The sequence below is a fragment of the Paenibacillus silviterrae genome (assembly GCF_030167925.1).
GTDB classification, from domain to species: domain Bacteria; phylum Bacillota; class Bacilli; order Paenibacillales; family NBRC-103111; genus Paenibacillus_G; species Paenibacillus_G silviterrae.
This window is the reverse complement of record NZ_JASKUT010000001.1, coordinates 403,701-461,371: the sequence shown is the minus strand read 5'-3', so window position 1 is coordinate 461,371 and position 57,671 is coordinate 403,701. Positions and strand designations below refer to the sequence as shown.

At 47.1% G+C, this 57,671-nt stretch carries 43 protein-coding genes, 1 tRNA gene, 7 pseudogenes and 1 other annotated feature (2 of these 52 cut by a window edge); of the genes and pseudogenes, 10 read left to right on the top strand and 41 right to left on the bottom strand.

The window, feature by feature from the left end; translation table 11 throughout:
* From QMO62_RS01950 to tkt, 3 genes are all read right to left on the bottom strand, one after another.
* On the bottom strand, positions 1 to 1,767 hold the 5' portion of the coding sequence (locus tag QMO62_RS01950) for a helix-turn-helix domain-containing protein (protein WP_284638317.1). It extends 558 nt beyond the left edge of the window; only the first 1,767 of its 2,325 coding nucleotides appear in the window; the start codon lies at positions 1,765 to 1,767; its stop codon lies beyond the left edge, outside the window.
* Positions 1,768 to 2,072: 305 nt separating this feature from the next.
* On the bottom strand, positions 2,073 to 2,738 hold the full coding sequence (gene fsa / locus QMO62_RS01945) for a fructose-6-phosphate aldolase (RefSeq protein WP_284638315.1): 666 nt from the start codon (positions 2,736 to 2,738) through the stop codon (positions 2,073 to 2,075).
* A gap of 25 nt (positions 2,739 to 2,763) precedes the next feature.
* A complete protein-coding gene (gene tkt, locus QMO62_RS01940; protein WP_284644831.1) occupies positions 2,764 to 4,752 on the bottom strand; it encodes a transketolase in 1,989 nt (662 codons plus the stop codon).
* A gap of 113 nt (positions 4,753 to 4,865) precedes the next feature.
* Here tkt and QMO62_RS01935 point away from each other — a divergent pair, with 113 nt between their 5' ends.
* Positions 4,866 to 5,816 carry a LysR family transcriptional regulator gene (locus tag QMO62_RS01935; protein ID WP_284638314.1) on the top strand — a complete coding sequence of 317 codons (951 nt, stop codon included), beginning with the start codon at positions 4,866 to 4,868 and terminating at the stop codon, positions 5,814 to 5,816.
* 1,078 nt (positions 5,817 to 6,894) lie between these two features.
* On the opposite strand, the gene QMO62_RS01930 is transcribed toward QMO62_RS01935, so the two are convergent.
* The 6 genes from QMO62_RS01930 to QMO62_RS01905 form a co-directional block, all read right to left on the bottom strand.
* Positions 6,895 to 7,251, bottom strand: coding sequence for a Rieske (2Fe-2S) protein (locus QMO62_RS01930; protein WP_284638312.1), 357 nt, complete (start codon positions 7,249 to 7,251; stop codon positions 6,895 to 6,897).
* Positions 7,252 to 7,275: 24 nt separating this feature from the next.
* Complete coding sequence (locus QMO62_RS01925) at positions 7,276 to 8,337, bottom strand: amidohydrolase family protein (protein WP_284638311.1); 1,062 nt, start codon at positions 8,335 to 8,337, stop codon at positions 7,276 to 7,278.
* A 75-nt stretch (positions 8,338 to 8,412) separates the two neighbouring features.
* Positions 8,413 to 9,981: an extracellular solute-binding protein gene (locus tag QMO62_RS01920; RefSeq protein ID WP_284638309.1), complete on the bottom strand. Its 1,569-nt coding sequence runs from the start codon at positions 9,979 to 9,981 to the stop codon at positions 8,413 to 8,415.
* 84 nt (positions 9,982 to 10,065) lie between these two features.
* The gene (locus QMO62_RS01915; protein WP_348651717.1) at positions 10,066 to 10,926 is read right to left on the bottom strand and encodes a carbohydrate ABC transporter permease; all 861 of its coding nucleotides are present in this window, start codon (positions 10,924 to 10,926) and stop codon (positions 10,066 to 10,068) included.
* Positions 10,927 to 10,940: 14 nt separating this feature from the next.
* Positions 10,941 to 11,834 carry an ABC transporter permease gene (locus QMO62_RS01910; RefSeq protein ID WP_284638306.1) on the bottom strand — a complete coding sequence of 298 codons (894 nt, stop codon included), beginning with the start codon at positions 11,832 to 11,834 and terminating at the stop codon, positions 10,941 to 10,943.
* A gap of 183 nt (positions 11,835 to 12,017) precedes the next feature.
* Complete coding sequence (locus QMO62_RS01905; RefSeq protein WP_284638304.1) at positions 12,018 to 14,300, bottom strand: helix-turn-helix domain-containing protein; 2,283 nt, start codon at positions 14,298 to 14,300, stop codon at positions 12,018 to 12,020.
* 292 nt (positions 14,301 to 14,592) lie between these two features.
* Between QMO62_RS01905 and QMO62_RS01900 the strand changes: the two genes are divergently transcribed.
* The gene (locus QMO62_RS01900) at positions 14,593 to 15,909 is read left to right on the top strand and encodes an ABC transporter substrate-binding protein (protein ID WP_284644830.1); all 1,317 of its coding nucleotides are present in this window, start codon (positions 14,593 to 14,595) and stop codon (positions 15,907 to 15,909) included.
* 153 nt (positions 15,910 to 16,062) lie between these two features.
* Here the strand turns inward: QMO62_RS01900 and QMO62_RS33625 are convergent.
* From QMO62_RS33625 to QMO62_RS01880, 4 genes and pseudogenes are all read right to left on the bottom strand, one after another.
* Positions 16,063 to 16,344 (bottom strand): annotated as a pseudogene (locus QMO62_RS33625) (IS110 family transposase); the annotation flags it as partial.
* Positions 16,345 to 16,628: 284 nt separating this feature from the next.
* Positions 16,629 to 17,162 carry a 2'-5' RNA ligase family protein gene (locus QMO62_RS01890; protein ID WP_284638302.1) on the bottom strand — a complete coding sequence of 178 codons (534 nt, stop codon included), beginning with the start codon at positions 17,160 to 17,162 and terminating at the stop codon, positions 16,629 to 16,631.
* Positions 17,163 to 17,346: 184 nt separating this feature from the next.
* Positions 17,347 to 17,817, bottom strand: coding sequence for a pentapeptide repeat-containing protein (locus QMO62_RS01885; RefSeq protein ID WP_284638300.1), 471 nt, complete (start codon positions 17,815 to 17,817; stop codon positions 17,347 to 17,349).
* Positions 17,818 to 18,319: 502 nt separating this feature from the next.
* A pseudogene (locus QMO62_RS01880) lies at positions 18,320 to 19,612 on the bottom strand (IS110 family RNA-guided transposase).
* 191 nt (positions 19,613 to 19,803) lie between these two features.
* Here QMO62_RS01880 and QMO62_RS33620 point away from each other — a divergent pair.
* Positions 19,804 to 20,656 (top strand): annotated as a pseudogene (locus tag QMO62_RS33620) (IS110 family RNA-guided transposase); the annotation flags it as partial.
* Between the two features lie 195 nt (positions 20,657 to 20,851).
* Here the strand turns inward: QMO62_RS33620 and QMO62_RS01870 are convergent.
* Together QMO62_RS01870 and QMO62_RS01865 are read right to left on the bottom strand one after the other, a co-directional pair.
* Complete coding sequence (locus QMO62_RS01870) at positions 20,852 to 21,268, bottom strand: VOC family protein (protein WP_284638298.1); 417 nt, start codon at positions 21,266 to 21,268, stop codon at positions 20,852 to 20,854.
* Positions 21,269 to 21,495: 227 nt separating this feature from the next.
* Positions 21,496 to 21,792: a hypothetical protein gene (locus tag QMO62_RS01865; RefSeq protein WP_284638296.1), complete on the bottom strand. Its 297-nt coding sequence runs from the start codon at positions 21,790 to 21,792 to the stop codon at positions 21,496 to 21,498.
* A gap of 174 nt (positions 21,793 to 21,966) precedes the next feature.
* Between QMO62_RS01865 and QMO62_RS01860 the strand changes: the two are divergent.
* Positions 21,967 to 22,383 (top strand): annotated as a pseudogene (locus QMO62_RS01860) (IS110 family transposase); the annotation flags it as partial.
* Positions 22,382 to 22,588: pseudogene (locus tag QMO62_RS01855) on the top strand (NAD(P)H-dependent oxidoreductase); the annotation flags it as partial. The pseudogenes QMO62_RS01860 and QMO62_RS01855, both read left to right, overlap by 2 nt.
* A gap of 61 nt (positions 22,589 to 22,649) precedes the next feature.
* Here the strand turns inward: QMO62_RS01855 and QMO62_RS01850 are convergent.
* Positions 22,650 to 23,027 (bottom strand): annotated as a pseudogene (locus QMO62_RS01850) (winged helix-turn-helix transcriptional regulator).
* Between the two features lie 407 nt (positions 23,028 to 23,434).
* Here QMO62_RS01850 and QMO62_RS01845 point away from each other — a divergent pair.
* Complete coding sequence (locus tag QMO62_RS01845) at positions 23,435 to 24,700, top strand: IS110 family RNA-guided transposase (RefSeq protein WP_284638294.1); 1,266 nt, start codon at positions 23,435 to 23,437, stop codon at positions 24,698 to 24,700.
* A gap of 395 nt (positions 24,701 to 25,095) precedes the next feature.
* Here the strand turns inward: QMO62_RS01845 and trpS are convergent, their stop codons facing one another.
* On the bottom strand, positions 25,096 to 26,082 hold the full coding sequence (gene trpS, locus QMO62_RS01840; protein ID WP_284638291.1) for a tryptophan--tRNA ligase: 987 nt from the start codon (positions 26,080 to 26,082) through the stop codon (positions 25,096 to 25,098).
* A gap of 40 nt (positions 26,083 to 26,122) precedes the next feature.
* Positions 26,123 to 26,375, bottom strand: a binding site (T-box leader).
* Positions 26,376 to 26,641: 266 nt separating this feature from the next.
* Here trpS and QMO62_RS01835 point away from each other — a divergent pair.
* Positions 26,642 to 26,716 (top strand): annotated as a pseudogene (locus QMO62_RS01835) (transporter); the annotation flags it as partial.
* Positions 26,717 to 26,910: 194 nt separating this feature from the next.
* On the opposite strand, the gene QMO62_RS01830 reads toward QMO62_RS01835, so the two are convergent.
* The 5 genes from QMO62_RS01830 to QMO62_RS01810 all read right to left on the bottom strand — a co-directional run bounded on the left by QMO62_RS01830 (position 26,911) and on the right by QMO62_RS01810 (position 32,141).
* Positions 26,911 to 27,720: a hypothetical protein gene (locus QMO62_RS01830; protein WP_284638290.1), complete on the bottom strand. Its 810-nt coding sequence runs from the start codon at positions 27,718 to 27,720 to the stop codon at positions 26,911 to 26,913.
* On the bottom strand, positions 27,713 to 28,207 hold the full coding sequence (locus QMO62_RS01825; protein ID WP_284638288.1) for a DUF4179 domain-containing protein: 495 nt from the start codon (positions 28,205 to 28,207) through the stop codon (positions 27,713 to 27,715). Before QMO62_RS01825 ends, QMO62_RS01830 begins: the two co-directional genes overlap by 8 nt.
* A 1-nt stretch (position 28,208) precedes the next feature.
* Positions 28,209 to 28,736: an RNA polymerase sigma factor gene (locus tag QMO62_RS01820; RefSeq protein WP_284638287.1), complete on the bottom strand. Its 528-nt coding sequence runs from the start codon at positions 28,734 to 28,736 to the stop codon at positions 28,209 to 28,211.
* Between the two features lie 206 nt (positions 28,737 to 28,942).
* On the bottom strand, positions 28,943 to 30,211 hold the full coding sequence (locus tag QMO62_RS01815; RefSeq protein ID WP_284638286.1) for a DEAD/DEAH box helicase: 1,269 nt from the start codon (positions 30,209 to 30,211) through the stop codon (positions 28,943 to 28,945).
* 190 nt (positions 30,212 to 30,401) lie between these two features.
* Positions 30,402 to 32,141, bottom strand: a complete 1,740-nt coding sequence (locus QMO62_RS01810) for an ABC-F family ATP-binding cassette domain-containing protein (RefSeq protein WP_284638284.1) — start codon at positions 32,139 to 32,141, stop codon at positions 30,402 to 30,404.
* A gap of 345 nt (positions 32,142 to 32,486) precedes the next feature.
* On the opposite strand from QMO62_RS01810, the gene QMO62_RS01805 reads away from it, so the two are divergent.
* Positions 32,487 to 32,563: transfer RNA gene (locus tag QMO62_RS01805), tRNA-Met, on the top strand.
* Between the two features lie 389 nt (positions 32,564 to 32,952).
* Here the strand turns inward: QMO62_RS01805 and QMO62_RS01800 are convergent.
* From QMO62_RS01800 to QMO62_RS01770, 7 genes are all read right to left on the bottom strand, one after another.
* Positions 32,953 to 33,468, bottom strand: a complete 516-nt coding sequence (locus QMO62_RS01800; RefSeq protein WP_284638282.1) for a CbrC family protein — start codon at positions 33,466 to 33,468, stop codon at positions 32,953 to 32,955.
* A gap of 404 nt (positions 33,469 to 33,872) precedes the next feature.
* Positions 33,873 to 34,340 (bottom strand): ASCH domain-containing protein, encoded by a 468-nt coding sequence (locus QMO62_RS01795; RefSeq protein WP_284638281.1) that lies wholly within the window; start codon positions 34,338 to 34,340, stop codon positions 33,873 to 33,875.
* A 920-nt stretch (positions 34,341 to 35,260) separates the two neighbouring features.
* Complete coding sequence (locus QMO62_RS01790) at positions 35,261 to 37,984, bottom strand: glycosyl hydrolase family 28-related protein (RefSeq protein WP_284638279.1); 2,724 nt, start codon at positions 37,982 to 37,984, stop codon at positions 35,261 to 35,263.
* A 352-nt stretch (positions 37,985 to 38,336) separates the two neighbouring features.
* On the bottom strand, positions 38,337 to 38,915 hold the full coding sequence (locus tag QMO62_RS01785) for an LURP-one-related family protein (protein ID WP_284638277.1): 579 nt from the start codon (positions 38,913 to 38,915) through the stop codon (positions 38,337 to 38,339).
* Positions 38,916 to 39,045: 130 nt separating this feature from the next.
* Positions 39,046 to 39,585, bottom strand: coding sequence for a GNAT family N-acetyltransferase (locus QMO62_RS01780; RefSeq protein ID WP_284638275.1), 540 nt, complete (start codon positions 39,583 to 39,585; stop codon positions 39,046 to 39,048).
* Between the two features lie 52 nt (positions 39,586 to 39,637).
* The gene (locus tag QMO62_RS01775) at positions 39,638 to 40,099 is read right to left on the bottom strand and encodes a GNAT family N-acetyltransferase (RefSeq protein ID WP_284638273.1); all 462 of its coding nucleotides are present in this window, start codon (positions 40,097 to 40,099) and stop codon (positions 39,638 to 39,640) included.
* 17 nt (positions 40,100 to 40,116) lie between these two features.
* Positions 40,117 to 40,593: a DinB family protein gene (locus tag QMO62_RS01770; RefSeq protein ID WP_284638271.1), complete on the bottom strand. Its 477-nt coding sequence runs from the start codon at positions 40,591 to 40,593 to the stop codon at positions 40,117 to 40,119.
* A gap of 134 nt (positions 40,594 to 40,727) precedes the next feature.
* Between QMO62_RS01770 and QMO62_RS01765 the strand changes: the two genes are divergently transcribed.
* Complete coding sequence (locus QMO62_RS01765; protein ID WP_284638270.1) at positions 40,728 to 40,922, top strand: cold-inducible protein YdjO-related protein; 195 nt, start codon at positions 40,728 to 40,730, stop codon at positions 40,920 to 40,922.
* A 134-nt stretch (positions 40,923 to 41,056) separates the two neighbouring features.
* On the opposite strand, the gene QMO62_RS01760 is transcribed toward QMO62_RS01765, so the two are convergent.
* From QMO62_RS01760 to QMO62_RS01750, 3 genes are all read right to left on the bottom strand, one after another.
* Positions 41,057 to 42,235 carry a hypothetical protein gene (locus tag QMO62_RS01760; RefSeq protein ID WP_284638268.1) on the bottom strand — a complete coding sequence of 393 codons (1,179 nt, stop codon included), beginning with the start codon at positions 42,233 to 42,235 and terminating at the stop codon, positions 41,057 to 41,059.
* Positions 42,236 to 42,376: 141 nt separating this feature from the next.
* Positions 42,377 to 43,213, bottom strand: coding sequence for an alpha-1,2-fucosyltransferase (locus QMO62_RS01755; RefSeq protein WP_284638266.1), 837 nt, complete (start codon positions 43,211 to 43,213; stop codon positions 42,377 to 42,379).
* Entirely contained in the window at positions 43,210 to 44,097 is an 888-nt protein-coding gene (locus QMO62_RS01750; protein WP_284638265.1) for a galactosyltransferase-related protein, read from the bottom strand. The genes QMO62_RS01755 and QMO62_RS01750 overlap by 4 nt, the downstream gene beginning before the upstream one ends.
* Between QMO62_RS01750 and QMO62_RS01745 the strand changes: the two genes are divergently transcribed.
* Positions 44,096 to 45,007: a polysaccharide pyruvyl transferase family protein gene (locus QMO62_RS01745; protein WP_284638264.1), complete on the top strand. Its 912-nt coding sequence runs from the start codon at positions 44,096 to 44,098 to the stop codon at positions 45,005 to 45,007. The two genes, QMO62_RS01750 and QMO62_RS01745, sit on opposite strands and share 2 nt — an antisense overlap.
* Positions 45,008 to 45,135: 128 nt before the next feature.
* Here the strand turns inward: QMO62_RS01745 and QMO62_RS01740 are convergent, their stop codons facing one another.
* The 9 genes from QMO62_RS01740 to QMO62_RS01700 all read right to left on the bottom strand — a co-directional run.
* Positions 45,136 to 46,032 carry a carbohydrate ABC transporter permease gene (locus QMO62_RS01740; RefSeq protein WP_284638262.1) on the bottom strand — a complete coding sequence of 299 codons (897 nt, stop codon included), beginning with the start codon at positions 46,030 to 46,032 and terminating at the stop codon, positions 45,136 to 45,138.
* A 12-nt stretch (positions 46,033 to 46,044) separates the two neighbouring features.
* Positions 46,045 to 47,010 carry an ABC transporter permease gene (locus QMO62_RS01735; protein WP_284638260.1) on the bottom strand — a complete coding sequence of 322 codons (966 nt, stop codon included), beginning with the start codon at positions 47,008 to 47,010 and terminating at the stop codon, positions 46,045 to 46,047.
* 77 nt (positions 47,011 to 47,087) lie between these two features.
* Positions 47,088 to 48,752 (bottom strand): extracellular solute-binding protein, encoded by a 1,665-nt coding sequence (locus QMO62_RS01730; protein ID WP_284638259.1) that lies wholly within the window; start codon positions 48,750 to 48,752, stop codon positions 47,088 to 47,090.
* A 178-nt stretch (positions 48,753 to 48,930) separates the two neighbouring features.
* Entirely contained in the window at positions 48,931 to 50,031 is a 1,101-nt protein-coding gene (locus tag QMO62_RS01725) for a response regulator transcription factor (protein ID WP_284638257.1), read from the bottom strand.
* Between the two features lie 19 nt (positions 50,032 to 50,050).
* Positions 50,051 to 51,838 carry a sensor histidine kinase gene (locus tag QMO62_RS01720; RefSeq protein WP_284638255.1) on the bottom strand — a complete coding sequence of 596 codons (1,788 nt, stop codon included), beginning with the start codon at positions 51,836 to 51,838 and terminating at the stop codon, positions 50,051 to 50,053.
* Positions 51,839 to 51,977: 139 nt separating this feature from the next.
* On the bottom strand, positions 51,978 to 53,312 hold the full coding sequence (locus QMO62_RS01715) for an ABC transporter substrate-binding protein (protein ID WP_284638253.1): 1,335 nt from the start codon (positions 53,310 to 53,312) through the stop codon (positions 51,978 to 51,980).
* Between the two features lie 24 nt (positions 53,313 to 53,336).
* Positions 53,337 to 54,659: an ABC transporter substrate-binding protein gene (locus QMO62_RS01710; protein WP_284638252.1), complete on the bottom strand. Its 1,323-nt coding sequence runs from the start codon at positions 54,657 to 54,659 to the stop codon at positions 53,337 to 53,339.
* Between the two features lie 38 nt (positions 54,660 to 54,697).
* Positions 54,698 to 56,635: a glycoside hydrolase family 97 protein gene (locus QMO62_RS01705; protein WP_284638250.1), complete on the bottom strand. Its 1,938-nt coding sequence runs from the start codon at positions 56,633 to 56,635 to the stop codon at positions 54,698 to 54,700.
* Positions 56,636 to 56,667: 32 nt separating this feature from the next.
* Positions 56,668 to 57,671, bottom strand: partial view of an endo-alpha-N-acetylgalactosaminidase family protein gene (locus QMO62_RS01700; RefSeq protein ID WP_284638248.1) — the 3' portion only. It continues 589 nt past the right edge of the window; the window shows 1,004 of its 1,593 coding nt (coding positions 590-1,593); its start codon lies beyond the right edge, outside the window; the stop codon is at positions 56,668 to 56,670.

Sequence of the window (57,671 nt, the reverse complement as noted above, 5' to 3'; positions counted from 1 at the left end):
CTTGTAAAGCAGTGCGTCGAAATACTGCTGGAATATCTCGGAGGCGCTGTTCGGCTGCATTTCCCGAAGGGCATACACCAACCTTTCCTCCAGCACCTTCAGATGGGAATATTCATAATGCTCCGCACTCAGATGATTCTCAATGTCCCTGTAATGGACGATGATCTCCGGACCGAGGCTGATTCTAGCTTTTAAGGCGGAGAGACTCTCCCCGTAGGCTTTAACCGTACCCATCAGATGGTCGAACGGGTTACTGATTCCGATACTCACCTTCAATTGAAGCACTTGCTCGGCATTCCTCTTAATACACTCTGCAGCCTCATACAGAATGCGTCTGACCTGGTCCGGGTCCTCTTGATCTGCGGCTATCAGGGTCACCTGCGATTTGTTGATCGTAATCGGGGTGAACCGGGTCGAAGCCGGCAGCACCTCTTGCGTGATATTGCTGATCGCATACAGCAGCAGCTCCCGATCCTCCTCACCGTAACGCGTTTCCTGCAAGTTATCGATCTGAAGCGCGAGGACACCCAGGCTCTTCCACCCCGTAGGGAATCCGTAGGTTACGGATCTGTACAAGTAATCGCTTTCCGTCAGCTGTCCCGTGAACAGCTTTAATACGAAAAATTCCTTCAAATGGGTCGCTTGTCCCAGCATTTGCTGCTCGACACGGTCCTTGGATGACGCCAAGGATTGCATGCTGATCTTAATGAATTCGAGTTCATCCTTCTTCGGAGCAGTGGACGCTTCCGTCCCGGAAGAACCAAGTCCTCTAGCTACCTCAAGCAGATTTCCGATAGGACGGTACATCCGGCGGCTGCCGTATAAGACACCTGCAAGCACCAACAAAAGGATGGTAGCACAGACGAGCACGGTGACCTCGGCGATTTTCCGCGTCTCCTTCTTCAGCTCTCCGATGGAAACAACGGATACGTAGGTCCAGCTATTGTAATTCGAGGAACGGTATAACACCGCTACCTCTTCACCGTTCAGCTTCATGTGGATCAGCCCCTGCCGCTGCTCCGGATAGGCATTTAACCGATCGATAACAGTACGTGTGATCTCCCCGTTCGTCTCCGTTTCGGACTCCTTGTTCGAATCCTTCCCTAGAATATCCTGTCCGGACCGGTCGAAGATGTAGCTGTGGTTGGAGCTTGCAGGAGAGCTGATCGCCCCTGTAATTTCCGATGCGACAATTCGGATCACAAGCAATCCTTGCGGCTTATCGGTCTGAGGCAGAATGGGGATCTTATGGACCAATGTGACGCTGTCAACCGGCTCCGAGAAATCATCCCCGCTGGAGGGAGACAACCCGGTATACCAGAGAATGCTTCTCGGCTCCTTGGCATAATCTATAAATTCCTGCCGGTTCGCGAACTGCTCCAGCGGCTTCATGACATTGAGGTTTAACGCCCAGCTCCGTTCCAGGTTCACGAGGTACGCCTGGGTTATGATCGCGTCGCTGGATTGCAGATTGTACAATTCCTTCGAAAGCTCCCGGACGGATTCAAAATCGGATGAGGTTAAAGAGATATTCATCGATGCTTTTACAAGAGAGGAATTGGCGAATTGGGTCGCCGACTTCTCTATCGACTTCAGCATTTGCTCGACCCGCATCTGGGTTTGGGCTAACCACTGCATATTCGCCTCTTTTACCTTATTCTCAATATCTCCCGAGGCAATCGAATAGGAAACAAAGCCGATCAAGACGGCAGGAAGAATTCCTAATATAAGGCTGTACGACAGCAAACGTAACATATACCTGCTCAATGTAATTCCCTCCTGCATGCTGCACTTCGGGTGGCCGAATATGCATGAGACAACCTTTATCTATGATTATATAGCATGTATGCTTGCAATTATTTATATATTGTTGCTTGGAAACTCCATTTCTTCAATATTTTTGTTCAAAGCTGCAATTCCAGCTACTCGTATCATCCTACGTCTAACGGGTTTCATGCAATATGCAGCACATAACTTTTTGCCCCCCACACCCGCTCCGGCAGGACAAAAAGGCGACCAAGATGAGCTTCGCTCTCTTGATCGCCTCTTAAAGAAACGCTATGGCTTACCGATTACTGCTGAGCCTTCTTCCAATCCGCCGCGAATTTATCCATTCCTTGGTCGGTCAGAGGATGCTTGGAAATTTGCTCGATCACGCTAAAAGGAACCGTTGCAATATGCGCGCCTGCCATTGCGACGCGGGTGACGTGATCCGGATGACGGACCGAAGCGGCGATAATTTGCGCATCCAGGCTATGAATGCGGAACAATTCAGCAACCTTGGTAACAAGCTGAACGCCATCCTCAGAAATGTCATCCAAACGACCGAGGAACGGGGAAACATAGGTTGCGCCTGCACGAGCCGCCAGCAACGCTTGATTTACGGTAAAAATCAACGTGACGTTCGTTTTTACACCCTTCTTGGTCAGGTAGCGGCAAGCCTCCAAGCCTGCCAGCGTCATAGGCAGCTTGATGGTGATGTTCTTATCGTAGTTGTTGATTTTGATCAGCTCATCGGCTTGGGCAATCATTTCCTCTGCTGTTAACGCATCCGGTGTAACCTCGGCGGAAACGGATTCCACCTCAGGCACTTCGCGCAAAATTTCGGCAATACGGTCTTCAAATTTCACGCCTTCTTTGGCGACCAAAGACGGGTTCGTGGTCACGCCGGACAGGACGCCGATTTTGTAAGCCTTCTTAATGTCTTCAAGATTGGCTGTGTCGATAAACAGTTTCATTGATAATTCCCTCCATTGAAATCAATTAATTTAGTATTTCCTTTGCCAGTCGTACGGTATTCGCTATTGAGAAGCCGAAGTATTCCAAGACCGCCGGACCTGATCCCGAGGCGCCGAAGGTGTCGATCGACAGCACCTTGCCGTCCTTCCCGACGAAGCGATCCCAGCCCAGGGATATCCCCGCTTCTATCGCCAGTCGTTTCGTCACGGAGTCGGGGAGGATTTGCTGCTTGTAGTCTTCCGGCTGCCGGTCGAACAGCTCTCTGCTCGGCATAGCGACCACACGAACGGAGATATTGTCTTTCTCCAGCTCCGTTTTCGTGTTCATGGCCAGAGAAACCTCCGAGCCGGTGGCAATCAGGATCAAATCCGGCTGCTTGTTCGTATCGTACAAGATATAAGCGCCTCTGGCAACCCCATCCACATTCGCTTTCGTTTCTTCGAAGATAGGAAGGTTTTGTCTGCTTAGGATGAGAGCTACCGGACCCTCATTTTGCTGCAGCGCATAGGCCCATGCGCTTGCCGTTTCGTTGGCGTCGGACGGCCTGATGACCGTAAGCCCCGGGATGGTGCGAAGTGCGGCCAGATGCTCCACCGGCTCATGCGTAGGACCATCTTCTCCAACGGCGATCGAATCGTGGGTGAACACATAGGTCACAGGCAGCTTCTGCAGCGCGGCCAAACGAATGGACGGGCGCAAGTAATCGCTGAACACGAAGAACGTGCTCACGAAAGGTTTCACGCCGCCGTGAAGCGCCATGCCGTTGCCGGCTGCCCCCATCGCATGCTCGCGTACGCCGAAATAAACGTTCCGGCCTGAATAGGACTCCACCGCAAACTTCTGCTCTCCGCGGATATCCGTCATGGTCGAATGCGATAAATCCGCACTGCCGCCAAAAATGGAAGGAACGGTCTTCACATAATGATTGATGGCTTCGCCGCTCGCGACCCGAGTCGATATCGACTTGGCAGAATCGAAGGTCAGAATATCGCCAGCGTCAATAGTAACCGTTCCGCCAATCACCTGCTCCAGCTCTCTGCCCAGCTCGGGATGCTTAGCTTGGTAAGACTTCAGAAGCCGGTTCCACTCCTCTTCTTGGGATTGCCCCTTCTGCTTGAGCTGTTCAAAGTGGGCCTTCACTTCATCCGGAACAGTGAACTCTTCCTCGTAGGACCAACCGTATACTTCTTTGGTTGCTTTGGCTTCTTCGTTTCCCAGCGGATTGCCGTGAACCTTGTTCGTTCCCGCCGCCTTGCTTCCGTAGCCGATGATCGTACGAATTTCGATGAGCGTCGGCTGGGATGTATTTAGCTTGGCTGCCGCAATCGCTTCACTGATCTTCGAGAGATCGTTGCCGTCCTCGACCCGCAAATATTGCCAGTTCGCCGATTCCACCCGCTTCTGCATATGCTCGCCGAACGAGAGATGAAGATCACCGTCCAACGAAATATCGTTGGAATCATATAACACAATCAGCTTGCCCAGCTTCATGTGCCCTGCCATCGACATCGCCTCATAGGAAATTCCCTCCATGAGACAGCCGTCTCCAACCAGCGAATACGTGTAATGATCGATAACCGGGTAGCCGTCCTGATTGAATCTCGAAGCCAAGTGCGCTTCCGCCATCGCCATGCCTACGGCCATAGCAATACCTTGACCGAGCGGTCCTGTCGTGGCATCTACCCCGTCCGTGTGTCCGAACTCGGGATGTCCGGGCGTTTTGCTGTTTAATTTGCGAAACTGTTTGACATCATCAAGCGTCAGCTGGTAGCCGAACAAGTGAAGAAGGCTGTACAGCAAGGCAGAGCCGTGTCCGGCAGACAGCACGAAGCGGTCGCGGTTGAACCATTTGGAATGTCCGGGATTGTGCTTTAATTCCTTTGCCCACAATGCATAGGCCATTGGCGCGGCTCCCATCGGCAGTCCCGGATGACCCGAATTGGCGCTGTTAATGGCATCAATCGAAAGGGTACGGATCGTATCGATAGCCAGCTGTTCTATCGTTTTGGTAATCGGCATTGTTTTCTTTCCCCCAAACTCTAGTTTCTAACTCCTGATTACAATATAATACGGATAGAGACCATACGTGTAATGAATATATTCCATAGGAGCCATAAATCTGATCTATGACCATTAACTACGAGCTCTACAAAGTGTTCTATTGGGCAGCAAAAACAAACAGCCTCACGCAGGCGGCCAAAATATTATTCCTCACGCAGCCCAGCGTCAGCCATTCCATCAAACAACTGGAGGACCGGTTCGGCCTCACCTTGTTCCACCGGAATTCCAAGGGCGTTACCTTAACGCCGGAAGGCGCCGTCTTGTTCTCCTACATTGAACAGTCGCAAATGCTGCTCACGCTGGCTGAACAGAAAATGCTCGCTCTCAAAAATTTGGACAGCGGCGAGCTGCGCATCGGCGGAAGCGATTCGCTGTTCAAGCATTACCTGCTGCCGTACCTGAAGGAGTTTCATCAGATTCATCCCGGCATCAAGCTTCACTTGAAGCATGGTACGACACCGGAAATCATCTCCTTCTTAAAGGAAGGCGCGATTGATATGGGCGTCGTTCGTACGCCTATCGTAGATTCTCAGCTGGAAGTGAGGGAGAATATCCAGCTGCAGGAGTGTTTTGTAGCCGGAATCCGCTATGCCGAGCTGCAAGGACAAATTTTGTCGCTGGATCAGCTGCTTCAACACCCTATTATATTATTCTCTCGAAACAGCCGGGCCCGAATGGGCATCACCGAACTATTCCAAAGCTACGGCTTTACCATCAAGCCTGAGATCGAGGTAGGCAGCGTAGATCTGCTCATCGAATTCGCCCGTAATGGACTCGGCATCTCTTATGTGACCCGAGAGTTTGTTTCTAAGGAGCTAGAGGAAGGATCTCTCTTCGAAATCGAATTGGATGTGAAGCTGCCTCCCTCCCATGTGGGGATCTTGACCATGCGCAACGTGCCGCTGACAACTTGCGCGGGTACCTTTATCGAGCTAATAGAGCAGCGCAACTTGTCATCTTTGGAGCATCCCCCTTTCGATAAAGCCAATAGCAGCCCGTCGATGACCTATGAATAGCTTACCGTTTATTCCCCGGGAAATGACAAAATACCTAGATCCACGCGATTATTCGACATTCCCTCTTCAGCTATAATCAGGAAGGCACCCGGTCAGCGGTCAACGGTTGGGAATCTACACATCTTGGATCGGTACAATTATGCAAAAGTAGACTCTTTCATCATAAGAAAGTTGATTTCTGCGTATATACACACACATTTCGAAACCATTTGCCTCGTTTTCAGCCATTGTGCGCTCTGAAAGATGTATTTTCTCACAAATCTCTTTCGGAGCTACGCTTGGGATCTAGATTCCTGCACTTTAAGGTGATTAATAACGTTATAAGGAGCATTACCGGGCTGTGATAAGCGCCAGACACCCTGTAACGCGATTTTTTCATCTTACGGTCGCAGATGAACACATATTTGGTACAGTAAGGTGAATTAATAACGTTATAAGGAGCATCGCCGGGCCGTGATAAGCACCAGACGCCCTGTAACGCGATTTTTTCATCTTACGGTCGCAGATGAACACATATTTGGTACAGTAAGGTGAATTAATAACGTTATAAGGAGCGTTACCGGGCTGTGATAAGCGCCAGATGCCCTGTAACGCGATCTATATGCCGCAGGTAACCAATTTCGATTTGTACATTTTCAAAAAGGTTACGCGGCTTGTTTGCTCAAACGGATGTTCATGTTCAAATGATTCAGCGCAAATGTAGACACGTTGTACGTTAGGTAACATAGTTCGCGATCGACAAACGCCCTTTTTTTGAGCCTTCGTGTAGTGCCCATGCACGTTTAATAGCCGTTCGCTACTTAAAACAATTCGGCAAACTTAATGTGGGGAGGTACTCCTTTTTTGTTTGCCGAAAAACCTTATTCCACATGGGCTTTCTAATTATGAAATTGACTTCTTCAGCACCTTTGCATCCATTTCCGGGCAAGTTTCTGCCTGTGGGTGGTGTGAGCAGGGAGTATGGTTGCTATCCATGTTCAGGCTATTGCACGGAAATGGCCCTTGTTGTAAGGATCCTGGTTTTCTCGTAACAAAAAGAGCGAAAAGGCATCATCCGCCCTTTCGCTCCCCCTGCACCTTATCCCTCCATAACGATGCCCACTTTGCCGCCGCTCACTTCCACTGCATACGTTTTCACCCATATTTTGTCGCTGAATAGCGATTTGCCCGTCTTAATATCAAACTCCCAGCCGTGCCAGGGGCAACGGATGATTTCCCCAACCCTGCCGTACTCGTATTGATACACCTCTGACGGCAGCGTCGTGCCGGACACGAGCCCTGCGCACATGGGTGCGCCTTGGTGGGGGCAATAATTGTTCAGCGCATAAAACTGCCCGCCGATTCGATAGATGCCGATGCTCCGTCCTCCGACCTTCACCTCGGCATGCCCGCCCTCCGGAACATCGGCCGCGTCCACCACATAGTGTACCGCCATAGAAGCACCTCCGGTCACTGAGTATTACAGCTTATACAGCTGCTTCGCGTTTTCATAAAATATTTTCCGCTTCGCCTCCGGATTCAGCCGGCGCAGTATCATATTCGGCGCATCGAAATCCCAATGCGGGTAATCGCTCGAATACAGAATCATGTTCTCCGCATCGATCATATTGAACAAGTCGATCAAATGCTGCGGATTGTCAGGCTCCTCGATCGGCTGCGTCGTCAAATAACAGTGCTCCCTGATATACTGGCTCGGTAGCTTCTTCAGCCAAGGCACGGTGGAACGGAGCGCCTTATAGTTCTTATCCAGACGCCACATTAAATGCGGCAGCCAGGCAATGCCGCCTTCCACGAACACGACCTTCAGGTTCGGGAATTTCTCGAACACTCCCTCACACACCATACTGACCAGGTGCGCCATGAAGGTTTGCGAAAGGCACGTATGCCACTCGATATACCTTGCGGGGTACCCTGCGGCCGTGGGTACGTTGGAGCTTCCCCCGCCCTCCGCTCCCGGGTGGATCGCCAGCGGCAGTCCGTTTCGCTCCGCAGCCTCGTATATCGGATGATAGAAGCGGCTACCGAGCGGCCCCCTGGCCGCTCCCGCGATAATGACCTCCACAATATCCGGATGACCTCCGACGCGGTCGATTTCCTTGGCTGCCAGGAGCGGGTCCTGTGTTGCTACGGCCATCGCTCCTTTAAACGCCCGGTGCTTGCCAAGCCATTCGGCAATCAGAAAGTCATTGTACGCCGAGCAAATTGCAGCCGCGTAATCCGGATCATGGGTCGATGAGATGTTATACACTACCCCTGTCAGGATGGCGTATTCGAGATCGTAGCCCTCCACGAGCTGCCGGATCAGCAGATCAGGCTCCGAGCCGGCCTTCGCGCCGCTCGGCGGAATGGCATCCTTCTTCATGACGCCAACCGGCGAATAATAACCCGAGCCGGCGTAGCCGATGCCAGTGCTGGCTACGCGGGAGCGCCACGGTTCAGGCAAGTACGGCACCAGCGCGGCGTCGCTTTGTTCATTGTGAACATCGGCATCGATGATTTTGAAGCTTTCCTTAAGAGCCATGGACGGTCCCCCTTGACAATTGTTGCGAAGTCTAACCGGCTTCCTAACCTAAGCCTCCGCTTATCCGCAGCATGATCACTTTTTGCCATAGGTGCGCGTGTAAGCCGAATTGTACATGTTCAGCAGCTCGTCGGAGCCGAGCTTCTTCGCTTGATCGATAAATTGCTGGTAGGTCGTGTCGTTGATCGGCGTTTTGCCCGTTACGAATTCCGTCAGCTTCTGTTCGAGATATTTATTCAAGTTGCTGAGCTTCGACTTCTCGAGCTCAAGCTCCTCTTGACTCTTTACGATTTGCTTAGGAGCGGGAACGATAAACGAAGCGTACCGGGCATTGATATCCTTGCTCTTCTCGCTTAAGCCCCGCTCCCATACTTCCCGGGCTTTGGCGTTATCGAGTCCGATCATGTCATACCATACCCCCCAATCCTTGCGCAGCGGAACGAAAGGAGAAGCTCCGAAGGACTTCATGTAAACCGGCTTGCCGTTCTCCATCGTATACGTTTTTCCCTCGATGCCCAGAGATAAATAATTGGAGCCTTCTTCGCTCACCAGGTAATCGAGGAACTTTACGGCCCGGTCCTTATCCTTCACCTTGGCGGAAATGGCACGTCCTGCAGCCCCAATCACAGAACGCGAGAATTGGTAATTTTTAATGCCGCTCGCGGCAAATTGCGGAATGGCGTCAAGCTCGTAATTCGGCGTGCCTGCTTTGCGTGCCTTATCGACCAGCGTCTCGAGATCGGCTTTCCAGAAATAAGTGACGAGCGACTTCCCTTTCAGTATACGCTCTTCCCATTGCGCCTGCGTGAGCAGCGAATATTCCGGGTCTAGAAGCTTCTCCGTATACAGCTTATTCAGGAAGAGAAGCGCGTCCTTATAGCCCTTATGATAAGGCGCAAAAGCGTACTTATCCGTCATCGGATCGATATTATAGAAGCCATGAATGCCTGTAAATGCTCTGCCGAAAGTAGTGTACAGCCCCGTATCGCCTACAATGGCGTTAGAGATAAGCGGATACGTGTCAGGCTGCTTTTCCTTCAAGGTCTTCAGGAATTGGTAAAATTCATCCAACGTAGTCGGAGCCTTGAGACCATACTGGTCCATCAGATCCTTACGGGCATACCAGATAAAGTTAAAGCCCTTCCCCGCGGCATCGCCTTCGATAACCGGTACGGTATAGATCCCGCCGTCAGCGCCCGTTGCAACCGCTTTAGCCTCCGGGTATTTCTCATAGAAGGCTTTCAGGTTCGGAGCCTTATCCAGGTAATCCTTTAAATTTAGGAACACCTTGTTCGGACCATGCTCCCTCCCCTCCAGTGTATCTACTTGAATGAAGTCCGTGACAGTATTGGTTGCAATCATGATTTGCTTCTTTTCCTTCAGTCCCTCTTGGCTGACAACCTGAAATTCGACCTTGACTCCCGTCTTGGCTTCTATCTCCTTGAAAATCTCCCAGTCCGTCCGTACCTTTCCCTCCGGCCGGTCATACACCAGCCAGGAGAAGGTAATCGGCTTCGGCGCCTTGTCCGTCCCTTTCCCCTCTCCGGCCGAAGGCGCAGGGCTCGTGTCGCTTGAACAGCCCGCTGCGACCAAGCCCCCTAGCATGATCGTGGTGAGTGCCGTTGCTGCATAGCTTTTTTTCATTCACTCATACCTCCCTGGGTATTTACGGATTATCATTTATAGAGATAGACTCCTACGCAAGAGCTGGAATCTATAACACTACCGCTATCCTTTGATACCGCCGATCATGGTACCTTGCACAAAATATTTCTGGATAAACGGATACACACACAGAATCGGAAGCGTTGCGATGATGATCATGGCATACTTCATGGTGCCAAGGTGCGATAGATCACCCTCTCCTTGCACTTGGCTGCCTGTAATAAGAATGTTGCGAAGCATGATTTGCAGAGGATACATGCTTCGGTCGTTCAAATAAATCAGTGCATCGAAGAACGCGTTCCATTGGTTTACCGCCGTAAATAGCCCGATCGTCGCCATGACCGGCATGGATAGGGGCAGCACAATCCGTACGAGCACCTGAATCGACCCGCACCCGTCGATGGTAGCGGCATCCTCCAATTCCTCCGGCAGCGCTTCGAAGAAAGTCCGCATAATGAACAGATACCAAGTGCTAATGAGCGTAGGCAGAACAATCGCCCAAATCGAGTTCAGCAATCCCAACTGCTGGACGACAATAAAGGTCGGAATCATTCCTCCGTTAAACAGCAGCGTGAAGGCGGCCATCATCAGAATCAGCCTGCGGCCGGGCAGCCATTTCTTCGCAAGCGGATACGCCATAGCGGAGGTTGCGATCAGCGTCAACGCAACGTGTACGAAGGTGTAGCGAATCGTATTCCAGTAGCTCTGCCACAGATCCGGGTTGTAGATGAGCTGTTCATAGGCTATCCATGTAATCGCCTTGGGCAGGAGCAGTACTTCTCCGCTGGCCACCATGGCATTGTCACTGATCGAAGCCGAGAGGACATAGATCATAGGATAGACCATAATGACGATAAGGAGCAGCATCAAAGCATAGTTCAAGCTGTCGAATATCCTGGATGCGAGGCTTACCCTGATTTTTATGACAACCGCCCTCCTTACCATAAGCTCGTTTCCGAGTATTTTTTGACGATCCGGTTCGCGGCAACGACAAGGATGAACCCGATAGCCGATTGGAACAGGCCCACAGCCGTCGCGAAGCTGAAGTCCGCATCCAGAATGCCCCGCCGGTAGACGAAGGTATTAATGACATCGGAGGTTTCATAATTCATCGAATTGTAAAGCAGCAATATTTTTTGAAAGCCGGTCTCCATGAAATTGCCGAGCGTCAGCACGAACAATATGATCATGACGGGAATCATACCCACAAAGGTAATGTGCCTGATTTGCTGGAACCGGTTGGCGCCGTCCATCTTAGCCGCTTCATACAGCGTCGGGTCGATGCCTGCAATGGCCGCAAGGTATAGAATGGTCCCCCAGCCGAGCTTTTGCCATATTTCGGAGCCGACATAGATCGTCCTGAACCACTCCGGCATGCCAAGGAACAGGATCGGTTCAATTCCGAACAGCTTCACCAGAAAGTGGTTGATGATTCCGGTTTGCGGGGAGAGGAACGTAACCATGATTCCCGCAATGACGACCGTGGATAGGAAGTGCGGCATGTAACTGATGCTTTGCGCGAATCGCTGAAACGCTTTATTCTTGATCTCGTGAAACAGGATGGCCAGCACAATCGGTGCCGGAAAATGAAACAGCAAATCATACACGTTAAGCATGACGGTATTTCGGATCAGCTTCCAGGCGTCCGGGGTTACGTAAAAAAATTCGATAAAGTGCTTCAGCCCGACAAACTTGCTGTCCATGATGCCTCTGCCGATGGAGTAGTCCTGGAACGCGATAATGACGCCGTACATCGGCATGTACTTAAAGATCAGGTAGTATAAAATACCGGGAAGCATTAAGAGATACAGGGCTTTATGCTTTTTTACCATGTACCACAGAGGATATCGCTGCCGCATGGTCTCCCTCCTTTGGTCAATCCGGGGCGGTGGATGGCTTTACTATACAGACCGACCGTCGCAAGCGTAAAGCATGCAAATTTGCCGCGGTCTCCTTTTTCGATGTACGGGGTCGGATGAAAAAATGGAGACTTCCGAAAAAAAGAAGTCTCCATCTTACGGCTGGTGGATGGCCCGATATTTGGCAGGGGTTATGCCTTCATATTTGCGAAACGTACGGATAAACGAATTGCGCCCCCAATAGCCCACCTTCTCGGCGATGTCATCGATTTTCAGGTCGGTTTCGAGCAAATACTGCTTCGCCTTCATAAGCCGGTACTTCGCGATATATTCCACGTACTTCTCCCCCACCTCCTCCTTGAAGGTACGGCTGAAGTGCCCGCTAGACATGTTCATCAGCCCGGCAAAATGCTCGATGGAAAGCTCCTCATGATAATGCTCGTGAATGTAGGCCAGAATGTCCGCAAACTGTTTCGTCCTCCGGCCGGTCTCCTCCAGGCGGAACAGCTGGCTGTGAATCTCCATGAAGCAGCTTCTGAGCTCCTCCCAGGTCATGCAGCGGTTCAGTTGCTCGAATAAGCCGGAATAAAACGGGATGTTCACCTCGCTTTGCTCCGATTCCACCGCCCGAACCCAGGTATTGAGCACATCGGCGCACTGCGCCTTCACCTGAATGGCCGCAGCGTTCCGCCGCCGGCCCTCTTCCAGCATTTCGAGCACGGCCTGCAGCAGCTTCTCATATTCCTTCGTCTTATACTGATTCATGATCCGAGTGACCTCTTGCACGGACAAGAAGCTGTCCCCTACAGGACGGCCGCGCAGCCCCGGCCCTGTGCTTTTGCAAATTTCCACATCGGCATCCAGGCCGCGATATTGAAGGGAGGTCATGGCCTGCTCGTAGGATACATGCAGCTCGTGAACGGCATGAACCGTCGACCCGAGGCCAACCGTCGCCTTGTAATACTGGCTGTACTGCTCAAGCAAAGCCTTGATTCGTTCGGCGGCCGGCTCCGGCTCTAGCTCCGGAGGAGCTCCTTGCTGCAGAACACATGCCAAGATCCCCGGCTTCGTTTGACAGAGCCAGACCGGCGATGGAAGCGATTTGAGGATGCGTTCTCTTAGCTCGATCATCATGAACGACTTGCTTGTTTCGGATAAGCGGTCATACTCCTTGAAGTCATAATGAAACGCGATGCAGAGCACCGTACGTGCTGTGTTTTTATCATAGACAAAATCAATTTCCTTAGCATAATATTCGATCGACAGCGAATCCCTGTACTCTCCCAGCAATATTTTGGTAATGAAATGCTCCTGTACGACCGGATACATGCCGTTCACCTGCTGGGAGAGCTCTTGATTCTCCGTGATAATGACCTGGGAGAACCGCTTGATGACATCAAATTCGTTGCCTTCGCTCCGAAGCGGTTCATTCGACACCCGATGCGCTTCAAGCCGCTCCTTGATTTCCCTGATCGGGCGGTATTGCCGCCGGCTTAAATAGTAAGAAGCAATACTGCCAACCACCAGAAAGAAGCAAAGAAAAGCCCAGCTCGCAGCTCTTACCATATGGGCAGGCTTCATCAACGTCCCAACATCGGCGATCGTAGCGTAAACCCAAGAATCATCGAACGAGGATTGAAGCAACGATATCGCCTGGTCGTCAGCAATGAGAAATTGCGTGCCCTTTGAACTCACACGGACCTGCTCCGCTACTGCTATCGTGTCCTCATCTGTGAGGCCGGTGCGGCTCACAATCCTGCCTTCCGCGGCTACTATGGCCGTTCCTGTCACCCACTGCTCCGGGATCCGAATATGCTCCATCAGCTGATCCTGCCGAAAATTCACGACCAAATAGACCTCCGGTCTATCCGTATTAAACGGATAACTCATAAGAGCGGAGATGTGATCCGCATGCAGATCAGTGAAGTCCATCATTTTTTTATTCGTCAAATGGGTCAGAAAAGCCGTCTTTTCCCCTCCGCTCAAAGGATAACGAAAGTCAAAATAATAGCTTTTATCCGTATACGTCTCCGAGTCAATGATCAAATTGTGATTGGCAAAATATAAAAAGGCGTTCGATACCAACGGATCGGAGCTGAGCTTAAGCAGCTGCTCCCGAATGGAATAGATCAGCTCGGCCCGCTGCGTATTCTCAGGCGAATCATCGGCGACGAGCAGTAAGCTCCGCAGATTCGAGGTACTGAGCATGTTAATCATATTTGTCTTCAGGGAGGTGAACGCGGTGTCCGTCTGCTTGGAAAAATGAGTCAATATAACGTCGTTCAGCTTCTCCGCATCCTTCTCGATCGTACGCACCACCAGAACATGAGCAAGAAGGCTTGCAGCGATCACCGGAATGAGAATTACAACGAAATATGTAGTGAAAAACCGCCAAAAGAGGGCCCTACGGAATGAACTTGGTTTACGAACGGAATTCATGCCGGCCAGCCTCCCTTTTCGATCGCTAAACTTGTAAACGTTTGCAATATGATATCTATTATAATCGTCGTGAAATAATACTTCAACGAATGATTTTGTCGTAAAATATTATTTCTTGCCGTCACGTCTCTATTGGGCTCTATTGTAATTTTATCCACTAGCATCATAAATTTTTACATTTGATATCCTGCTGTTACGCCCTATGCTGATAAGTGGAACGCGATGTAACCGGTTGCAGCTTGGATCGCGGGACGCATATATTGTCATAACTAGGAGGGTTACCGTGAAATCAATGAGAACGATTGCTCCTATTCTGCTATTGGCCATGCTATCGACGGCATGCTCCGGCGGCGGTAATGAGGAGTCCGTAAAGCCATTGCAAGAAAGTGCTCAGCGTGAGCCAACAGAATTGGTGTTCGCTTCTGAGCTTGGCAAAACACCTGAGGATTTCGAGAAAGAAATCGCAGAGCCGCTTAGAAAAAAATTCCCTTGGCTTACTCTGAAATATATCGAGCGGGGCAAAGGTAACGATATTGCCGATCTTGTTACGGCTGGAACGCCGCCCGATATTTATTGGTACGTTTACAACCGGTTTCCGAACAAAGTACAAAGCTTAGGGCTGGAATATGACATGTCGGAGTTGATTAAAAAATATAACTTCGACACCAAGCGGCTTGACCAAGCTTCGCTTCAATCGCTCGACCAATATACAGGTGGCAAGGGTGTTTATGGCTTTCCTTTTGTAGCAAGCACCTCGGTGATGTACTATAACAAAGATATCTTTGATAAATTCGGCGTCAGCTACCCTTCGAACGGGATGACCTGGGACGAGGTGTACAACCTGGCCCGGCAGCTTACAAGAAGTGCTGATGGGATCAATTACAGGGGACTTGCCACCTTTCACGGCTATTTGCTGAGGGAAAACCCGTACGGACTTAAGCCCATAGACCCAAGTAAGGAGAAGGCAAGCGTCAATACAGAGGAGTGGAAGAAGCTTTTTCAGAACCTCGTGCGCATTTATCAAATTCCCGGGAATAACCGGGATACGAAAACAAGAGCGACGAACATCGAGCTGCAGGCGTTCGCTAAGGACCAAAACATAGCCATGGCGGTCATGAATAATGACTTAAACCATGTAAAGCTGATCCCGGAAGGCATGAATTGGGATGTTGTTTCGATGCCGACCTTTGCGGATAAACCGAAAATCGCCGATCAACCCTCCCCTTGGATATACAGCATTATGTCTACAAGCAAGCATAAGGAAGCGGCCTTTGAGGTGTTGTCCTACTTGGTATCGGATGAATTTTTCATGATGGAATCCAAACGGGGCGTACGCACACCGACGACTAACGAGCAAATCAAGAAAGCGTTTGGCTCCGATTCTCCCCTTTTGAAAGGCAAAAATGTAGGCGCTTACTATTATTATCCGTCGGCCCCGCCGCCCGCTTTGAGCGGCAATGCCAAAATATCCAGCCTGATTGGAGATGGCGATACTGTTGTGAATAACAAATTTCTTGATGTAGTTATAGACGGAAAGGATATCAATACTGCGCTGCGGGAAGCGGACGAGGAAATCAATAAACGTATTGAGGAGTCCAAGAAAAACTAGCGCAAACAAACAGGCTGTCTCGAAGGAGCTATGCGAGTTGTATGCGCTTAGCTCCTTCGTTTGTGGCAAACCGGGGTAAATCAACAAACCATATGACAAGCTCTTTGTCATGTGATTATATCTAAAAACTATCTTGACATCTTGTAGCACCATAGACTTGCATTCCCAATCCATGAATACCGTGGGGAACTCTGGAAAGTCCGATCCAACCAATTATGAACCCGCCTTGCACCACTCGCAGGTTGGTTGACAGATGATCGCGAATTTTCATCGCTTCCCTTAGTTCGGCATATTTCCCTTGGAGAAGATTGGTACGGCGTATCTCCCATCTTTAACAAGCTGTGCGATGACTTTGGCATCATTAATGTCGTTCTTGGTCGGCGAATTGTCGTTTAATTCTTTGCTTTTCTTCATGTGCAGCGGATTAACTACGCCGCATAAAACTTGTTGTTCTCCCGAGTAATACGCCTTTTGGAATCAACCCACAAACGATTCAAAGCCTTCCCGATTATTCTTAAACGTGATGGGTCTTCCAAACTCGACTCCGCGTTAAAGCTGCCAGTCTCCCCTTACTCACCTTGTACCTTTTAATTACATATTGTACCATACTAACCAGTTAAATGGTGAACACAAAAAAAGCTGCCGGTCATTCTTGAGGCAACTTGTTAATGTGTAGGATTAAGCCATCGTTCATCATTAGTTGAATCACTTTAAAAATGTTAGCTACCCAATTGGATATCTTCAAATGGTATGTACTTGTTTGGTTCAATTTCTTTATATACCCGTACGTAATTGACGTGAAAAGACGGAAAGGGAGCTAAGTCGTCAGTCGCTGAGAGCTTCATATCTTCAACCTCAGTTTCGCTCATACCCCAATAGGTTTGCCCCAAGGTCAAATGTGGATGAAAGCGATCCAATTCGAAGTAACGATCAATCAGTTCTGGTGATGGAGAAACGGCATCCACTACTCGCTTATGCAGATTGTATATTTCATCCGATTCAACACCAAGGAATACTACGGCATTACCAAACGCTGCAGGCCCTGAAATTGATAAGTTAAAGCTTTTGAATGTTTGGCAAGTTTCCCTAACATTATTCAGCCAACGCATATCTTCCGTAAGGCCGCCCTGCGCCTTTACAGTAATGTGGGGCTCCACAACATCTTTTAAACGGTTACTAACCCAACGATTACGAAATGTCTCGATTTGTTGTTTATATACGTCGGAAGGAACAATAGCAATGAAATATTGCATATCACACCTCGCACCAATTAGTTGCTTAACGCGGTTACCGATCCTTCAGGCAACCTCGTCTTGTGCTGCTTATGAAGCTAACGATTCCCGATTGCTCAACAAGGCTGCCGTTTCATGACGAACTTCGTCCTGATGGTATATTGAGCTATATGGCTGCCAAAGCAGACAACGTGTCACTTGTCCTTTAATCGTTCTTGATTAAATCAGAAATCAAGATACCGTTAATTTTCAATCCAGTAATGTCGCAATCAGTTATCTCAACATTTGATAAATCACAATTTCTTATTTGTCCATTGGAAAGGTTACAGTTATGAAAACTTAATGGTTTATAGTGACCATCGGGATTGTAATTTCCATCCCCCTCCATAGGAAGAACCACATTATGAAATTCCGTTCCAACTAAATGGACATGGTCAATAACAGCGTGACTAAAGTTCGCATGCTGAATACCTACACCCGACAAGTTTGCATTCGAGATTTTAATTCCACCCATATTAACATCATTCAAAGACATTTCACTCATGTTTGTGTTATTAATTTTCGTCTTTGCCAAGCTGACATTGTCAATATTAAGTTCCTCGGCTCTGACCTCCTGCCACTTAGACCCCGATATGTCTGCCATTTGTAAATCCAAAGGTTCCACCCTTAAGCTCATTCTCATATCTCCCTTCAACTTATAAATTCATCTGCTGCATAACTTCGACATGTACTCCACATTTTCCTTTATTATCCACTTAACAAAACTCCCTCTATGTAGAATCGTTTTCCTCTTAAATACGCTTGTTTTCTAAGATTCTGAACGTTTTTCTTTCGTACGAGACAAGCACTTTATGGAACAAGGTTGTAGAAGATGTAATATATGGGAGAGAAGAAAGCGAAAAAACACATCCACCCAGACCACCTGTTTTTAAAAAGTGGACATTCTGGAGATTTATGGTCGCACCTTTGGATCTCCACATCGCCTCATGGAGGTCAACCCTCCCATGTCTCACAGAGTCTTCGCTCCCACATTCCTTCATTCAACCTGTCCATGAGGTGGAGGTCGGATATGCTGCCCGACAGGATCTTCGTCCGTATGTTAGTTTTGTTCCGACTCATCCGTGCTTCAGTTGTCTGTACTTCGTTATCTGCATTCGTCATTTATTACAAGATTGTATCTAAGCTGCTAACGACACTTCTGTGAACCGGGGGATATCCTGCAACATCTTATTCTCACTAAATCGATGCCCCTTTTTCAGGACACCAAAGAGTATTCGAATCAGCTTACTGCATAGCGCAATGAGCGACTGCATCTTTTTCAATGGATTAGCTGGCCGTTTCGTGTAGTACTGGTGTAGCGCCTTAAATGCACGATTCTTAGCCACTAATGGCATCATGACGCGGAAAAGCAGTGCTCGTAATCGTTTTCGGCCGCGCTTCGTGATCTTTGTCTATCCCTTGTGTTTCCCTGACGTGTTTTCTTTTAGATTCAAACCCGCGAGCTTAATAATTTGCTTAGGATGCCGGTAACGCTCAATGTCGCCAACTTCGGCGAGGAAACCAGCAATACTGTCCCGGCCAATTCCTTTAATGGCCAGTAGTGACTTCACATGAGGGATTTGCTTCAAGAGCCCATCAAGCTCTGCGTCAAGCTCTTCAAACTTGCTTATCAGCAGCTCGTATTGCGTCAATAACAGCTTGAGCTCGAGTTTCGCTAACGCTACACCTTCTCGTATGCCCACGGATCGGCTTGCTGCTGCTTTCAAACTCCTCATACGTTCTATACCAAGACCTCGCTTGGCTACCTCTCTTAGATGCCTTAACAGGGCTTCCTCTGACTGAGAAACCAACTCATGCGGTAACAAACAAAGGGCGAGCATCTGACGTGCTGACTTACATTCCCAATCTTTAAACACGGTAAGGAACTCTGGAAAATACCGATCCAGCCAATTATGAACGCGGCCTTGCACTACACGCAGGTCAGTCGACAGATGATCGCGAATTTTCATTGCTTCCCTTAGTTCGGCATAAACGCCCTGGAGAAGATTGGGTACAGCGTATCTTCCGTCTTTGATGAACTGTGCTATAACTTTGGCATCTTTGATGTCATTCTTGGTCGGTGAATTGTCATCCAGTTCCTTGCTTTTCTTCACGTGCAGCGGATTAACCACAGCGCATGTAACCTGCTTTTCTCTTAGAAAATAGGCCAGGTTCAGCCAGTAGTGGCCGGTCGGCTCCATACCGACTATAACGTCCTGGAACCCTTGCTCCGTCGCAATCTTCTTGAACCAGCTAACGAACAATTCAAAATCTTCTCGGCTATTTTCAAACGAGATGTATTTCCCGAACTCGACTCCGACAACTAAGGTAGAAGAAGTAATTTGATTAATGCGTTCATTTTGAGTAGAATTCGTCTTGTAGTTCCTTGGATTGTTTTTGGATCCGGTCGCTGGCCAGCATCGTGAACCCATTAACATCATACCAAGGAGTCTTTTTATTTCTCAAACTTCGTAATTCTTCATAATAGGAATGCTGCCCGTTAACGTAATGAAGCTGTCGAAAGGCGCCGGCAGCTCTATTCTGGTTGTTTATTCAACTATCGTCTCCCGTTTAATTCAATCATTTCGATGGATGCAGTATATTGAACGTACATATTTAACCCAAAGAGTTTCAGGACTTTAGAAAAAGAGGCGTTCAACTGCTCAATTTACGCTCTCTAACACGTCAACACGAAGCCCTGTCTAACATGTGTGTACAAACGAAGTTGCAGTTTCATGCAGTCTTGGATCAAGTGTTTCCAGAGTACAAAGGTGTGTTTGGAGCCCTTTATTCTAAGGTTTCACTCAAGTTTTTAAGCCAGTATCCCACTTCACAATCGGTCCTACAAACCGACGTGAGCCAGCTTAAATCCAGTATTGCATCCCTGCTCACTTCAAGGAGAGGACGTTCTGATTCTTGGATTAATGAACGAGTACAAAGGCTTTTAGAAGCAGCCAAAAGGAATCCGTTTAAGCAGACTATGTATTCGAGTCAACTCGTTAATTTAAGAATACTTGTAACCTTGATTCTTCAGTACCAGGAGCGCTGAGTTGGAACAGAACATTGATACCCTGGCTGAAGAAATTGAAGACTATGAGTTAATTCAATCGATTCCTGGTATCGGACCCAAAATTGCTGCAACAATTTTAGCCGAGATCGGAGAAATCGATCGATTTAATCATCCCAAGAAACTTGTGGCATATGCGGGAATAGATCCAAGCGTCTTTTCATCCGGCAAGTTTACAGCAACCCAGAATCGCATTACAAAGCGTGGTGCTCGGCAGCTTCGATACGCTTTAATAATGGCTGTTCAATGCGGGTTAATTCGTTCCCGAAACACCAGATTGAAGGAAATTTATGAACGAAAAAGAGCAGAAGGAAAACCACATAAGGTAGCTCTAGTTGCCTGTGGAAATAAATTGGTCCACTGGATTTACGCAATCTTGAATAACCGTAAGGCGTTCCGCATCATGTAAACAACCCTCTTGGTAGAACCTTCCAAATTCATCTCGTTTGGAGGGTTATTTGGCATGCCCTTATTTCACTATACCATATGTACACAATTAGTTTTGCTGGTAATGTTGACAAGCTATTAGCTGGTATAGCTTAACGCGGCCAAGGAGCAGCTGCCGTAGCAATCTGCTCCCTTGTTATTACGCTATCGTTTCCCGTTAGAATGATTCACCCTGTTTAGCTGCAACAGGGATCATTTCAATCACGTTAATTTTATTACCATCAGGATCGTACAAATCAAACATCACATGATGATTCCACGGAGAATCCCATGACTCGAGCGAAGTAATACGACATCCTTTCGACTGTAATGATTCATATAATTCCGAAGCATGCTTACATTTTAAATTGAAATTCGATTCCCGCTTAAAGTCAACTTCCTCCTGTCTCTCAGCTAGAGTAAGTAGCGCTGCATTTTGGGGATGTGGATTAAAAATCAAGGTAGCCCCCCTTTTGCCGTCTCCCCAATCTTCAATTCCTCTACATGTTAGACCAAGTGTCTCTGTATAAAACAAAACTGATCGCTCCAAATTACTTACTGAGATGAACACGCTACCAATTTGTTGAATGTGCACTGTCATTCCTCCGCTACAACGAATTAGTGAAACAATAACATACAGGATGTACCATAAATATCCATAATTATTATAATGAATATACGTTCTTGTTGCATAGTAATATTTCTAAATTATTACTACATTAATCTGCCAGTTAACGTAATGGAGGCTGCCGATAGCCAGCAGCCTCCTCTTGATGTGATTTATTGCGCTATCGTTCACCGTTACTTCAATGCCCCACCCAATTACTGCAGCTCGTTCATAATCATTAAATGAGTAGTAGCGCCTGATTCCTCAAGAAGATATGCAAATTGACTGCGCCTAGGATCATTACGAAAGTTGTCAAAAAATTGGCTGGATGGAAACCAGATGATATGAACCTCGTTGAGGCGATCAATACTTTGAAGTCTTTTTTGTAATTTTGCACCATGTTCTTTAAGCAAAGGAATTACACGACTCTCATAATCATTAAATTTCTCTATGCCTTCTTCTGGAATTTTTGCCGTCATTACATAGACCTGGGGTTTAGCTTCTTCATCCACCAGCAACACCTCCAAACTTATAAATATTATCCTGCTGAATTAAGCTATCGTTCGCCGTTAGCTTCCTGTAGATGGATAAATTTCAGCTTTGTAAAAAAACGAGCGCCTCGGTACGATGGAAGTACGCTACGGGTCAAAGCCCTTTAATTCCATCATCCAGGAGGACGCTCTACCATGAAGTTTAAAGCACAAGATAAGCAAAATCAACTCATTGAAAACATTACCGTTCATCATATTGTTATTGGTGTAGACATTGCTCAGCAGGCCCATGTCGCTAGAGCGGTTAATTTCCGTGGTGTCGCTCTCGGCAATCCTCTAGAGTTCAGCAATGACGAGGATGGTTTTAGTTCCCTCGACCGCTGGATTCGCGACTTGTTGGCTTCATACAAGCTGTCCAAAGTAATGGTTGGCATGGAACCGACCGGTCATTACTGGCTAAATCTTGCCGGCTGGCTTAAAAACAAAGCCATTGAAACCGTACTTGTTAATCCTCACCTTGTTAAGAAAAATAAAGAAAACCGCGACAATATACGCTCTAAAAGCGACAAGAAGGATGCTTTAGTCATTGCCGACATGGTGAAAAACGGCTGGGAGATATCGATATACACTCGAACAAATATTAGTTCCGTTTGAGATGACCTTTCTATATTGTAGAGCAGATTATCGTTCGCTCTTTGCTTTTTATGGAATTGAAAACGAACCTGGTGAAAATGTGCCCGGCGCGGAAATGGAGACATCTGAAAGCCAACTGGAAAAAGCCACGCAAGATTATTTAAAATTTATTTATAATATGTAAGCAGCAGCCTATCACACCATAATAATAGAAGTATCTCCTTGTTCGGGAGATACTTCTATTATTAATATATTGCCATGTCTATCGCTGTACTAGCCGCTCTGTCGGGCACACTGTTTTTCTCCCCCCACTCGCACATCATGTTCAGAAGCGGAATGAGAGAAAGACCACGATCAGATAGTGAGTATTCTACTTTTGGAGGTATTTGTGGAAATTCCTCACGTATAATTATTCCATCTGCCTCCAGCTATTTTAACATGACACTTAGTGTTTTAAAGGAAATAGAACCGATACATCGCTTTAATTCGTTAAATCGCATAACTTTATTTTCGAATAGCCAATAGGTAATGATCATTTTATATTTACCGCCTACTATGGATAACGTGTAACCAAAGCCGGTGTCTTGTAGTTTCACGCCAGACGGAACAAAAGTTTCTCGCAATAAACTCACTCTCCTTTAATTAAGTATTTGCAATGACCATTAATAATTTATTCATTCATGGAACTTTTTCTCCTGTTGAATAAACGAGTTTTATATACGGGATGGAATTCTTCACTTGAAGTTCCCAGTCAGATAAATAAAAGACAGGTTGCATATGTCTCTACCGATGGAAGCTAATGATTATACGAATACTGGAAACCTTGGTTTCGTTATCCTGCCAGTTACTTCAACGCACCCGGGAGCAGCAACCGCGGCGGTCTGCTCCCTGGTTATTCCGCTAACGTTTTTCGTTAGAATTCCTGTAAAATGAAAAATTTGGAGTTTGAACAAAAACGAGCGCCTCGGTACGATGGGGTTGCACACGAGGTCAAAAGCCTCAAAAAGCCCATCTAGGAGGTCGCTCTATCATGAAGTTTAAGGCACAGGACAAACAAAATCAACTCATAGAAAACATTACCTCTGCCCATCTTGTTGTGGGTGTAGATATCGCACAAGAGACCCATGTAGCCCGGGCAGTTAGTTATCGGGGTATTGCCCTGGGATCACCGGTCGATTTCGGGAATCATGACGAAGGCTTTCGTTTATTCGGTCGCTGGATTCAAGATTTGCTCAAGTCGTACAAGCTAAGCAAGGTCGTTGTTGGGATGGAACCTACGGGACATTATTGGCTGAGTCTTGCACGGTGGCTTCAAGGAAAAGGGATTGAAGCTGTCCTTGTGAATCCCCACCTTGTCAAAAAGAATAAAGAGAATCGCGATAACACACCATCCAAAAGTGACCGCAAGGATGCCCTTGTCATTGCAGATATGATCAAGAACGGGTACTACTCCCCTGTCCGTTTTCTTCCGGAAGCTTATGAGGAACTACGTATTCTAATGGCTAATCGGGATACGGTTACCAAGCGGCTCAACAGTGCTGTTAACCAGATTCATCGCTGGGTCGATATTGTGTTCCCTGAGTTGCGGCAGGTCTTCAAGATCCTTACCTGCACTAGTGCCATCGCAACGCTCAGGCTTTTCCCGTTACCGCAAGAAATTAGTCAGTTAACCATTGAGCAGGTCCTCTCCGGCTGGAAGCAATATGTGAAGCGTCACGCCGGAGTGAAACGCGCGGAGCAGCTCATCACTTTAGCAAAGTGCAGTGTCGGTACTACACAGGCACTCCATGCCTACAAGCTTCACTTGATTCAGTTACTTGAGGAATATGACTTGGCACAACGTCAGCTGATTGAGATTGAACGACAACTCCATCTCATCCTTGAGCGCATTCCTTATGCAAAAAAACTGCTTGAGATTCGAGGAGTAAATGCAGTGAGCTTAGCAGGTGTGCTGGGTGAAGCAGGCGATCTAAGCGGTTATGCCCACGGAAATGCTCTCCTGAGGCATGCTGGCTTGAATCTAGCTGAGGCAAGCTCCGGGAAATGGCGAGGAAAAATGGTACTTAGTAAACGTGGCCGCCCACGACTTCGACACTTCCTCTACCTCTTGACGATGTGCATGGTCATGACCAATCCAGATGTTAGGGCTTTGCACCACCACAATGTTAACGAAAAGAAGTTCAAGAAGATGAAATCCATCATGAAGTTGTGTGCTAAAGCCGCTCGGATGCTTGTTGCCCTAGCTAAAAACAGTGAAGCTTATGATTCAAACAAAGTCTACCCACAAGCTGCTTAAAGACAGTCTATCCTCACCAACTGATGTATTCGCAGGATGATAAGAAGCACGGAGTATCGGGACACGTTGCACAAAAGGGCTTTGACCCGTTCCGTTAGAAAGACCGACCTCCACCCCCTAGCTAGATGTGACGAAGGAATGAAAGGGCTTAGACCCGTTGAGACATGGGAGTGAGAATCGTTAGGGTTAAGTGGAGACGTGCAAAAATGGAATGAAATGGGTGTTTGACACTACACCTTTATTCCCGCATGCCCTTTTACGGTCCCACGGCCACCGTCCCCTGTGTGTACTATCTTCTTTCACACTATCTACAGGGTGAAATCCTGCGAATTCATGAGTTTGAGTGAGGAAACTGATTCATTTCGGGGTAGTTCAATCAACAGGCACTAATTTATTTATTCAAAGGATAGAAAGCCCATCGCCTTTTTCGCCTTACGAAGCGTTTCATTAGCTGCCTCAGAAGCTTGTAATGCACCTTCTTTAAGAATTCGCGTCAGTTCTTCCGAGCTAACAATCTCATGGTATTTCTGTTGGATGGGTACAAGCTTCTCGATCACAACCTCAGCGAGGTTCTTTTTGAATCCCCCATAGCTTTGACCTTCATACTGTTGTTCTATTTTTTCTATGGATTCACCTGAAAACACTGAATAGATCTCAATTAGATTGCTTACCGCTGGCTTACTTTCCCAGTCATGTCTGACGCTCATCTCCGAGTCAGTAACAGCTCTGGAAAACTTCTTCCTGATGTCATCGGGTGAGTCTAAGAGCAGCACATAGCTGTTGCGGTTAGGGTTACTCTTGCTCATTTTTTTCGAAGGGTCATCTAATCCCATAATCCGGGAGCCAATAGTCTGAATAATTGGTTCAGGTATAGTAAATGTTTTTCCAAAACGGTTATTGAACCGTTCGGCCAAATTTCTAGTTAGCTCTAAGTGCTGCTTCTGATCATCACCAACAGGGACATGGGTAGCTTGGTATAGTAAGATATCTGCTGCCATTAAAGCCGGGTAGGTAAATAACGCCGAACTAACAATATCTTTCCCATCCGATTTCTCCTTAAATTGTGTCATCCTGCTTAATTCGCCAAAGTGTGCTTGGGTCTCCATAAGCCATCCTAATTCCACGTGTGCAGGCACGTGTGATTGAATGAAAATTGTAGCTTTCCGGGGATCAATCCCAGCAGCAATATAAAATGCTGCAATATCCCTGGAACGCTGGATTAGCTCTTTTGGATCCTGTGGCACAGTTACCGCATGGAGATCGGGGATAAAAAAGAAGCACTCATAATCTTGCTGCATGGTAAGAAATTGACTCAGAGCTCCACCATATCCTCCAATGTTAAGTTCACCGCTTGGTTTAATACCTGACAGTACTCGCTTCATAAGATCAACCTCCACAATAAAATAAAAAACACTTCATCCCTAAAGGGACGAAGTGTTAACTCCGCGATACCACCCGAATTCGATCTCTGATCGCACTCATTCGTGTCAAAACGACTAACACGAGTCCCCGAGATAACGGGGGGACAACCCGTCAACGCCTACTTATTGAACTAACAATGTTCGGATTGAAGCGAAAGGATCCATTCACCTAAATAATTGTACCGGACCTTTCACCACCCGCCGGTTCGCTTTGACAATGAGATTAGGTTACTCTTTCCATTCATTGCTTTATTGGTTTTTATTTACAGTATAATCACTTTGAACACAATGTCAAACTTTTATTAAAGACTATCACGTTATCCTGCCCTTTAAGGCGGCCAAGGAGCAGCTGCCGTGGCAATCTGCTCCCTGGTTATTGTGCTATCGTTCCCAGTTATATTATTGAACCAATTAAAAAATCCTTCTTGTTTTTTACAACGTCAATGCTAGAAGCCACTATCTCGCAACGCGCGCGACTCCCAGGCGCGCGTTTCAGCTCGGTGAGGCGGTCGGGTGAACCTACGTTTTCTCGATCAAATATGAAATGTCCTTCATGATCTTATTACCAGGTCTGGCCGCCTTACTTTGCTGGAATCTTTACCCTACTGTGAAATATTGTGCACCGATTCCCCATCGAATAACAGATTGTAATACGCCTACCCGCTTAGAGCTTTTTTTCACTGAATATTGTGCTAGAATGCGAAGAAACCACTCCTTTGTTAGGTGTGGTTTCCTTTGTATGGTTTTGAATCGGCGATCTCTCTTAGCCTGGTTCCTCCTTATTGTTGCTCAATCCAGCGGGATCTCCACGACCTTATCATACGTCTTCCTATAATGAATCCCTTGGATTCGCAAAAACTCCGGCTGCCCGGTCGAATCGAACAACAGCGTTCGTTCCTTAAGAATTCGGCCGTCCTCCCGTTTCTTTTCCTTCTGGTCTACGGTCGTGCGCAATTCGCTCGATCCCTCTGTCGTCTCCAGCGATACCCCGTCAAGAAGAACATCGATATCGGTCGCTAGGGTGATCTCGGCTCCTTTTTCGTTTGTCTTGAAGCCCCCGATCCATAGCTCCCTGCCAGCCAAAGATATTGGCTCCTTAGAAGAGACAGGCTTCAAGCTCACCTTCTCAGCCAGCTTCTCATAACCTGGGAACTCTCTAACGATCAATTGCAGAGACTCCAACTCCTTGGGCAACGCGTCATATCGAAGCTCGAACCTTCTGCCTTTCATAGAGTGTTCGAACCCGCTCCCTTCCATCAAGACAGGCTTGCCATTGGCGATCAATTCGATTCCGTCGAACGGCAAACGAATCCGATCCAGATCATTGACATTCCAGGTCCCTTTGATCACGGTGGAGAGAGGAGTTGCGATTATAGAGCCGAACGTGATCGTCCCTTGGTCCACAGCGATCTCTTTCTTAATTGATTGTCTAATCTGCGTCTGGATCGCATCAGCCGGATGATAAGGGAAGGTCAGGCTGCCCTCGATTACACGATGATCTTCCGTCTGCTCAGAGTAGTGCAGCGTAAGCTTCTTGGCGAAAGGACTTACCGATTCAAAGCTCATGGTTCCGACCAACTCCGTTTGCTCTTCATTCATCGTCGCCGTTCCCCAATCGGCGTAAGAATTCGTCAGGAAGCCCGTGAGGCGGGATAAATCGAAAAAACTGCTGGGTCTGCTCATTGATCCCTTCCGGATTACGCAGCACATAGTACAGTATAATCTGGTTCGCATCAGCCATCACACCACTGACGATGAGCTCTGTTCGATCTTGCAGGGTCGCATGCCGATCGACCGTTTGCCCTAGGCCGGCGGCGTTTAACTCTTTTAACGTGCCCGTCATGACTTCGTCGAACCCGAGAATTCTCTGGCCGTAGTAAGCGAAGCCTTCATAATTATAACCAATGGTGGATACCAGTATGGCCAATGCCATCGCGGTGGCCGTCAGCTTCGGAGCTCTGCTGCGCTTCCGCTTGTCCGGGGTGCGAGTTAATGCATGCCGAAGCCTCTCTTCCAATCCATCGGGCGCGGTTATGGAACCCATCTTCTCTCTTTCGTCTATAAGCATCCTCACAACTCGTTCCATCCTAGTCACCCCCGTACCACTCCTTGAGTTTTTTTAACCCATTAAATACTCTCGATTTTGCGGTTCCAACCGATACATTCATTATTCTTGCGATTGATTCGTAATCGAGATCGTGGAAATACTTCAATTCGATAGCTTCCTTCTGATTCGGGTTGACCCGTTCGAGCGAACTTCGAATATCCATGTGCCGGTCCAGTTGTTCGTAAGGATCGCTTACTACGACAGTGTCGGGCTCCATGACATTGCTGTTCTCCCAATCTTCTATTAGAATCAACTTGTTTCGCCTCTTCAGCATGGCCTTGCAATGATTTACCAGAATGGTTCGGCTCCAACTGTAGAACGAACCCGGTTTCTTCAGCTGACCGATCTTCTCGTATAAGATGACGATCATTTCTTCCAGCGCATCGTGCTCTTGCCCCATGTAAGCAAGAGCAAGCCTGTAATAATCATCCTTCTCGGCCAGAATCAATTGAAGAAGCGCTTCTTTGTTCCCTCTTTGCGCTTGTTTGACCCTTAGGGCGACCCTCATCTCTTCACCTCGCTCCTATATAAGAGTATCAAGGGCGGCAAAAAGTTCATCCGATAATCCTGATAATTAATAACTTGCGGTTACTTATGATATGGTTCAACGTAACACTCTAGTGGCAAAATTAAAGAGCACCCTCTTCGGGTGCCCCAGACAGTAAAGAATACTCAATGAATACAGCCTAATTTTATAGCTCGGCTTTGTCCGGCTCACTTTCCTGCATTTGATCGCCGTCTGCGGCGGCGGCCGCCAGCTTCGCCGCTATGTCCGCGAGCGCCGTCCTTGGATGGTGCACTGTTGGCTCTGTTCGCCCCGACCGCCGCCGGTGCCGGCTTCGTAATCGTCATCGGGTAAGGATGATCTGTAATCTCTGGGATTCTCTGCTTCGTCAGCTTCTCGATTTGCTTCAGATAAGGAATCTCCTCTTCTTCGCAAAACGAAATCGCGATCCCACTTAAGCCCGCACGTCCGGTACGGCCGATCCGATGTACATACGTCTCCGGTATATTCGGCAAATTGTAGTTAATAACGTGCGACAGCTCCTCAATATCGATGCCCCGTGCCGCAATGTCCGTCGCCACCAGCAAGCGGGTCGCACCGATCTTGAAGTTATTCAGCGCCGCTTGGCGGGCATTCTGCGACTTGTCGCCATGAATGGCCTGCGCAGTAATCTTCGCTTTCGTCAAGCCGCGCACCAACCGGTCCGCACCGTGCTTCGTACGGGTGAACACGAGAGCGCTCGTGATCGACTTGTCCTGCATCAGATCGATCAGCAGCTGCAGTTTATTCGGCTTGTCCACATAGTAGAGCACCTGCTTAATCCTCTCCGCCGTTGAGGAAACAGGTGTAATCTCAATTTTCACCGGATTCTTCAGCAAAGCGTTTACCAAGGACGTGATCTCGGTCGGCATAGTCGCAGAAAAGAATAACGTCTGCCGCTTGACGGGCAGCTTAGCAATGATTCGCTTCATATCATGAATGAATCCCATATCGAGCATCCGGTCGGCTTCGTCCAACACCAGAATCTGCACGTGACGCAGGTCGACGAACCCTTGGTTCATCAGGTCGATCAGCCGGCCCGGTGTCGCAATCAGAATGTCCATGCCTTGCTCCAGCAGCTGCTCCTGAGACCTCTGCGAGACGCCGCCCACGATCACGCCGCAGCGCAGATTCGTGAAACATCCGTAAGATTTGGCGTTATCGGAAATCTGAATAGCCAACTCACGCGTAGGCGTCAGGATCAGCGAACGAATGAAGCGCTTAGCGTTCGGACGCCCCTGCTGTGTGCTCAGCGACTGGATGATCGGCAGCAAGAACGCCGCTGTCTTGCCGGTCCCCGTCTGGGCGCAGCCGAACAAGTCACGGCCTGCCAGCACCGGCGGGATGGCCTGCTCCTGTATAGGCGTGGGCCGCGTATAATTTTCCTTGGCTAGCGCTTTAATAATTGGGGGAATCAACTGCAATTGTTCAAATGTCATAAGATCTCCTTCTTCAAGTCGCTGTCGATGCGCAAACTTCTATACTAGTATTATACTCTAGAAGAGGAATAGAGCTACACCCTGGCCACCATCCTGATTTATACAGTAGTGCAACTGAGATACAAAAGTACATACTTATCCATTCTGGAACAATGATTTCGCAATGGGAATACGATCAGAAGGTTGTAATCTACAGTAACTTAATCAGCTCTTCTAGCTCATCAAGCAATCCTTTTGCAAGTTCAAAGTCAGTATCTTTTAACGCCATTTCTATTTTCATTTCAACTGATTTTTTCTTTTGTTCCGTTTCTAAATAGTCTTTATCAAAATGACTAGCATAAATCATCTGTTTAAATTTTTTCATAGTCATTTTTCTAATCGTCTTATCGTCAATAATTAAAACATAATCCATACCGTTTACAACCGAATAGAAATCATGAGAAATCATGAGAATCGCACCTTTAAACTCTTCAATGGCTTTCTCCAGCGCTATTTGTGTATAGGTATCTAAGTGGCTTGTCGGTTCATCAAGAAGTAATACGTTTGCTTTACTGGCAGCAACTTTAGCCAATTGGAGTAAATTTTTCTCCCCACCAGATAGAGATTCTATCTTTTGACTAAGGGTTTCTCCCTCAAAGCCATAGTTTGAAAGATGCAATCTGACCTCATCATACGTTTTAAACCCCGCATCGATGAATTCTTCTAGTATTGTATTGGAGTCCTTAAGCATTTCACCTTGAAGCTGAGATAAATAAGCCACTTTCACATCAGCATTGATTTCAATTGAATCATGATCATTTTTGAAAATATCTCGGAGTAAGGTTGTTTTTCCGGTACCATTTGCACCGATAATAGCGACTTTATCCGTAGATTTTATCTCAAAGTTAACATTGTCTAACAGCAGCTCATCAAAGCCAACACTATAATGATGGACACTTATGAAAATAGTGTCTTCCATTTCATTATCCATACCAAAACTGATCTTCGGCTGTTTAATTTCAACGAATGGAGCTTTAATTCTACGCGCTTCCAATCTTTCTTGAAATCTAACTCTAGCTTTTAACGCTCTCCCTCTTGAGGCGTCTGAATTATAAGTTGCGATAACTCTAAGATTGTTGATGATCGTATCGTTTCTCTCAATCTCTTCTTGTTCCGCGACTGCGAGTTCTTGCAGCTCAATTTTTGTCTGAAGCAATGAGAAGTTATACTCGATATATCGCCCATCAAACTCTTGGATCTCCATGTTTTCAAGGTGTATCATTTTGTTGAAACAATGATTCAATAAATATCGGTTGTGCGTAACAACCAGCAGCATGCCTTTGTGCGAATTAATTAGTTTTTTAAGCGCATTTAGGTTTTCGAAGTCCAAAAATACATCCGGTTCGTCCATAATCAATAAGTCAGGACGATTAAGCATTTCCTTCATCACTTGAATAAGTTTGAATTCCCCGCCGCTCAGGTCGGCTACCTTACTATCTCTTCGCTTCATGAGGTTTGCTAGATTGAGCTGCTTATGAATGTTACTTTCAAAATCATCCCCATCAATTGCATCCAATGCGTCTAAAGCCAATTGATACTTTTCCAGTAACGGTTCTATATCTGTTGAAGTTTCCATTTCCGTGCAAATTGATTGAATTTCATTTTGAAGCTTTATAAAACGTTCTCCTATATATTCAAAAACGGTTGTTTCTTTTGTGTTATCTAGTTCTGAGAACTGACTTACATATCCAATTGTGCAGTCGGGGTCCATCTCCAATTTGCCATCGAAGAGATATCTTTCTGGGTCCATCAGTATATCTATTAATGTACTTTTCCCACTGCCACTTGTTCCGATAAAAGCGCAATGTTGTGCTTCTTCTAACGTAAATGAAATGTTGTTATATAGTTCTTTTTGCGGAAATGAGAAGGATAAGTTTTCAACTTTTATCATAGTATGACCTTTCTTTATAACCAAATTAGTGAATATCATTAGATGTTTTTGCAGACATAGGTTTTAAGTTTACCATAGTTAGAGTAACACCGTTTACAACCAACTTCAATCCATTTGTATCCCCTCTGATTCCGGAATTCCCCTGCGTTCCATACCTACCGGAATAGGTCCATCCTACTCCAGTGAAACAGGAATTCCAACACTCTAAATTGATTATACCACCCTCGCCTTACGGATACTTCCCGCTCGAGAGAGATCCCATAAAAGAGCTTGCATATTTACACCAATTAGTGTAATATTAGAGATCTGGCCAACTTTAAAAGTCAATATACTTTGTTTTACTATCGCGGGGTGGAGCAGCCCGGTAGCTCGTCGGGCTCATAACCCGAAGGCCGCAGGTTCAAATCCTGCCCCCGCAACCAACTTACAATTTTGTCTCAGCACATATATGAGAATGCCTTTAAACCACTGATGTGGCTTAAAGGCATTTTTGAGTTATCTTATATATTTATGGATACTGTACAAGCCCCGAGAGGAAACGAGCATGTTCGTTCCGTACCCTTGAACGGCTACGGCAAAAAATTGCGTCATTTGTGGTATGGTTCAGCGCGAAAGATCTTAAACAGCCATTTAGCGCAACGAAGGCAGCCGAACTTTTTGAAGCGGCTGCCTTCATGTCTTTACTGAGCTATAGTTCGCCGTTAGCTTAATTTGAAATGCCTCACAGGGCGGACCGAAGGACTAATTCTATGAATATGTCGTTAGGTGCATTTCAAGACTTCTTGTGCAATCTTCCAAAAAACTTGATGTCTTAATCGCAATCAATATGAAGTCTATGCTTCTTACAAGTAATACATTGAAAGAGATATCCTTGAAGACTTCCCTCTTTCTTTAAATATTTTTGAATTTCTTCTTCATTGTATCCATATCTGTTAAAATCTTCAGTTAACTCATGGGCAATCCCTTCAATTTCCTTCCATCCCACATATCCGATGAACGCACAAAAATCATCACAATGATTTAACCACTTTTCCTGTTGCCAACCTGAATATCCTGGAGTCCTGTGAACTAATTCGTCCAATTTCTCTTTAGTTGGAATCTCTTCACATGATGCAGAATCTTGAAATTCTGCATCAAACTTAATTGCAGCTTGTCCATTCTCAATACACCAGGGGCAAATATCCTCGACCTCATCGATAGAGAAAAATGGTCCAACGTAAACATGGTCAGTTTTTTCTTCGCAAACAGGACAAATTGCATTACTCTCTATGATCATTCCAGTTTCAATAGGTTTCGGATGATATTTAAAAGTTGGTAGTAATTTCATTCAATCAGTCCTTTGTAATATATTAGCTCTTCTTGAATTTCACCTTACGTCTTTTTCGACCAATTGATTCCGCTATCCTGCCATTTAGTTCAACGCGGCCAAGGAGCAACTGCCGTGCCGATCTGCCACCAGATTATTGCGCTATCGTCCCCAGATAGCTTAATTGCGGTTTTGTTTTTATTAATTCAATCAATCGTATATAGCATCTTCAAGTATCTTGCTTTGCCTTACCTGACGTGACATATGTAAGTTAATGCTGATCAATGTACGCACCATAATAACCAACAACACTATAATTACAATAGAAAAAAAAAGTCCAAACGCTAGACCTCCTATTGTTTCGTCTGCCCGATTGCCGTCGTGCTAACGTATCCCGTTAATGTTTAGCTGGAATCATAGTCACCTCAATGAGGTACCACACTGTTAATAACATCGACTAACTCAAAACGCTCACATACCAACATCATATCCTGAGAAAATGTAAGTCCTAACTTACTTAACTCCTCAATAAAGAATTTTTCGTGAGTTTCTTTCCAGTATTGATATGTTTTATCTCCTTCACCTTCGGCAACAGCGAATTCTTCTGGAACCTCATTCATTGGTATTACTCTAACATCTACCGTTTTAATTATCGCTACGGGTTCATCGTTACTATTTAAAATAATGCTATAATCTTCAGTCGACGGAAGTGGCTCATTTTCAATTTCATAAAAAATGAGTCCAGAACAAGTGGCTGATTTAACACCATCAATTACTAATTGAGCCAAGTGGTCTGGATTAGCCCCGAATTTCCACGCACTGACTGATTTTGGTTTCTCATGACCTTGGGATATCCAATATTTATCCCAATATCTTTTTGATGCTACGTTCATTTTGCTCCTCCTAACCATTACCATCCCTTACCATATTCTTACTCTACTCCATTAGTATTATGGGAGCATCAGCCGCGGCGGTCTGTACATGGGTTATTGCGCTATCGTTCCCAGGTAGTTCAGAGAATCAGAATAATAACTACTCATATACAATCGTTGAGTTATCAAAGAAGTGATTGAGAATACCGCATCTTGTTCTCGTTTACATATAATAATTTTACTTGGTCCTCCTACCTCATACGAAATAGCGTGCTCCTTTTCAAGCCACAATTTATAATCTTCCTCATCTGGGCATGTAAAATAAAGCAATATTACTACGAACAACAGAATACTTGTTATAGTCTTTAGGTAGCGTTTCACCTGATCCTCCTCAAATAAACGGATTGATACTTCATACTGGTTACGTAATTTGGTACCATTTTTAATCTTCCTAATGTAAACATACCACCAAAATATGAAAGCTAGTATTCGGTTATTCTGCTGCCCGTTCAACGACACCAAGGAGAAGCTTCCGTGGGTATTGACCCAATGCTTATTAGGCTCGTTCTTTAGATGAAATTATTTGGATATTTTGGACTCTTACTACACCAGGCCTCCAGATATCACCCATTATTCTAATAGGGATAACCGTTTTAGGAAATACTCATTATGGATAATCTGGGAGGTGAACTTGTAAATGAGCACGAAAACCAAGCCCGATAAAAACAATCCTAAGAGTAGCCCGTCGCGATCCAACGACCCGAACGATCAAGGAAAGAAGAGCTAGAAATCGAAGTAAAGCTGACATGTCCAATCTGGAGTTGTCAAAAGAACGGGAAGCGTTAGACCCTATTGGGGTAATGTAATGAAAAACAAGGCGGCCCCATGAAAGGGGACCGCCCGTTTATCAAGTCTAGAATTATTTAAAAATGGTATACACTTTACGGACTTCCAACTGGATTGCCAATCTTGTACATGATAGGTCGATGATTGGATTCTACAACATCTGTACCAGCTTTGATCGGATAATAGAGGTCGTACGGATTTTTAAACAATTTATCGTTCTGGTTCCAAACAGGGACATCTGTTACTTGATCCGTTAAAGTAGCAATGAGCACATTGGCTGTATTGGTAATTTTAAATAAGTTGCCCTTCTTTGCTGGATCAATATTTGTACCTGTTGGCCGTGTATAACCTGTTTTAGCGGGAGTAATGACACCATCGTAAGGCGCGGTGCCGCTTCCACTATGTCCGAAGACCCTAATATGGTCGGAGTTCTTGATATCCATGTACGTGGTGTTATCTTCGGTCTTGCTCCCATAGATCGATACATACTTGCTGTTATCGATTTCAACGGCGGCAGCGCTCTTAATGTACTCCCAGTTCGTCGCATAAATAGACAGTGGGATGTCTGCCGTTTTACTCTCGATGGCAAGCAGTCTCATCGCAGGGTCTAAGTCTGTATCAAATAGCTGGGCATACATATTATAAATTTTGCCACCGCCATTGCCGGTAATATACAAGAGTGGATGTTTAAAAGTCGCAGGCTTCATGTTGTTGGTACCCGTCGATCCAGAGCCAATGAAGCCGTAGGTACGGTAAGGCTCGATCTGTACACCCCGCATTCTGGAGGTGCCGCCACCTTGCCACTTAATGGCGTAGAGCGGTTGGATATCTGGAGTGTAGGTATCGGGAAGCTCACGGGTTGGCATGACGGTCAGATCGCTGATTACGTTATCCGCATCCGGATCGGTCGCCGTCCGTACCATCGGTACCGGACCGACGCCGTTATTCCATTTTCCTGTAGTAGCGGTTGAGATATCGTAAAGATCCGCCATAATGACGGAGTAAGCCGGGCTTACACCGAAGAGCTTGGTGTTCTTTTGGAGATTCAACGGTTTACTTATCTTGTAATAGCCCTTGGGCAAAAATACGTACTCGTTGGCATTAATCGCGTTCTGAAGCGCGGTTGTATCGTCCGTTACTCCATCGCCTACGGCGCCGACAGTCTTTACATTGACAGCCCCCGTGGTCTGGAAGTTTGGAAAATCACCTGCGGCCCAGCCATGTTTGGAATGTAAATCCGTAGGAGGCGCGGTACTTGCGGCTCCACCTGGATTATAAGTGTTCGACCCTGTTTGTGCTTTATTAATGTAAGGGGCGGTTTGGAAAGTTATAGTATTAGTTCCAGTATTCCAAGTTTGATTAGTGCTCGTGGCATACTCGCTGAAACGGTACCAGTTATTTGCGCTAGCCGTCAGGTCAGTGCCTGCGGTCGTTTTCAACACTTTGCCCACGTTTTTGAAGTAGACGTTATTCATATACAAGCCTTCTACAAGATTTGGTTTCAGGGTTGGCATGGCAAAGGAGCTTATGCCTCCGTTAGCAAATTCACTGTCAATAAGCGTTGTATTATCATCAGATCCTGCAATGGCGTAGAATGTATCCGTACCCGTTACATACGGGTCTGTATATTCGATTGAAGAATCGATGAGATTAATCGTGCCGAACATAGGTTGAGGTTTTTTCGTTCTGACGATAGCAGGGCCCTTATAGCCGGCGGTGATCTTCATGCCGGTCACCACCGCTGTTCCTCCGGCGCCGGCCAACCAGGCTGCGTCCGTTTGGCCGGACAGCGTAATATTGTGCATGGACTGAGTCAAGACGGTCGTCGTTCTACTGTCGATGCCGTACTTTCCGCCGGTAATGGTCAGATTGGTCCAGCTTCCGCCATTGCCCGACCCGCCCACGATCCCGGCCAAGCTGGCGCGAGCATTGATCGTTACATCCTGCAGCACCCCGCCTTGCGCCGAAGCCATGACAATTCCGATCGCCCGTGGATTGTTGTAACCGGTATCGATGTCTATATTGTCAATCATAAGATTTCCTTCGATATCCGAACCATGTTTGTCTCCGTACTTGATCGTGACTATTTCACCGCTTTTTTCGATATCCGGTTGATAGTAATGGATGACGGCTTTAGCGGTAGTAGCCTGGGAAGGATCAGTAGTGGCGTTGAAGCCCGGATAATTGTTTTTCAGCTTAATCAGGGCTCTAGCTCCGGTTTTCGGACCTAATAACACGGTAGGCATTTCATTTTTATTAGCCACTATGCTGACAGTATTTCCTGTTCGCAGGGAAATGCCGGACCGAATGAGAATGGTGTCGGATACCAAGTAGGTTCCTGCTGGGAAAAAGACCGCCATCTGTCTCTTCTTTCCGAATTCGATGGCATCCTGGATTTCTTGTGTTGCATCCGCTATTCCGTCGTTTGGCGCATTAAAGGGTGCTGCCGTTACGTCGATAATCCCCATATTCGCATACGCGCTATTTGTACCAGGTGCTGTGTAAACGGCGGGGTCCTTATACAGATCCATGCCATCGCCGACCGGTTCATTGGGATCTGCGCCTGTTGCAGGATAAGGACCCCAAACAATCGGAATGATCTCCTTACCGGTTGTCACATCAATGCCAGTGCCTTGTGTGGCAATATCGTTGAGATAATTGCTTTTGTTCAAGGTGTGCCCGGGAACCATATCAATGTTCAGCGGAGTCGTACGTCCAGGGAGCGCAATCTTGGCGCTGACCATAGAGGCGTTCATGGTGAGTAGCATACCCAATATCAATGTGGCGGAAATGACTTTTTTCGATACCTTGGATAACATCAAATTCACTCCTTTTTCATGTACTTGTTAATTCCGGCATGATCAGCATAGAGCCGAATCACCCGCTCGCTGCTCTACAAGGCTGTCGGATGCAGCGTTGATACGCTGCTTTCGTTGATTCACCTCCTAATTCAAAGCTGACTACAATTTGTCACAACTAGAATTATAAGGCTATGTAAGCGGATTCAACATAGACAATATCACACGTATTTGACTTATTTCGTAACTATTGGAGGTCGCTTTTACTAGAGTGGAAGTTGTCTTGGTTACTACAGTTATTAGACGATCTTATAAATGCAAACAACGTCACCATGCATCGTGGTGACGTTGTTATAATTCTACTATTACACTTCTATCCCTGATTGCCCTCGACGGCGATCAGCAGCACCGCGGCGGCGAGGCCCAAGCGGCGATCAAGTTTTTCATTGTGGTCAGCGGAAAAATCGAGGTTTAGTTTTTGGACGAACGGGTTGAAATTCTGTTTGTACTCAGCGACTTTGGTCCCGTTTATTTCCACGTTGTAATGCTGAGGAATTAAATTCGTCAGGAATCTTCGCAAAAGAGCAAGCAGTACGTTATCTTCCTTAATCAATCCGATTTCCGACTCACTTGGGTTCAAAATCGCCCATTCGTCCTTGAAGATCGACTTCATCCCTTTGCGCTGTAAAGAACCTATCTTGGTCCCGGTTTCGACATCAATGACGTCGAAAATGGAGGAAAAATCAATGACGCTTCGCGCTTGAATGGTAATCAAACAATCTTGCATTGTTTCATCCCCGTATATTCGGATGTCTTCCTTCAACTTGAAGGCTTTCATCTTCGAAAACAGAATTTTCTCTTCATTCTCGTCGAAAATATCGATTTTAGCCCCAACTAGAGAAAGGATCTGTTTTCTAACCACAAATTTATGATTATTGAATTTCGAATTCAAGTCTTCACCCCCTACATTCTAGACTCAACTGAGTCATTAATCATTAAATTCGGCAAAGTAGAGAAGATTCCTTTTTGCATCCGAATTCAGGTCATTTCGGGATTTCGGCTCGTGTATTGAGCTCCTCCCCTTATAACGTCTTGAATAACTCCAAGTTTGCAAAAGTGTTTTCCGTGTGTACTTTATCACCGTAAATTCCACTTATTCCGTTATACCCTGCCTTTGTCCAGAACCTGATTGCCGGCCAGTTTTTAACTGCAACATTAGCCCTTACTTCCTTATACCCTAGGTTTTTTACTTCGGTACACAATTGATTTTCAGCTTCTTTTCCAAATCCTTTGCCCTGTCGTTCATTACAAATATAGAGAAATGCGATATAGGCTGAATCAATTTGGGGGTATCCATGATATACACTTAAAATCCCTATTAATTCATTACTGTCCATGTGCCTTACAGTAAACAAACGATAATTCTCTTTAACTCCCTTTGGAGGCAAATCACCGGAGCTATACCAATGTTCGATTTGACTGGCATTGTATTCATTGCCGTCCCATTTACTGATATATTGACTACCTGTATAAAAGTGCTGTACCTCATTTATTTCGTTTTCTAATAATCTTCGGAACGCGAGATTCCTAGATTTCCAACTGTCCGGAAGAACGGATATCAATCAAAACCAACCCTTCAACGAGAATAGGGAGCAGCTCCTGCGGTCTGTTACCTTAGATTTTTTTATAAACAAATTCTCTATAAGCCACAAAACCTTGCTTATTGTAAAAGTTTTTTGCATGTTCATTTTCGACCCAATAATCTAGTTGTACATCATCTAATCCTTCACTCTTTGCTAATTCATAAATATAATTCATTAGGTGTGAACCATATCCTCTACTTTTTCGTTCCTCTATAATGCTTATTTGGTGTACGAACAGAGTTCTACGCTGTTTTGTGAAAACATTCTCTGAGTAAGTTTTCATTTCAATCCATGCATAACCCAGCGGAAAACCGTCATCCTCAATGAGGAGAAAAACAAACTTTTCATTTGTTACTGCTTTCTTAAAGAATTCTCGCATAGCTTCGAAATCGTATTGTTTAAAATAATCAGGGTATAAAGATACGTGCAATTCGTGAGCAGGTTGATTCAAGGTTGCAATTAATTCAAAATTCATAGTGGGGACAATAACCATGGTTAACCTCCATGTGGTTAGCGGGATAACAATGCTTTATAAAGTTTTATGACGCTCAAATGCATACCCTCATGATATAAACTGAAGCTGAGGAATTGCTCCGGCGTTTCCAGGGTCATCCCAGAAGACGTAGTATAAGGCGGAACAATCTTCTCCTGCAAGCGATGTCCCAAAACCTTACGTATCCGCTCTTGTTGTTCTACTAGCAGAATTTCTAGCTCTCGCAAGGTCGGTACGGGTATGTTATCTGGTTTTTTTGTAGGTGAAGTACCGTATTCAAACTGTTCACTAAACCCATTGGGCAAGTGCTGCGGAAGTCCTATGTATTGGAAGGAAAACCGTTCCAGGACAACATAAATGTGCCCCAAATTCCAGCGTATCGTATTTCGGAATCCTTCGGGGATCCGGTCTGCGATTTCCTCTGTGACTCCCTCCATCGTTTTTAAGGTTTGGCCTCTTACAAATGCCATCTGTTTAAATAAAAAATGTTCCATCGTCCTCACTCCCCATTTGTTCACGTTAGCGATAATTTACCACATTTTGCCTCGTTGGGCTATGGACAACCTGAATTATTGTTAGCACTTAAGCATATACATAGTTAAGCGTCGTTGGAAAAGGAGGCCTCTTTTTGAACTCATTTAAGAAAAAAGAGCAAACCACTGAGGAAGAAACCGTGATATGGCAATGTAACAGCAACAGCTGCAATGGGTGGATTCGTATGAACTTCGCATTTGATGATGAGCCGAAATGCCCATTATGTGGAACAGAGACAACAAAAGGCTTGAAGATGCTTCCCGTACTTGTAAATCACGCAACATCATAAAATAGCCATCAATAAATGGACCCGGAGCCCGGGTCCCATTTATTTTATCTTTTTTCGTAAACGTAAATGTAGCTATCTAAGTCAGTTGTGACCAATGAGTTCGTAAGACTAACCAGTGGACGGTTTTAGTTCTATTAATTTACTGGAATTTTACTAATGTCTACTTTTTCGAGCCAGGAAAAAAATTCGGCATATTCGTGAGGAATTTTCGCCTTATCCCGTGACACAGACTTTTGAATATACTCCCAATGGTATTTGTCACCTTTACTGAATTTCCACTTCTGCGCAAATTTTATTTTTATATTGTCCAGTGTCTGCTTGTTCATCGTGAAGCCATGCCGATTGGGATCGACTCCTGCTAAATACAATCCTACCATGGTTTTAGAGCACTTTTCACAATGGCTGCAGTTCTTTCCCCCGCTGCTCTCCCAGCACACCCTGATTTGTAAAGAGGGATCTACAGATCGAATGTATTCCGATATAACGTTGAGCTTATCTTGTCTAGTTAATTCATATCCGTCATGTACTACCGACGTCTCGCCCCATTTCACGTTAGCGTCGATTAATGGATGGGAGCCCCAGGAATAATCCGGAAGTTTATTCGAATAAGTTGAAGGGATGTAGAGTGTCTTTATGCCCTCCGTATATGAAATGGGAGCACATAATCCTAATAAGGCATAGCCGTGCTGAATATTCCCCCACCAATTAATTGAAAATTTATTAATTAGCTTTTTATAATTAAGCATTGATCTAAAATTGGATTGTAAAAAGAGATTGGATACCTTGTTTTGTTTACCGAAATTCAGATTATTTTGTTCAACCAATTTCCATGATTTTATATTCGTATGTGCTATATCTGACCCCCAAACCGTAATTAAACCCGGCCCTTCTTGTCTCTTTCGAATGTACGTTGTTAATGAATCTACTCCGCCGCTGAATAAAGCTGCACTCTTTTGTTTATTATATCCACGGTTTTCAACTATGGACTTGGCATATATCTTCCCCCTGAATTTGAGTTTAGGATATAACGCCTGGAACGAATTCCTTACGATTTCAGCAGAACGCAGAAAATGGCTGTCGATCTCTTCCACATGAATATCGGCGTCTGATGCCCAGGCAATAGGAAGGATATTGGAGAGCAACGGAATGGCCAATAAACTCTTAGGTACCCCTTTAATTTTCCTATTATATTTAACCCACAGCACTTTTTCTATAAAAAAAGATTCCAGCTTCTTGGAACAGCTGAAAGAACATTTTAAAGTGTTACCACCGACAATTTTAGGTTGCTTCACAATTATTATGTCTCTATCCAAGATCCTTCCTCCTATTCGGATTAAGGTCGATATTCCCTGCTGCGCGGAATGATATGCTGCCTGCAGCCCTTTTGGCAAAGCAGCTCGACAATATGGGATTCGAGAAAACTCGAACCGCCAGTAACTGTGCTCATCAATTTTTTACTGGTACGGCTTCACCTTACTGTTCCAAGGGTCGTATGGCACCAGCTTTTTCAGCTCCATGATCGGCCTGACGAATAATTTCCCTCTTCTATTCAGCATGCTGGCTGAATAGGAGAAGGTACTGTATGAAATGGCGAGTATATCGCAATTCGATAAAATATAATAATCTGGATAAAAGCTTGCTTTAGGTAAACTCATGTTCAAATCGCTGGAGGTTACCGGCTTGAATTCGCGGAAATCCGGCAATACAAGCTCAGGCTCGTCACTAGCAATAAATAAAACAGGGTTATCCAGCTTCCCCCATATGCTGCGCAGCCAAGCGATATACCACTCGTTGGGAACGACAGGGAAAAATTTCTGATATCTCTTCCGGTGCTGGTTCGCTAAGAAGTCTCCCCTTCTCAAATGCAGTCCAACGATGGTATTGCCCCTCGATTTGAGGAGTCCTAAACCCTTCTCTACAACGGAGCGCACCTCGGGCACCGGCTGAAACAGTGATCGGAAATACGACTTATATGATGCATATACTTGGGGATGAAACAGGAAATAACCCTTCAAATCTACGTTCTTATAATGCGGCTTGCGGGCTGTTAACAGATGCGGAACCTTGCGAAGCTTTTTATCCATAATATGCTTATACTTTGCTTGGATTGGCGGATCCTTGTGTCCGAATAAATATTGTCCTATCCATTCCGGAGTTTCTACTCTCAGGTTATATTTATGAGCATAGACTTTAACAAACGCATACTGGAACACCTGGTTTCCGAATCTCCCAATTTTCCCTAGACAGCGTATGGAAACTGCCGGCTTATCGGTTGCCTTCGATTTCTTCATATGCGTCCCTCCAGAAGCTTCCTCATAGCCTCCTTATTCCCGTTCGCTTCACGATACTTTAAGCCAAGCACCTTGTTCTTCTCCCAATGAGGATTCCCTTTGCCTTTCACTGGCGGGTGCCATAGATGGTACAGCTTCCGATTCAGCCTCTTGTGGGGACCGCATAGGGTACTGACCGCGTTCTGAAAGGCATTATCCTCCCAGCCATATCCGACGAATCTTTCGTCAAACCCCCCGACTTTAAAGTAAGTCTTACGGTGTATGACATTGATTTTACCAGCGAAATCTTTTTCGCGTTTCTCTACCTTATAATTCTTAATCTCAACCTTTGGAGGCCACGACGGCTTGCTCTTCAAAATCTCCTTTGTATTGCTCTCGGACAAGTTAATTATTTTTTCATGGTGAAACGGAATCACCCAAGCATACTGGTTGAGTAGCTTGGCTGCATCGATCAATATGGCTGGATTATAAAAAATATCACCGTCTGCAATAACGAAAATATCTCTAGTCGCCTTCTTTGCAGCTAAATTCATCCCTTGCGACCTACTAAACGCCTTCTCGGTAGATACTCCAATGCACAGCTCGATCTCGGGCATCATCGTCTGATAGTATTTTTTCACCCACTTCAGAGCAGCATCCCTTGGCCCATAATCAGGCATATAAGGCAACAGAACAGACATTTTTTCGAACATAGTCTCCCTCCTCGGGATCTTTTCCTCATAGTATTCATACCTTTCACTGCATGAAATAGGTGAGCAGCATATTTTATAAAAGTTAATCATTTGACCATTCCTTTTTGCTTTATCAGACATATAATATGGGAAACCATCTAACCTCAGGAGGGTGATTCTAGTGCCGCTTAAGCGTAAATCTCCCATGGACATGCTCAAGGCAAAACTCTCAGAGATTACAGCAGTCATCCCCCCGGGCTCCAATGTTGTTTACCTGGACTATCCCGTCCACGGCAACATCGGTGATTTGCTTATATTCAAGGGAACTGAACAGTTCTTCAAAGACTATAAAATAAACGTCCTCGCCAGATACAGCTACTTCAATTTTCCGGAGAAGCTATCCATCCCGTCCGACCATATCATCGTCTGCCATGGGGGAGGTAATTTCGGAGATATCTACGGTCCGCATCAGGCGCTGCGGGAGAGAGTTATTGCAGAATACCCCCGCCACCGAATCGTCATCCTTCCACAAACCGTTTACTTCCAGAACAAAGAAAATTACAGCAAGGCAAGGGGTATTTTCTCTAAGCATGAAGATCTTCACATTTTTGTCAGGGACTCGTTAAGTTTGTATCGAGTGACCGACTTTAGCCGCCATATACGCGTCATGCCCGATATGGCTCATCAGCTATGGCCTATTCGTCCGTTAAAAGCTAAGCACAAAGCAAAGACGCTCTATCTGCTGCGTAAAGACGTAGAAAAGAAAAAGGGCTTGCATCCGGCGGTGAAAGCTAACGCGATCGATTGGAAAAATTTACTCTCGAAGAATGAACTTCACGATATTCGCGGGATGATACAGAGACATAAAGATTCGAAGGGAGCTGCCAATTCCACGGAATTGGCCCAGCTTTGGTATAAAATCGCGGAGAAGCTGATTCACAAGGCGATCATTGCTTTCAGCCAGCATGATGAAATCATGACCTCCCGACTTCACGGCCATATCCTCGCCTGCCTCATGAGCAAGAAAAATGTTCTGATTGACAACTCCTACGGCAAAAATTCCTCTTATTACAAGACATGGACATACCGGATCGGTTCAGCCTCCATAAAAACGAAAAAATGAGTCTCTTACCTATTAAGTAGAGGCGTTTATATAGTTCATAGGACCACCAAGCTCCCTCACAAAAAGAGACGGTCACCTCAAGCAGGTTTTGCCTGCCTGGGGCGACCGCCTCTCCTTTTTTTATGCCACTACCCTTTAATCGACCCGATCATAACCCCTTTGACGAAGTGCTTCTGTACAAATGGGTACATGACCAGAAGCGGCACGCTTGCAAAAATAATCAAGGAATACTTCAACAGTTCATTCAAATAGAGACGCTGGTTCTGATCCGCTATATTGGAGGTCAGGTCATCTGCCGTATTCAATAGGAGAATTTCACGCAGAAAAGTTTGGAGCGGGTACATGTTTTTGTCCGACAAATAAAGTAACGCTTCAAAAAAGCTATTCCAGTGCTCCACAGCGTAGAACAACGTCGTTACTGCAATAATCGAGCCCGAAAGCGGCAGGACAATGCTCCATAAGAAGCGAAGGTTGCTGCAGCCGTCCATCTTGGCCGATTCCAGCAATTCATCGGGAATTGAAGAACGGAAGAAGGACATCATGACGATCACATGAAATACATTCATCGCATTCGGAATGAGAAGCGCCCACCGGGTGTTCAGCAATCCGAGGTTTTTCACAAGAAGATAGGTGGGTATCATCCCGCCGGAGAAGATCATCGTAAAGGTAAACAGCAGCAGGATGAATTTTCTTCCGTCCAAATCCTTGCGGGATAAGGGGTAGGCCGCTGCAATAGTAATGATGACGTTAATCGCCGTTCCGACCACGGTATAGAATAGACTGTTGGAGTAGCCTGTCCACACCTCCTTATGCTCAATCACAGCCCGGTAACCTGCCAGCCCCGGCTCGACGGGAAACAACCATACCTTCCCGGACATAAGCGCCGTAGGAGAGCTGAAGGAAGCGCTCACCACATAAACAAGCGGATATAATACAAGCAGTAATATGATACCGGCCAAGCAACAGATGAATGCCGTGAACAGCCTGTCGCCCCCGGATTCTTTCATCAGTGCGGTTTCTCTCACGCCGCCGCCTCCTTACCACAAGCTGGTATCATTGACTTTTTTGGCGATACGATTGACAGTAATAATGAGGATGAATCCGATAATCGATTTGAACAGCCCGATGGCAGCCGCATAGGAAAAGTTCGGCATCCCGGAAATGATTCCTACTTTATAAACATACGTATCAATAACCTCCGAGGCTTGTACGGTCAACGGATTTTGAAGCAGCAGCACCTTCTGGAAGCCGACATTCATGATTCTTCCGACATCGAGAATCAGCAGAATGACAATAGTAGGGAGAATGCCGGGCAGATCAATGTGCCAGATTCGCCTTACCTTGCTGGCACCATCGATCGTTGCGGCCTCATGAAGCTGAGGATCGATGCCCGCGAGGGCTGCCAAATAAATAATGGAGCCCCAGCCTGCTTGCTGCCACACGCCTGAGAGCACATAGATGGACTTAAAATAGTCCGGGGTACCGAGGAAATTGACCGGCTGTCCGCCCAACGCGGTGATGATGTCATTGACCAGCCCCTCCCGGGAGAGCAGCTGTACGATGATGCCTACAATGACAACCACGGAAATAAAGTGCGGTGCATAGGTAGTCATCTGCAGCACATTTCGAAACCGCCGGCCGGGCAAATAGTTGATGCATAACGCAAGCAGAATGGGGGCCGGAAAGCCTACCAGCAGGTTGAACAAGCTCAGCTGCAGCGTATTTTTCAACACCAGCCAGAAGTCATAGGAATGGAAAAAACGCTCGAAATGAACCAAACCCACCCACTTGCTGCCAAGCACGCCTTTCACAACACTATAATTTTTAAAGGCAATGATAAGTCCGTACATAGGAACATAGTGGAAAATAATGACATATAGGAACGGAACCAGCAGCAGCAGATATAGCTGCCAGTTGTCCCGGATCCTCTTCATGGCGCCGCTGCCCGGTTTTTCCAGCGTACGGAGTATAGCAGGAGATTTCACTTCCGCGTTGTTCGGCATACCCTGTACTCTCCTTTTTCCTAATGAAAAGGCCCGGTGATCGCCCCTTACTTACGAAGCATCCTCCGGGCATCCTCTTACTTTTTCAATTTGGCGTAGTTCGCTTGAATAATTTGGGTGTAGGATTTCACTCCGGCATTTTCCAGCTCTTTGATGTATTTGTCCCAATCCTTATCGATATCAAGCGTTCCCGTCACGAATTTCAGCATGAAATCCTGTACGACGGTGGTAATGCTTTTCTGAATATCGCCGAACTTGGCCAGATCCTCATCGGAGAAATACATATGCGGCACATACCGCTCCGCCGCCGAATACGGTTTATAATAATCCTTCGTGATCTGCTGCAGCCGAACCTCCGTTTCCGCTTCCTTCGTTGCCGCAATGCCGTTACGGAAGCTTAGATCCTGGAAGCGAGGCGCCGTTTGGGACCAGCGGAAATTGTTCTTGGTACCGAACGGAACGAGCATTTGGTACGTTGCCGGACCGCCGTCAAGTCCTTTGGTGCCGGGCTCCGGTTTTTTCCAGCCTACGCCCTCCTTGCCTAAATAATCGCTCATGCCCTCCGCCAGCTTGGCATCCTCGTTAAAGAACCAATCGATCCACCGCATGGCCATTTGCGGATTTTTGGCATCCTTGGTGATGACGAAGGCGCCGTTGTCCACGCCATAACCCCGATCGAACCCATATCGTTTCCCGTCGGGACCGGCCAGGATCGGCACAGGGACATACTCCTTGTATCTTCCGCTCGGCCCGTTGTCAATCGACAGGTTCCCCCAATAAAGCGCGGTTGCCGAGCCCAGTCTCGACCCCGACGGGTCCTCAGCCAGCGCGGTCAGCGCCTTGCGGTCCTGGATGAATGCGTCGGGCTGCAAAAGCCCCTCCTGTACCAATTTTCTTAAGTATCTGAGTCCTTCCCTATAAGCCGGCTTATCCGCAGAGAACTCCACTTTGCCGTTATCGAGCATCAAATAATTCGAACGGTCGTAGAAAAGAAACGATTGCATAAAGAAGCTCTCGATTTCATTGTTTCCGTTGGTGGTTCCATTGGCGCCGGACAGCGGGATTTCGTCGGCCTTGCCGTTTCCGTTCGGATCCTGGGTTTTGAACGCCTTCAGCACGTTATAATATTCCTCCAGGGTAGTTGGCACCTGCAGGCCCAGCTTATCCAGCCAAGGCTTGTAAATCCACAGCTTCTTCGGCATGGTGGCATGGAAGGTTTCCCCTACGTTCGGAATGGAGTAAATTTTCCCGTCCGGCGCGTATAAATAGTGGCTTAAATACGGTGCTTTTTCGATCATACGTTTCACATTCGGCGCGTATTGATGGATCAATTCATTCAAGGGCAAGAACAAGCCTTGACTTCCGTAACCGACCAGCTGGCTGTCCGAAATTCCGGAGGACATGAAGATATCAGGGAGATCGCCTCCCGCCAGCTTCACCTGAAGCTTTTCCTTCATGGCGGAGCCCGGCACGACCTCCCATTCCACTTTTACATTCGTCTTGTCCTCATACCATTTGGTGAATTCGTTGGTTTCATAATTCTCCACATTTACGTCTTGTTTCGTGAAGACCTTAAGGGTTGTTTTTTCATTCACAATGGGATACGTTCCCACGGGGGTCATCTTGATGTCACCTTTGCTATTCCCGGAGGCTCCTGTCGTGTTACCGTCACCTCCGCACGCCGCAAGCAAAGCGGTCATGCCCAGCATAATACCGGATAACGCGATTACTGGCTTTTTCATAAATGCCCCCCTACTCATTTCTAGTTATTGTTCCCCTTGTTACTTTATTATCCACTATTTCCTTGCTTAGGGACAAGAAGGCAATATATTAAAAACCATAGTAATCGTTCTACGAATCATTCCGGTCGCACGAACAAACCCAGTTGCTTGCAAACCGGGCTTGTTCGATCCTATGAGCTTATTCTACATGAAGATCCACCATGCGCCTGTAGTCTTTGGGGGAGACCCCATAGTATTCTTTAAAGAGCTTGGAGAAATGTTCGCTGTTCTCATAGCCGACTTTACCGGCCACCTCGTAGATTCTAAGCTTCTGATCCAGGAGCAGCAGCTTCGCATTCTTCATCCGTACCTCAACAAGATAGTTCCAAACCGTTTGTCCCGTGCTCTGCTTAAACAATACCGCCAGATAGGACCGACTGATTGGGATTAGATCGGCAAGCTCCTCCAGATTGATTTTCTCGGCATAATGTTCATCGATGTAATGTTTGACTTGGCGTATTATCTTTACATTCTCATGCTGATAACTGTTCTTCAGCACCTCAATCAGGCTTAACATGCCCTTCTCGAGACGCATCACGGCGCCCAAGCGAAAATAGAAACGCGCCGAGTCATGGCGCAGTGTAAGCTCCGTATCACCCCAGTCACCGCTTCGCAGCTCCTCCTGCCCAGGCATCTCCAGGTTCAATTCCTTAGCCACCATCTCAATCCACTTCGCTGTCAACGCATCGAACAAATAATAATCCGTATGTACCCAATCCTCGAACATCTGGAGAGTGTCCACCACGAGAAGAGGATAATTGCTGAATTGCCTGGTCTCCAGAAGATCCTTCCAGCGGTTCATGAGCCCTTGGGAAGGGTGCATCTTCTCAACCAAAATTTGAAAGGCCCGGTCAAGACGATTCTGCTGGATCGTCATGGCTACGCCAGCCAGCGACTCCTGCAGCATCTCCCGGTCGATAGGCTTGAGTATATAATCCTTCACGCCGAGCTGAAGCGCTTGTTTGGCATAGTGAAAATCATCATAGCTTGACACGATGATACAAAGCATCCAGGGGTACTTTTCTTTGATGCAGCGGATTAGCTCGAGCCCGTCCATCACGGGCATCCGAATGTCGGTAATGCAAATGTCCGCGAAATGAGAGGCTAACCAATCCAGCGCTTGTGTGCCGCTTGCGGCCTCTCCGCTGATCAGGTAGGCAGCTTCCTCACATTGCTCGATCTTGGCTGCGATCCCTTCCCTAATGTGCTGCTCGTCATCCACGATAAGTATCCTTTTCATTGCACCCCTCCGTTCTAAATCATGTATTCAGTGGAAACGTGAGAGAAACGACGGCTCCGCCCTCTTCCCGATTGAAAATGTCAATTCCGGCAGCAGTCTCATGATACCTCGTAATCAACCGATACTGGATATTCAGCAAACCGATCCTTTTGAACTCGGAATACTGCAGATTCGAGCTGCGCAATTGCCCCTGAAGCTCTGTCAGCTTCTCCGGCTCAAAGCCCTTTCCGTTATCGGCGAACGTTACCATTACCTGTTCCTTCCTGCTATCCAACCTAATCCGAATGGTTAAGTGAATCGGCGTTCCTGTCTTCTCGAAGCCATGCTTCACGGCATTTTCCGCAATCGGCTGGAGAATGACCTTCAGGCATTTGACATCCAGGCACGCTTCATCTACCTCCAGGTCATAGGTGAATAGCTCTCCGAAGCGAATTTGAATGATTCCCAAATACCGTCTCAAGTGCTGAAGCTCATCCCGAAGGGTGACCTCCGTTACTTTATAGCTGGCCGTATAGCGAAACATATGTGCCAAAGAAACGGTAATTTGCTCGATTTCCTTATGCTTGATTTTGGAGGCCATGGAGTTAATGATTTCAAGAGTATTATACAGAAAATGAGCGTCGATTTGGGATTGCAGCGAGAACAGCACCGATTGCTGCTCCACCAGCTTCGATTCTGCGAGCCGTTTAATATGCAGCTGCAAATCCTCCAGCATGAGGTTATACGACTGCGCTACACTCGAAATTTCATCCTGCCCTTCTACGGCAACGGGAACATCCATCTGGCCTTGGCCCGTTTGCTTCATGCGCTGTCGGATAGTAGTCAATCTCCGGGTAACGGAGGAAGAAACAAGAACGATCAGGAACGCCGACAGCACGAGACAAATGCCCGTTGTTATCAGCATGGCATTTCGTATCTTATAGATGCTGCCTACAATCTCACGATATGGAAGGATAATGACCGATTTCCAATTCGTACCGGCAATGGCCTCAAAGATCACGATTTCCTTGGGGTTGTCCAGCACGAAGGCCCCTTTGTCGGAGTCGGTCATCCGATCCATCATGGTGCTGTCCAGCTGCGTCTGAAACCGGTCGGTTTGCGGATGGGCGATGATTTTACCTTTAGCGTCAACGATCAGGCCGACACCATTCTCCCCCAGGTTGATTTCATTGAGAATGCTCTGGAGAAGCGTAGGCAAAATATCCATCTTCACATAGGTTGAGCCGTTATAACCGAAACGCTTAATAATCGAAATTACAGGAAAAGAGAGCGGTTTCAGGTCCGTATCCACATAGGTCTTGCTTTGCTCGACGATAAAGGTCATATTCCCGACCGGCGGAACCTGGTCAATCCAGCTCTCCGCACGAAGCGAATAGCCATAACGAATTCCGTATTTAGGGGAGTAGGGAACTTCATTTCCGTTCTTATTATAAAAAAAGATGGAAACGAGCTCGGGATGCGAGCTGGCGAAAGGGCGAATGTATTCCCTCTGAATAACAGAGTACGGTACGATCGATGCCGCCGCCTTCTCACCGCTTAAGCTTGTCCAAGCCTGCAGCTCTTGGCTCGTTCCAAGCGTTATCATAAAATGGTCGTAGTCCTGCAGATACCGGACCAGGTTCAGATTCGCCTGCTTGAGCACAAGACGGCTGAATTGAATGTCATCGTGTTCAATCGCATTCGTAACCTGTTCGTTGACCAAATAAGCAATCACCAGCAAATTGCTTAGTACGATAGCCACAAAAATCGAAACCAGCTTCCATTTGAGCGAGGATTTCCACTTGGCTACCAGTTTTTTGACCGGCACGAGACACCGCCTCTCCGTTGTCACTTGACTAATAAATAACACCTTATTATTTTACTAGAATCATCCATAAGATCAAACGAAAAAATAAAAGGACAAATGGGGCAGCCGCTGATTCGGCTGCCCCATCTGAAACTGCTTCCTATTGACCGTTCTGCTTTTTGAACTCCACGAGCTTCGTCAACTGCTCATCCGCCTCTCGGAGTGCCGTATTGATATCCTTTTCTTTCTTCAGCACCAGGTCATACGCGTCTAGTACAATTTTGTTGGTGTCGCTGCCCTGATATTTGGAGATGCTCGGTACCGAAGGCTTCAGCTTCACCATACTGGTGAGGTTTAGCGACTTTCCGGCAAATTCCGGGATTCCTTTCCCGTATTCCTGTTTCACAACCTCACTGCTGAGAATGGACATTTTGGCGTTCCTCGCAAGCTCCAGCTGGACCTCATCGGACAATATGGTTTCAATGACTTGGAAGGCGGCATCCTTCACCTTGCTTTGCTCGGTAATGGACATATTCGGCGTATCCACATTCGTGCTGTAGCCCATATTTTTCTTATGCTGCGGGTAGGTGACCACATCCCAGCTCATTTCCTTGGCTTGACGCAAGGCCAACAGGGTAGAGCTGAAGCCTGCAATCATGGCGAGCTCCCCTTTCAGGAACGCTTCCTGATTCGGAGCAAAATTCATCGTGTCGTAGGGAGCATCCGCATTCCCCGGATAGTTATAGATCCGGTTCCACAGCTCAAAGGCTTCCTTCCAAGGCTCCGTGGTCAAGGTGGATTTGTGATTATTGTTTTTGTCCAGCTGGTAGAGCACGATCTGGTTGATCATCCGATTGACGTTATCCGGGTAAAATCCGCGGTACTGAACCCCATCGTAGACCCGCGTCATTTGCCTGCCGAGATCTCCCGCTTCCTCCCAGGTCATTCCGTCTTTAGGATAAGGAACGCCGAATTTATCGAAGAGCGCTTTGTTATAAAACAAGGCGAACGTGTTATTAAATATAGGCAATCCTCCGAGGTAGTCCGTATCTGCATTAACTTTAATGTAGCTAAGCGTTTCCGGTATGATCCGGTTCAGGTCTAGGTTATGCTTCTTGATCAGCGGATCCATGTTGGACAGCAGCCGCAGCTCCTTCAGCTGCTTCAGGGTGCCTCCATATCCTACGATAATATCGGGAATGCTGCCGGCGGCTACCAGCTCCGTAATGCCAAAGCCTTTCTCCGAAGTATTGATGTACTCAGCCGTAATATGGGGATATTTTTTCGCCAGTGGATCCTGTACGTACTTCTTGAACTCGACATCGGTGAAAATGCCTCTGCTGGTTGCAAACTTTACGGTTACCGGCTCCGTGCTGATTTTAACCGCTTCCTTGTTGTCCTGGGTTGCCTGCGGGGCGCCCGCGTCTCCACCGGTACATCCGGCGAGCAGAAACGCAGTGCATAGACTAACGATTCCAATTTTTCTCCAGTTCATAGGACCACCAAGCTCCCTCACCCATTATTTTTTCTGACTGAGCTTATCTTGGATTAATTTGTTCATCTCTTCGTCCGCTTCCCTCAGCGCCGTATTCAGATCCTTCTCGTCAACGATATAAGCGTTAAAGGCTTTGGCAAGAATTTTGTCTACATCCCCATCCGGCAAATAACGGAACGGCGTCATCACCGCGAATTTCAGCTTGGTCATGACACTGAGGTTTTTGCCCTCGAACTCCTTTAGTCCTTTGGCGAACTCGCCCTTCAGCTTCTCATCCTTCAACACGGTCATGCGGCCGCCGCGCATCATTTCGGTCTGAACCTCATCGGACAGCAAGGTGTCCAGAACGAGGAAAGCCGCATCCTTCACCTTGCTCTGCTCTGTGATGGACAGAATCGGGGAATCCATCCGCTGACCGATCCCGGGGGCCTTCCTGTGCTGCGGGTAGGTCACCATATCCCAGTTGACGCCTTCCGTTTTCTTTAGCGTGTTAAGCAAATTGCTGTGACTGGCAATCATGGCGAGCGTTCCTCCGGCGAAGGCGGTCTGGTTCTTCCCGGCATTGGGTACCTTGAAATCCCCTTCGGTTAGACCCGGCATTTTAAACAAGGAGCCCCAAATTTGGAACGCTTCACGCCACTGCTCGGTGTTCACAAGCGATTTATTGGCGGTAAAATCCGCGAAAGGTATCGACAGCTGCTGCTGAATCCGGCCGATGCCGTCCGGGAACACGCCCCGGTACATCGCACCGTTCTCCATACGGTTGAACTTCTTGGCGAGCTCCGCGACCTCGTCCCAGAACATCCCGTCCTTCGGATAAGGCACACCGAATTTATCGAAGATGTCCTTGTTATAAAAGAGCGCAAACGTATTCGTATACGCAGGCAGACCCGGCAGAAAATCTTGACCCCCCGCTATTTTCAGCGTTTGCAAGGCTTCATCGGAAAACCGCCCTGTATCGAACCGATACTTCTTAATTAAGGGCTCGATATTATACAGCATTTTGTATTCGGCCAGCGCGTTGCCCATCGGACCGGGATAGCTTGCATAAATATCCGGGATTTCGCCCGCCGTGATGAGATCCTGAATTTTCTGCCCGCCCGAATTGATTCGTTCTACACTAATCTGAGGGTACTTCTTCTTTACCGGCTCAGCAAGATAACGGGCAAACTCCTCGTCCGAGAACATGCCTGTGCTCGCAAAAATTTTCACGGTGACCGGGTCGTTGCCCAGCTTCGGAATCCCTTCGGAGGCGGTGCTTTCGACCGGTGCCTGGGTAGCTGCATTGCAGCCCGTCAAAGCTAAGGTAAAGCTCACTAGTAAAGCGGAAACCGTTTGCTTTTTCATATATATTCCCCCTTGAGTAATTAGCTTGCTTATGGCTCTCAGACATTTGCCTGTTGGATGAACATTCCGACGAAGCCGCCGCCGCTATGAAGCTCGATAGCAAGCGTTTGGCTACGCTCGGCCATGCGCTCTTCCAGCACAACCGCACCGTCGTTCTCCAAGTCGTCCCGAACGAGTGTCGCTTGGTAGGTTCCCTCCGCTAAGAAGGATAACGGCACCTGAACGGCTCTGGCCGGTCCTGCGCTCATGACAGCCAGGATCCACATGCCGCCGCTTCGGCGTGCAAACAAGGTTAGCTCTCCCATGCTCGATTCGGGCAGCACGATCGTCTCGTCCCATACCGGCTTGATATTCCGAATGACGGCCAGGGCAGGATTGTCCAGCACGCTCTGCGGATGTGCGGCTATCGTCAGCATAGGGCTGTGGAAGGTGGCAAGACAAGCGATTTGGTGCGCCCAGGTTGAGTCTCTGCGCCGTTCCGTGAAGATCATGGTGGTGTAATCGGCAGGACCTGCAAGGTACCGGGTGAACGGCAGAATCGTCTCATGACGGGCCCGCTTCTTTAACCCGCTTGACTCCATTCCGCGAATACCTTCATAGATCATTGCATTAGGCCATGTCCTCGTCCTGCCGGTCGGCTTATTCGATCCGTGGAAGTTCAGCACCAGCTGGCGCTCTGCCGCCATCCGAAGCAGCTCTTCATAAAGATCGATGTTTTCCTTGGCTTCATGATCGAAGAAGTCGATCTTGGCTCCGGCTACGCCCAGTCGGTGAAGGCGCGAGAAGAACGACTCTCTGCTTTCAGCGGTTCGCAGGTCCTTGCTGTGGCGCCAGAACATGACACGGATACCCAAGTCCTTGGAATACTCAACGAACTCCCTTATCTGTTCATCCGGCCATTGATAGGCAAAGCCTTCCAGGATGTGATACTTGGCACCAAGCTGGTGTCCCATGTGAGAAAATTTCTTCATCAGCTCGTAGGTGCCGATCCCTTCTCTGGGTTCATACTTGCGGTCCACATAATCCCATACGGCAAGCCCCGGCTCCACCCATGACGTCTTCACCTGCTCAGGGAACAGCTTGGGGTCCGCTGCAGGACTCAGGTTATGCACGATATCGCAATTGACTAAGCCATTCAAATCCCGGGCAAGCATCATCACCCTCCATGGAGTGGTAACCGTACCGTACACGGCAGCAGGGGAAGCCAAGCGTTTGGCCTCTTCCCGCCCGTAGCGGAGCTCGAAAGGATAGTTGATCGGGTGACGGTGGGCAAGAGCGACGGTCCATCCCCGGCGCCCGTCGTTCTCCAGGGCCATTCCGCTGTAATTGACCAGGTTGGCCTCTGTAATCGACCCGTAGCCGGCATTTCCCGGCAGCCGGAAGGTTAGAGGCGGTGCTCCCCACTGACCGGACTGGATATTCGATATCTCTTGCTCGGCATACTCCGCTTCATAATGCCCGTCGAGGTCATGATACCAGCAGACGGTACCGGCAGGCAGGATGAATTGCGAACCCTCATCCGGCACATGAGCTTCCTCCGGCTCGGCTTCGATGATATGCCGGTAGGCGAAGCCGTCATTAAACACCCGTATGTCCAGGACATAAGCAATCATGCTTAGGTCATGCGTAAGGCTCAACCGGAGACCGTTGCAGCGATGGACTGCTGCTTCGTGTGCACCGTGCCAAGGATAGGCTTCATCGACTGTATAACGTTCCATTCGATCAAAGATAACGCCGGAGGATAAGTGGTAGCCGTCCAACACCATATGAAAGGCGGACGGCTCCGTGACGATCCTGCCGTCCATGGTGACCTTGAAGGTCAGCCGTTCCGGATTCGGGCCGACGATAAAGGACAATTGCCCATCCGGGCTTGTTACTTGCACCTCCTGCATGGGAATGACCCGCCGGGAGCGCCTTGCGGGCATCTGCTCCTCCTCCGCACCCGGATCCGCCGAAGCTTTCGTTTTGGTTTCCATAGAGCTACCTCCTCCAATGTAAGAAAGCGTATTCAAATTACAGTTCCCGAGGGCACCAGACAAACAGCCTGACCTTTGGCAAGGGAAAGGGAGATCGTACCCCCGTGAATGAGCTTATTTTGCTCCAACAGCTCCACACCCTGAACGCTTACCGAATACAGATCCGCGGCATCGATCGATCGCCACGGCTCCGGCAGCTTCCAGACCCGGTTGACATAGCCTTCCCTGCTGTATGCAAGGATCTCCTTATATTTGTGTTCATTCCATAACACGGGGACGAACAGATCGTTTCCTTCTCTAATCAGGATTTCTCCCTGACGGATGATATGCTTTCCGTTCTCCTCATAGCTCGTAACGCCGTCAGTGAACGTAACGACTCCGTCCAGATCGCTCCGTCGGCCCAGCCGGTTCAAGTAATACCAGCATAAGGTTTTGCGGCAAAACTCATCCATAAATCCATCCAGATTACCCGGATCGGACTTGATAATTTTCTGTCCCAGCATGGAAACACCGAAGCGGGGGTCGCCTCCTTCGCCTCCGACGCAAAGTGCCGCCGGGACCCTCATCGGATCCAGCTGTCCGAAATGCCAGGCCAGCGGCTGCAGCCCGAGGAACGGATCAATCCGGTACTTATGATCGAATTCGGAGGTGACATCCACTCCCTTATCCCGCCAGTAGCGGAACATTTTCTTTTGGGTTTCCGCCTCCTCAAGCAGGCTGATTCCGTGGTAAGGACTTATGGTCTCGTGCTCCAGGCGGGGAATCAACTGATGAAACGCATCAATGTGTATGGTCCCCGCCTTTTGCAGAGGAAGCATCTCCAGCAGCTGATCGATCCGGATTTGCGTGAAGCCGGCATTCCATTCTCTGGTATAGGAGATCGGATGTCCCCACAAATACGTTTTCAAGCTTCCGTCTGCGTTTCTTGCCAGCAGATCCTGCTCAACATAAACGTCCCACATGGGGCTTGACGGGTTGATATCCAGCATGTTGATGTGCAGGCTCACCGTGGTGTTGTAGGCGAACGCCTCCTCCA

Bases quoted from the DNA above. Each gene is read 5' to 3' on its own strand.
- QMO62_RS01905 (WP_284638304.1), bottom strand. From the start codon at position 14,300: ATGAATTCCGTTCGTAAACCAAGTTCATTCCGTAGGGCCCTCTTTTGG.
- QMO62_RS01795 (WP_284638281.1), bottom strand. From the start codon at position 34,340: ATGAACGTAGCATCAAAAAGATATTGGGATAAATATTGGATATCCCAA.
- QMO62_RS01775 (WP_284638273.1), bottom strand. From the start codon at position 40,099: ATGGTTATTGTCCCCACTATGAATTTTGAATTAATTGCAACCTTGAAT.
- fsa (WP_284638315.1), bottom strand. From the start codon at position 2,738: ATGAAACTGTTTATCGACACAGCCAATCTTGAAGACATTAAGAAGGCT.
- QMO62_RS01730 (WP_284638259.1), bottom strand. From the start codon at position 48,752: ATGAAAAAGCCAGTAATCGCGTTATCCGGTATTATGCTGGGCATGACC.
- QMO62_RS01930 (WP_284638312.1), bottom strand. From the start codon at position 7,251: ATGGCGGTACACTATGTGGTGGACGCGGCCGATGTTCCGGAGGGCGGG.
- QMO62_RS01900 (WP_284644830.1), top strand. From the start codon at position 14,593: ATGAGAACGATTGCTCCTATTCTGCTATTGGCCATGCTATCGACGGCA.
- QMO62_RS01830 (WP_284638290.1), bottom strand. From the start codon at position 27,720: ATGAATGAAGAGCAAACGGAGTTGGTCGGAACCATGAGCTTTGAATCG.
- QMO62_RS01750 (WP_284638265.1), bottom strand. From the start codon at position 44,097: ATGTCCATGGGAGATTTACGCTTAAGCGGCACTAGAATCACCCTCCTG.
- QMO62_RS01815 (WP_284638286.1), bottom strand. From the start codon at position 30,211: ATGACATTTGAACAATTGCAGTTGATTCCCCCAATTATTAAAGCGCTA.
- QMO62_RS01745 (WP_284638264.1), top strand. From the start codon at position 44,096: ATGCTCAAGGCAAAACTCTCAGAGATTACAGCAGTCATCCCCCCGGGC.
- QMO62_RS01705 (WP_284638250.1), bottom strand. From the start codon at position 56,635: ATGGAAACCAAAACGAAAGCTTCGGCGGATCCGGGTGCGGAGGAGGAG.
- QMO62_RS01885 (WP_284638300.1), bottom strand. From the start codon at position 17,817: ATGAGCTTAAGGGTGGAACCTTTGGATTTACAAATGGCAGACATATCG.
- QMO62_RS01770 (WP_284638271.1), bottom strand. From the start codon at position 40,593: ATGGAACATTTTTTATTTAAACAGATGGCATTTGTAAGAGGCCAAACC.
- QMO62_RS01925 (WP_284638311.1), bottom strand. From the start codon at position 8,337: ATGGCTCTTAAGGAAAGCTTCAAAATCATCGATGCCGATGTTCACAAT.
- QMO62_RS01725 (WP_284638257.1), bottom strand. From the start codon at position 50,031: ATGAAAAGGATACTTATCGTGGATGACGAGCAGCACATTAGGGAAGGG.
- trpS (WP_284638291.1), bottom strand. From the start codon at position 26,082: ATGAAGCGAGTACTGTCAGGTATTAAACCAAGCGGTGAACTTAACATT.
- QMO62_RS01810 (WP_284638284.1), bottom strand. From the start codon at position 32,141: ATGATAAAAGTTGAAAACTTATCCTTCTCATTTCCGCAAAAAGAACTA.
- QMO62_RS01935 (WP_284638314.1), top strand. From the start codon at position 4,866: ATGACCATTAACTACGAGCTCTACAAAGTGTTCTATTGGGCAGCAAAA.
- QMO62_RS01920 (WP_284638309.1), bottom strand. From the start codon at position 9,981: ATGAAAAAAAGCTATGCAGCAACGGCACTCACCACGATCATGCTAGGG.
- QMO62_RS01710 (WP_284638252.1), bottom strand. From the start codon at position 54,659: ATGAAAAAGCAAACGGTTTCCGCTTTACTAGTGAGCTTTACCTTAGCT.
- QMO62_RS01790 (WP_284638279.1), bottom strand. From the start codon at position 37,984: ATGTTATCCAAGGTATCGAAAAAAGTCATTTCCGCCACATTGATATTG.
- QMO62_RS01820 (WP_284638287.1), bottom strand. From the start codon at position 28,736: ATGAGGGTCGCCCTAAGGGTCAAACAAGCGCAAAGAGGGAACAAAGAA.
- QMO62_RS01845 (WP_284638294.1), top strand. From the start codon at position 23,435: ATGAAGTTTAAGGCACAGGACAAACAAAATCAACTCATAGAAAACATT.
- QMO62_RS01800 (WP_284638282.1), bottom strand. From the start codon at position 33,468: ATGAAATTACTACCAACTTTTAAATATCATCCGAAACCTATTGAAACT.
- QMO62_RS01825 (WP_284638288.1), bottom strand. From the start codon at position 28,207: ATGGAACGAGTTGTGAGGATGCTTATAGACGAAAGAGAGAAGATGGGT.
- QMO62_RS01755 (WP_284638266.1), bottom strand. From the start codon at position 43,213: ATGAAGAAATCGAAGGCAACCGATAAGCCGGCAGTTTCCATACGCTGT.
- QMO62_RS01715 (WP_284638253.1), bottom strand. From the start codon at position 53,312: ATGAACTGGAGAAAAATTGGAATCGTTAGTCTATGCACTGCGTTTCTG.
- QMO62_RS01735 (WP_284638260.1), bottom strand. From the start codon at position 47,010: ATGCCGAACAACGCGGAAGTGAAATCTCCTGCTATACTCCGTACGCTG.
- QMO62_RS01890 (WP_284638302.1), bottom strand. From the start codon at position 17,162: ATGCAATATTTCATTGCTATTGTTCCTTCCGACGTATATAAACAACAA.
- QMO62_RS01910 (WP_284638306.1), bottom strand. From the start codon at position 11,834: ATGGTAAAAAAGCATAAAGCCCTGTATCTCTTAATGCTTCCCGGTATT.